This is a genomic window from Ardenticatenales bacterium, assembly GCA_020634515.1.
Taxonomy (GTDB): domain Bacteria; phylum Chloroflexota; class Anaerolineae; order Promineifilales; family Promineifilaceae; genus JAGVTM01.
Genome location: JACKBL010000001.1, coordinates 1 through 57,671, shown reverse-complemented (window position 1 = coordinate 57,671; position 57,671 = coordinate 1). Strand labels below are relative to the sequence as shown.

Sequence of the window (57,671 nt, the reverse complement as noted above, 5' to 3'; positions counted from 1 at the left end):
AATCGCTGATGCTGTCCTGAATGGTGGCCGCCGCCCAGGGGTGGGTTGCCAGGTGGTGGGCGTGGCGCGTGTGCCCGGCGGATAAGAAGATGAGGTCGAAGCCACTGTTGACATAAAACACGGCGGCGGCCCAGAGGTCGTCGGCGGTGCGGGTAGCGAGGGCGAGGACGTGATGCTGCTGCAGGTAATCGAGGGCGGCGGTACGGAGATCAATCGTCACGGCTGGCTCTCCCGCCCCGCCAACGGGCAAAAAGGTCCTGGGGCAGTCGGATGTCGAGGAGGTCGAGGGCGCGGTTGACGGTCTGATTGATGATGTCGTCGAGGGTTTGGGGGCGGTGGTAGAATGCCGGCATGGGCGGAGCCAAAATCGCCCCCATCTCAATCACCTGCTGCATCAGGCGCACATGCCCCAGATGCAGCGGCGTCTCACGCGGCATCAGCACCAGCCGCCGCCTCTCCTTCAGGACCACATCTGCCGCCCGTGTGATCAGATTGTCGCTAAAAGAGTGGGCAATCGCCGCCAGCGTTTTCATGGAGCAGGGCAGCACCACCATCCCCTGCGTACGGAAAGAGCCGGACGAAATCGCGGCGGCAATATCACGGAAGCGGTAGGTCACGTCCGCCAGCGCCATCACCTCGTCCGCTGTGTAATCCGTTTCCAACCCAATCGTCTGCGCGGCAGCCGTACTCATCACCAGGTGCGTCTCTACCGTGGGCAGGTCTGCCAAGACTTGCAGCAGGCGAATCCCGTACATGACGCCACTGGCCCCCGTAATTCCCACAATGATCCGTTCCACGTCCCGCGCGGGCGGTGTCTCCGGTGAAGTTAATTCAAATGGGGTAGAATCCGTCATGCGCAATCCGTCCAATTCAGTATAATGGGTTGGGGCTTCCCGACCGGCTGCAAACCCTTAAGACTGACGATGAAATAAAGTGCGGAATGGCATCGTCGGTTTGAAGGAACGGTAAGGAAACAACTTCGTTGTCTTATTCAATTTCCGTTCCTTAGCCCATGTTGTTTTGTTGAGGCATATCAGTTGATACACCCTGTTTGCATTGTAGGCGATGTCGTCGGAAAAACCCAATTTCAACGCATGTGCGCCCGCTTTCCGATGTTGGCTTCGTTATTATTGACGGCCACGGACTTCGTGGATTATGCGGATTTTTGAGGATAGTTTGCGGGCAATGATGCGGACTGACGAGATCGATCACCTGTCCACTAGGCGCGAAGGAGTGTTTTATGTCAATGAAAACCCTGTTTATCACGGACCTGAAGAATGGCGACAAGTTTATGGACGAACCATTCCTGCTGCGCGACGTCATCAGTCGTACGACGAAGGATGGGCAGCCGTTCTTGCGCCTGGTCCTTAGCGACAAGACCGGTCAGGTCAACGGGGTTTATTGGGATGTTCCGGCGCAGGTGCAGCGCTGGGTGAGCGCGGGACAGGTGGCGCTGGTGGAAGGGCGTGTCAGTACGTACCGCAATGCGCCGCAGGTTGTGGTCACCGACTTGTCCGCGCACGCCAATCCAGACATGCGCGATTTCTTACGCACCAGTGGGCGCTCCCGTGAAGAGATGATCGCCGAATTACACGAGGAAATTGAGAGCCTGAACGCGCCCTGGCAAGAATTGCTGCGTCATATCTTGTTGGACGAGGCGTTTTTGCCGCGCTTTGCGGATGCGCCGGCGGCGCGGCGAATGCATCACGCTTACATGGGCGGCTTGTTGGCGCACACATTGAGCATGGTGCGTCTTGCACACGCGCTGGCGGCGCATTACCCTTACGTGAACCGGGATTTGCTGGTGTCGGGGGTGCTGCTACACGATATGGGGAAGGTGTTTGAGTATGGGACGGATGCCGGCATTTCCGTCTCCGACGACGGGCATCTTGTGGGGCATATCGTGCGCGGCGTGATCATCGTGGAAAAAGCGGCGGCGGAACTGGACGACTTTCCCGCGGACGCGCTGCAGCAGTTGGTTCACCTGATCGCTTCCCATCACGGACAGATGGAATGGGGCGCGCCGGTGACGCCCAAGACGCTGGAGGCGATTCTGCTACATCAGATCGATTTGTTGGACAGCCGGGTGCAGGGATTTCTGGACTTTTTGAGCGAAGATGCCGGCAACGACACGTGGAGCCAAAAACCCAGCCCCATGTTCGGCAGCTACTTGCAGCGCCCCCCCAACTTCGCTCCCAATGAAGCATAATCCCCTTCTTTTCCGCTGGGTTCATTCCAGGAGAATGAACCCAGCGGAAAAGGGGAAGCTGCTTTTAGACGGTTGCATACATCCGCGCCCTCATCTTGACATCACTCTGAGTGAGTGCTATTATCAGCGCCATGTTGAGACAAATGCGCTTCTTCTTTTTTAGCTTTAGCAACATACTGACCACGCCGCGTTAAGCAGGCGGGTTGTTGCGGGCTGTTTCCAGAAGCGCTCACAAACACCCAGACAGACATCAAGACGCGGCTCATGAGCCGCGTTTTTTGTTGGCTACGTTGGCATTCAACCAACCGTATGATAGGATACGCGCCCGTGCCTGACAGCCTGTTCACACAGGCGCTCTGAAACGCCAGACGAGATATTACAACGATGACCATCTTCCCGGAAGCTGTTTCGATGCGAAATGGCTTGGAAGTGAGCTTCCGGGAAGGTTTTTGTCGGCCCAGGTACTCGTAATCGTTACCAAAATGGAAAGTAACATGCTGGAACAATTGGAAACCGTCTATCAGGAATCACTGGATGGCTTGCGGCAAGCGCAAACCGGCGCGGCGCTGGAAGCGTGGTACAAAAGCGTGTTGGGCAAAAAAGGGACCGTGCAACTAATGACGCGGCAGGTCGGCCAGATCGCCCCGGCGGATCGGCCCGCTTTTGGCAGCCGCGTCAACGAGGTAAAACAGGCGCTCCAGGCTGTCTACGAGGAGCAACTGGCGCAAATCAAGGGGGCGGAACTGGAAGCGCGCATCGCCGCCGAGGCGATTGACGTGACGTTGCCGGGGCGCAAGCCCTGGCGTGGTCGGCTTCATCCGGCCACGGAAACATTGCGCCAGATTTACCGCATTTGGGGCGACATGGGATTCCAGATTTATCGCAGCCGCGACGTGGAGACGGACGAGTACAACTTCGAGTTGCTGAACATTCCGCAGCACCACCCGGCCCGCGACATGTGGGATACGTTCCACACCACCACGCCCGGCGTCATTCTGCGCACGCACACCAGCCCTGGCCAGATCCATGCCATGAAGGAGTATTATCCGAATCCGATCCGCGTGATCTTGCCGGGGATGTGCTACCGCTATGAGCAGATCACGGCCCGCAGCGAAATCCAGTTCCACCAGGTGGAAGGGTTGGCCGTGGGGCGCAACATCTCCTTCGCCGACCTGAAAGGGACGCTGATTGAATTCACCCGCCGCATGTTTGGCGCGGACCGCCAGGTGCGTTTTCGCGCCAACTACTTCCCCTTCACCGAACCCAGCGCGGAAATGGACGTGGAGTGCATTTTATGCGGCGGCGGCGGCTGCCAGGTCTGCAAATATAGCGGCTGGTTAGAGATTTTGGGCTGCGGCATGGTTCATCCCACCGTGCTGCGCAACGGCGGCTACGATCCGTCGGTGTACTCTGGCTTCGCCTTCGGCATGGGGCCGGAACGGATCACCATGCTCAAGTATGGCATCGAAGACATCCGTTATTTTTGGAGCAACGATCTGCGTTTCTTGCAGCAGTTTTAGAGGGGCGAGAGGCGAGGGGCAAGTGGCGAGTTGAAACGCCACCCCGCAAACCCGCCACTCGCAAACTCGCAAACTCGCTACTCGCAAACCCGCTACCCGCATCACTGGAGTAAAGCATGAAAGTTCCGCTGTCATGGCTGAAAGATTATGTAGACATCACCTTGCCCGTTGAGGCGTTGGCTGAACGGCTGACCATTGGCGGACTGGAGGTGGAGAATATCGAATATATTGGCGTCCCCGGCGGGACGGATGCGGACCGCCTGGTTTGGGATGCGCAAAAGATCGTCGTGGGCCAGGTGCTGGAAGTGCGCCAGCATCCGAACGCGGACCGCCTGGTGTTGGCGACGGTGGATTACGGGGTCGCGGAAACGGAGGATGTGGTCACGGGCGCGCCTAACCTGTTCCCTTACGTGGGTCAGGGGAACATCAGCCACCGGAAACTGTACTCCCCTTTTGCACTGGAAGGGGCGGAACTGTACGACGGGCACAAAGAGGGGCAGGTGAAGATGACCCTGAAGGGGCGGAGTTTGCGCGGCGTCTATAACCGCTCGATGTTGTGTTCGGAGAAGGAACTGGGGCTGAGTGACGAGCATGAGGGCATCCTTTTCCTGGAGGGGGATTACACGCCGGGTACGCCGCTGGTGGATGTGTTGGGGGATGTGGTGCTGGATATTGCCATTATCCCGAACATTGCCCGCTGCGCGTCCATTATTGGCGTGGCGCGGGAGGTGGCGGCGTTGACGGGGCAGACGGTGCGCTATCCGAGTTATGATGTGGTGATGGAGGGACCGCCAATTGTCGACCGCGTGCAAATCACCACCGACCGCCCCGACCTCAATCCCCGCTTCGTGGCCCTGGTCATCACCGGCGTGGAACAAAAGCCCAGCCCGCAATGGATGCAGCGCCGCCTGCGCCTGGCCGGGCAACGCCCGATTAACGTCGTTGTAGACGTGAGCAACTACGTCATGTTGGAAATGGGCGAACCCAACCACACCTTTGACTACGACTTCCTGCGCCGCCGCGCCGACAGCTACAACCCTGGCGGCCCCATTCATATCCACACCCGCCTGCCCCAACCGGGCGAAACCCTGATCACCCTGGACGGCAAGACGCACGAACTACAGCCATACAACATCCTGGTGACGGACCCCCTGGGCAACCTCAGCCTGGGCGGGGTGATGGGCGGCCTGGATAGCGAAATTAACGACGAGACGACAAACGTGCTGTTGGAAGCGGCGTCGTGGAACTACATTAACATTCGGCAGACAACGAACCGGCTGAAGATCAACAGCGAGGCGGGTTTCCGCTTCAGCCGGGGCGTGCATCCCAGTCAGGCCATTTTGGGGGCGCGGCGGGCGGCGGAACTGCTGCGCCTGTATGCGGGGGGCACGGTGGCGCAGGGCATCGTGGATTATTATCCGCAGCCGCCACGGGATGTGACGGTGCGGCTGACGGCAGCGGATGTGGTCCGCCTGGGCGGGCTTTCTCTTTCGCTGGCGGAGATTAAGGCGATTCTGACGTCGCTGGCGTTTACGGTGGTGGAGTCGGGGGATGCGCTGTTGGCGACGTGCCCTGATTTCCGCATGGACATCACGGGGGCGCATGATCTGGTGGAAGAGGTGTGTCGCGTTTATGGCTATGACCGTATTCCGACGACGACGATGGGGGATCAATTGCCGGCACAAAAAGGCAACCTCACCCTCGAACGCGAAGAAGCGATCAAAGACCTGCTGGTGCAATCCGGGCTGCAAGAAGTCATCACCTACCGCCTCACCACGCCAGAACGGGAAAGCAAACTACTGACAACAGCCACCACACCCAGCGATGATCGCCCCTACGTCACCCTGGCGAACCCGATCACCGTGGACCGCGTGACCATGCGCCACAGCCTGTTGGCCGCCGTCATGGAAGTCACCGCCGCCAACAGCCGTTTTACCGACTATATCGCCCTCTTTGAACTGGGGCAGATTTATCTGGCGTCGGAAGACGGCATCCTGCCCGACGAACTGCGCCGACTGGCAATCGTCATCACCGGGCCGCGCCAGCCACGGCATTGGAGCAACGGCCAAAAAGCGCCCGCCCACCTGGATTTTTATGATCTGAAAGGGATTTTGGAGCAACTGCTGCGCGGCCTGCACATCACGGACAGCCACGTAGAGACGGCCAGACATCCCTCCTGGCGGCCGGGCCGCACCGCGCGCCTTAGCCTGGGCGAGCAACAGCTTGGCTATTTCGGCGAACTGCACCCGCGCGTGGTGGCGGGGTTTGAGATTCGCGCGACTTATCCTGTGTTGGCGGCGGAACTGGACCTGGACCTGCTGCTCCAGGCCATCCCGGATCGTGTCACCGTTTTCCCCGTGCCCAGTTTCCCACCGGTGCAGGAAGATTTGGCTTTGGTCGTGGACAAGACAACGCCGGCGACGATGGTGGCCGCGGCCATTCAGCGCGCGGGCGGCTTTTTGCTGCAAGACGTGACGCTGTTTGACGTGTATGAAGGGGCGCAATTGCCATCGGGCAAGAAGAGTCTCGCCTACCATTTGACCTTCCAGGCTCCGGATAAAACGCTGCGGGATAAGGACGTGAGCCGACTGCGGCAGCGTATTTTGAAGCAGTTGGAACGGGAAGTGGGCGCGGTGTTGCGCTAGGTGATCCTCCAAGATTGGTTCATTCTCCAAGTATGAAGACGATTTTGCGCATCTTGTTGTACGGGTTGTTGGCGGTGGCTATCCGGCTGCTTCTGAAAGTGGAAGTGCGTGGGCGAGAGCATGTGCCGGCATCTGGCCCCTACATCGCCATCGGCAACCACTTTAGCTGGTTTGAGATCCCCCTCCTGTTTCACTACCTGCCGCAAAGCCCCGCAGTCTTCGGTGCCCGAGAAATGGTAGATCTTCCTCCGCTCCGATTCCTCGCCTGGCTGTTCCCCGTTATTCCCGTCTGGCGTGGGCAGGTAGATCGCCAGGCGCTGCGGCAAGCCCTACAAGTGCTGCAAGACGGGGGCATCCTGGGCATTTTCCCAGAGGGGGGGATTGATCCGGAACTGCAAGACGCCATCAGCCGGGGGCATCAGTTTGCGCGCACCGAAGGGCAAAACAGCCGCCACCCCGCCGTCTTGATCAAGGCACACGCCGGCCCGGCTTACCTGGCCGTGGAAAGCGGCGCGCCGATCCTGCCCGTGGCCTACATGGGCACGGAGCATGTGCTGAACAACCTCCGCCGCCTGCGCCGCACGCCCGTGACGGTTTGTTTTGGTCCACTATTTGGGCCGTTGACGCTGCCGGCAGGCGCGCGCGGCGTGGGGCGGCGGCAGGCATTGGATGATTTTGCGGATGGGATGATGCGGGAGGTGGCGGCGTTAATGCCACCCGCCTACCATGGCGTCTACGCGATTCCCCACCCCCCACCTAATTGAGGGACGACGCATGATCGATCTACGCAAAACCAGAACGCGCGCCATCTGCGCGGCCATCGTTCTGCTCCTTGTGCTCATCCTTTCCCGCACGGCGGCGGCCCAGGACGCCTCCACGGACCCCCATGCCCTCTTTGAAAACGTGACGGAGCAGGCCGGGTTCACCGCCGTCCACCACGATGTCTACATGATCACGGGCCAGGCGTGGGCGGATGTGAACCAGGACGGCTGGCTGGACCTTTATCTGACAGACAGCGACGGCCCCAACAGCATGTACCTGAACAACGGGGATGGCACATTTTCCCTGGCCCCCTACACGGGCAGCATGGCGTTGTGGTTGGCGCGCAGCGGCGGCGCAGTCTTCGCCGATTATGATAACGATGGCTGGCCGGACCTGTACGTGCTGAATTGGGGCGACAACGTGCTGTTCCGCAATGACCAGGGTCAGGGATTTACGGATGTGACGATGACGGCGGGGGTGGGGGATGAAAATGCCGGCAAATCCGCGACCTGGGGCGACTACGACAAAGACGGCTACCTCGACCTCTACATCGCCAACTGGAGTTGCTCCCCCGAATGTGGTCGCCCCCAGGAAGGCGACCGTGACCGCCTCTACCACAACAACGGCGACGGCACCTTCACCGACGTCACCAACCTCCTCGGCGGCGGCACGCGCGGCGCGGGCTTCGCCGTCAGTTTCCTCGACTACGACAACGATGGCGACGCCGACATCTACCTCGTCAACGACGAATTCCTCAACCCCATCGGTAACAAACTGTGGCGCAACGACGGTCCCGGCTGCGATGGCTGGTGCTTCACGGAAGTCGCCACCGATGTCGGCGCGGATGAGCGCGTGATGGGCATGGGGCTGGCCCCCAACGATTACGACAACGACGGCGACCTCGACCTCTTCTTCTCCAATGCCGGGCAGATGGTGCTGCTACAAAACCAGGGGGACGGCGCATTTGCCGACGTAGCCGCGGCGGCTGGGGTCGCCCTGGATAGTTCCGCCATTGGTTGGGGAGCCATCTTCTTCGACTACGACCACGACGGCTGGCGCGACCTCTATCTGGCCCTCACCGCCCACGGCGATGCCGGCGGCGCGTACAACGTCCTCTTCCGCAACAATGGGGATGGCACATTTTCCGAAGTGAACAACAGCGGCGCCGCCGATCCCGGGGAGAGCATGGGCGTGGCCTATGCTGACTATGACAATGACGGCTGGGTGGATTTCGTCGTCGGTAACGGCAACGAAGGCTACCATCTTTACCGTAACCTGGGGCGCGAAGGAACCGGTAACAACTGGCTCTCCCTCGCCCTGCGTGGCGCGGATCGCATCAATCGGGACGCCGTGGGCGCGCGCGTCACCCTGACCACCAGCGACGGGCGGCGGCAGATGGAGGAAGTAACCAACGGGGCCAGCCTGGGCGCCGGCAGCGCCCTCACGCTCTATTTTGGCCTGGGAGAAGCCTCGATTGAACGGGTGGAAGTGGAATGGCCGAACGGCTTGCGGCAGCAGGTGCGCGGCCTGGTGGAAAATCGTCGCTATGAACTGGCTTATGCCGGCATTCCTCGCTGGCTCGACGCGCCTCCTGATCCGGCTACGCCATCTGCCGGCATCACCGCCCCCTTCCGCCTTCCCTTCTCCCCCCTCAACCTGGCCGTCGCCCTCATCCTCGGCCTGATCATCCTCATCCCCGCCCTGCGCTGGCTGCGCAAACGCGCCCGCCCAAAAAAGTAGTATACGCTGCCTAAGAGGCTATTTGAAAATCAAGTCGGAGCGAGGCGCTTCAGCATCGCGTGAATCGAAACCAGATAAATCACGCGCTCGCTGCTGCACGGGCACTTTTCGTAATCCTTGCTCACTCGACGATATCGTCCTAACCAGGCAAACGTGCGTTCGACAACCCGGCGGCGGGGCAATACCTGAAACCCCTAAGTGGCTGTTCGTAATTAAGCTAGTGGAATTGTGCGAACAGCTTGTCAGTAACCGTCCGATGAAAACGTGAAGTTATTTTCGGACGGTTACTAAGGATTTCTTCAGTGTATTGCAGGAAATTGTGGAATCATACAATGCGCGGTTATCAGCGGTTGAAACGGATATGCCCTTGCAGATCATGGTTGGCGAGAGCATCAACGGGCATTCATCAGCTATCTGGCGGCGTGTAGCCGGCGGCGCGGAGGGCAAAGGCGGCCATGTCGTTGGCGGCGGCGCTGGCTTCCAGATCAGGATTGGGAAGGGCGAGCAGGTTGAGTATGATCTCGTCCATGGCCCCGGCGATCCCTTCGGCGGTGCGGCGCGTGTTTTGTGGGGGGACGCACTCTTTTTCCAGAGCCGCTTCTAGGGGACGCTGCCAAAGGCGTATGACACCTTCTCGAAAATTGACGCGACGGGCATTTAATGCCGGCATTGCCCCCACCCCTCCCACGAGCAACAGTTGCACAATCGCCGGCTCATACGTCGCCAGATTTACGTAGGTCTGCGTAGTCGCCAGGACCTGCTCCGGCAGCGTCCTCCGGCTGTTCGCCGCCTGCTGCAACGATTGCAGCAAAAAATCCGCCGTCTCTTCGTACAAATGAACAAACAGCGTTTCCTTATCGGGGAAATAAAAGTAAAACGTACCCACGGCTACGTTCGCCGCGGCAACGATGTCGCGCACCGTGGCGGCATAGTAGCCTTTCTCGGCAAACACGCGCACGGCAGCTTGCATCATGTCCGTGCGCCGGGCATCTTTTTTGCTGCGGGTCTTGTCAGTAGAACGGTAAGGCATCGCCGGACCTCTTTCAATGGATGCAACGGGCTCAGTAGGGGAAACTTGTGGAAAACAGGCACGCCGACGGGGGTAGCGTAACCAAACAAAGTTTTGAATTCTCGTTCAAACAGAAGAATAGCTATTTTTTGGGGGTTGTCAAGGTGGCCGTTCCGGGATTATTCTATGAAAAAAGAGGCGACCGGGGGTTTCGTTTACAAATATGGTGATGGCCCATGGACCAAAGACAATGTGAAAAGCCAACGATAGCATTGGACGCGGCGTCGATTGCGCCGATGTATCTTCAATTGTATGAGCAGTTGCGGGGGATGATTTTGCGGGGGGAATTGCCGGCACAAACCAAACTCCCCCCCACACGAGAAATGGCGCGCCGCTGCCAGATTGGGCGCGTTACGGTCACGGCCGCCTACGAGCAATTGCAGGCCGAAGGTTACGTGGAAAGCGTGGTCGGCGCGGGCACATTTGTAACTACATTGCCGCTACTGTCGCCCACGCCACCCGCGCGCGCCCCCTCTCTTTCCCCCTGGGGCCGCCGCCTGCGTCAGATCGTACCGGATGCCGCGTCGTCCACCACGCCGCGTCCGGCGATTGACTTCGGTTTTGGGCGAGCCTTTGCCTCTCTTTTTCCGTACGATGTCTGGCGACGGCTGCTGGCCCGTTACCTGAGCACGGACGATGCCATTTTGTCGCGCTACGGCTCGGCGGCCGGGTTTTTCCCGCTGCGGCAGGCAGTGGCCGACTATTTAGCCCAGGCACGAGGGGTTCATTGCACGGCGGAGCAGGTGGTGATTGTCAGCGGGGCGCAGCAAGCGCTGGATGTGCTGGCGCGCCTCTATTTGCAGCCGGGGAACCGGGTGTTGGTGGAAACGCCGGGTTTTGCGGATGCGTTTGACGTGTTTCGCCTCCATGGGTGCGAGGTGATGGGCGTGGGGGTAGATGATGCCGGCATCCTCGCCGAACAACTTCCCTCCTATCCCCCCGCCCGCCTCATCTTCGTCACCCCCGCGCACCAATTCCCGCGCGGCGGTACGCTCTCGCTCCCCCGTCGCCTGCTCCTGCTCCGTTGGGCACAGCAGCACCACGCCCTCATCATCGAAGACGACTATGACAGCGAATTACGCTACCAGGGTCGCCCCCCCGCCGCACTGCAAGGACTTGACGTAACAGGCCAGGTCATCTACCTGGGCACATTCTCCAAAGTCCTTTTCCCCGCCCTGCGTCTCGGATACGTCGTGCTGCCTCCACTACTGACAACCCCCTTCATCCAGGCCATGAGCCTGCTAGGGCGCGGCGCGCCCACACTAACGCAAGCCGCCGTGGCCGACTTCATCAGCGAAGGCCACTTTGAGCGCCATGTGCGCCACTTGCGCGAGGCATATCGTCAACGGCGTCAGGCGCTGGTTGCCGCCCTGCAAGAACACATGGGAAATGCGGTTCGTTTTTCCCCGGACGAGGCCGGGCTACACATCATGCTGCAGCTCCCCCCGGATGCCGACGAAGCCACAATCATCTCCCAGGCTGCCGCTCTCGGCGTCGGCGTCTACCCCGGCGCGCGGTTTCACCTGACGACGCCTTCGGGAAAACCACCCCCCTCCATTCTGCTCGGCTTCAGCGGCCTGAGCCAACCGGAAATCGAAGAAGGCGTGCGGCGACTGGCTCAGGTTATCGTCTCCCAAAACGGGCATGGTTCGTGAAGTCGCTCCACTCTCTAGCGCCAATTTCCCAAACCGTGTCAGGTTTCAACGCAACTGCGCGGCGGCAAAGTAAGTGGGCGCTTCTTCCTGGAGCAGCACGTACAGCGTGTAGATGCCGACAGCAGTGCCCAGAGGAAAATTCATCAGGCTAAAAATGCCCACGATGATGGCTAAAACGCGCCCCCAGTTCTTCCGTTTCAGCAAACCATAGCCGGCAACCATGCCGGGAACAGCCAGGGCAGCCATCAACATGCCTATGAATGTGGCCACGGTTCCCAATATGGCCGTGGCCTGCTGATCGCCGCTGACAACCCCGATGGTTGTCAGGAGAAAAAACACAAAGGCGCCGATGAATAGCAGCAGGATATTGCTGCCAATGTGCAGCCACCCGAGGACGGTGACGTGCTGTTCAATGTTCTTTTGCGTTAATGCGTTCAACATGGAGGACCTTCCTTCATCTGGTAGCGGGCGATTGGGGGGGGGCGACGCGCTCACAAACGGGAAGACCGTCGTACGCACGCTGGGAGAGTGCGTCGCCTTTGAGCGATTGTGTTCTGTTTCACAATCACCCACTATACGCGCCAGTCCAGCATCGGTTGCGTCACCGGCCACCGAATCGGCGCCGGCCCCAAACACTGAGGCACACCGTTCGTTTACAGGAAGGGGAAAAATAGCGCCCCCGCGGATAGTTACCGCGGGGACGCAAAGAAGGGGAAACTCTTTTGGGGAGAACCGTCACACGGCGTCAGCGACGTACACGCACAGGGACGGGACGCGGCGCGGGTTGTAGCCGCGTTTTGACTGCCAGGAGGAACAGGGTCGAAAATACAGCAACGGTAAGAATGGTCATTCACATTTCCTTTTCGCCGGGAGAGCGTATGTTGCCGGTCAAATGAAGGGCATCATCTCTATTCCATCGGATAACTTTCTTGTCGTGTATAACCATATCAGGGTTTTGTCCGTTTGGTGAGCCGTTTGCATGGCTTTTAATGACGGATTTAGCAAACATCAATCGTTTCTTAACAGTTGCCCCTAATTGGTGCCCAGCTAAACAATTCTTGTGATTGAAAACGTAACCAGGGCGCTTGAAGGCTTGGGGATTGCCGGCATCCGGCACAATCGTATCCGCGCTCACAAACCGTCCCACGCCCGGGATGTTGTATCTGAGGATTGCCAGCCCGCACATTCAGGACATTTGGGGGTCAGTAGGTGATGAGAGATGCCGGCATAAAATCGATCCGATTCATGTAAGTTACCAACAAACGCCCCTCGAAAAAATCAAAGCGACTAATAGCCGTGTTCTGCAGCGCCAGCCAGACATGGCAGTCGCGGCTGAGGCCATTGGCGCGTAGGGGCGAATCAAGCAAAACCGATAAAACCGAATGATAGAAACCGCCGTGGCTGACCATAGCAACGCGGTCGTCGGTGTCTCCGTGGCGCGCCAGCAGCTCCTCAATAACCAGACGCGCCCGTTCCAGTGCCGCCTCCGCCGTTTCGTAGGACCGATTGTTCCACCAACCTTCCTCTCGCAGCGTCGGTGGCACCCGCAGGCGGGGATAATACGCCGCGAAGAAGGCACGATTTTCTCCTGGCAGTCCCACCGGTTCGCCGGATGCCGCGTCGTCCAGGTAGATGCCACCTCGCTCGTGAATATCCGGCCATCCCCGTAGGGGCACGTCCACCGCCTGGGCAATTTCGTTCCCCGTGGCCACGGCGCGCCGCATCAGGCTGCAATAGAGGTGCGTGAAATGGAACCCTCGGCGATTGTGCGCATCCCACTCGTCCGTGGGGTCCGTGATCCAGTTTTGTGCCAGGAACCGGGCCAGCAGCCGCGCCTGTCGCCAGCCAATGGTCGTCAACCCAGGATCGGCCCGCCGTCCCTCGCTGGACCCGGTGCGCGCCCAGATGGCGTTGTTTTCCGATTGCGCGTGACGAATGAAGTAAAGTTGCATAACGATGATCCGTAGTCAAAAGTCAATCCGGTTTGCACAGAAATTATAGCGCGAGTTGGGGAGTTGCGAGAGGCGAGTTTGCGAGTCTGCGAGTCTGCGAGTTTGTTTGCTCCTCGCCCCTCGCCCCCTCGCCGCTCCCTTGTATACTTATGCGTTGGAGGCTTGTATGGCGCGATTAGATTGGCGGCGATTGGCGTGGGTGTTGGTGTTGGGCGGATTGGCGCTCTGGTCGCGTCCGCCGGCGACGGCAATGGCGCAGTCACGACCCGCGGATTGGCGCTTTGGCGTGATTGAGTCCACGGAATCGCCCGCGGATGCCACAGATTTGGGGGCGGGTTGGACGCGGGTGCGGTTTCAGTGGGCGGAGGTGCAGCCGCATAGCCCGGATGAGTGGCTGCCACCGGTGAGTGAGGGGGCGCTGGCGGTGGAGGCGGCGGCGGGGCGAGAAGTGGTGGGGATGCTGATTGGCATTCCTGATTGGGCGCGGGGGGAGGATGAAATGCCGGCAGGTCTCCATCTCCCCGCCGACGATCCCCACAACCTTTGGGCCGGCTTCGTGCGCCAGGCCGTGACCCGTTATGCAAACCGCATTGACCATTGGATCATCTGGAACGAACCGGACATCTGGGACCCCACCACGCCCGGCCACACCTGGGACGGGGACGAGGCGGACTTTTTGCAACTCCAGCGCGTCGCCTACCGCACCGCCAAAGCCGCCAATCCGCGCGCCATCATCCACCTGGCGGCCATGACCTACTTTTGGGACGCGCAGTTTGGCCGCGAGCAATACCTCAGCCGCCTGCTGGACTTAATCGTCGCCGACCCGGAGGCCGCCGCGAACCATGCCTATTTCGACGTCCTCACCGCCCACATCTACTTCCAACCCGCTTCCGTGTACGACGTTATGACAACTTTCAACACCATCCTGCGCGATCATGGGCTGGATAAGCCGATCTGGCTGGTGGAAACGAACGCCCCACCCAGCGACGACCCTGCCTGGCCCGTCGCCAGCGTCACGCTGAAGGTGCTGCAAGTGGAGCAAGCCGCCTTTATGCCGCAGTCGTTGGCGCTGGCTCTGGCGGCGGGGGCGGAGCGGGTGGCCGTGTACAAGCTGCGGGATACGGACGGCGACTATGCGGCGAACCCGGAGCCATTTGGCCTGGTGCGGCAAGATGGCAGTCGTCGTCCGGCTTTCGAGGCGGCCCGCGTAGCCTTTCGCCTGCTAACGGGCGTGCGCGCGGCGGACCGGGAACGATGGGATGCGGTGGGGCAGGTGCGGCTGACGCAGGCGGACCGTGTAACGACGGTGGTGTTTGCGCGGCTGCCGCTGCCGCAGGTAGCGGAAGTGCCGCGGGTCGGGGATTCGGCGAACGCCTGGTTGGTGGATATGTGGGGGAAGCGGCGGACGATTGAGGCGGTTGATGGCGTTTTTCGCGTGAATCTGCCACCTGCCGTTTGCGCGCAGTCGATTGGCGATTATTGCATGATTGGCGGGCTGGTGACTTACGTGGTGCAGCCGTTGTCGGCGGATGCGGATCTGGATGCGCCGCCGCCGCTGGCTACGCCAACGCCGCTGCCCACTTTCACGTCCACGCCAACGGCGACCCCTCTTCCCACGGTCACGCCGTCGGTAACGCCTTCGGTCACGCCGTCGGTAACGCCTTCGGTAACGCCTTCGGTAACGTCTTCGGTGACGCCGTCGGCAACCTCGCTGCCTACCGTTCTCCCTTCCGTGACACCGACTATTTCGCCCCAAGCAACGTTGTCAGCTTCTGGGGGATCGGTTGATGCCGGCATTCCCCGGTCTTTTTGGCTATTGGGCGCGGCTTTCGTCCTGGGAGCCGCCTTCCTTGTACTGTGGAGACAGCGCGAATGAGAAGAACAATTTTACTCCTGACAGGATGCCTGTTGTTTGGCCTGTGGCCGGCGGCGGCAAAGTCTTCGGCCTTCGCGCAAACGCCGTCCCCCCCGGAGATCACGGTGATCAGCGATGAAGCCACCGTTGATTTCCCCCAAAGCGTCACGTTTAATCTGGAGATAGACACGGCGCACCCGGTAAAGGCGGCCACGCTCAACTTCGCCACCAACCGCCATAACTGCCTCCCCGTGGAGACGCAAGCGCCCGCCGAGATCAACGGCAACCAACTGACCTGGCAGTGGGCATTCACCCGTTCCGGAAACCCACCGCCAGGGGCGCGTTTATCCTGGTCCTGGACACTGACGGACGAAAGTGGCGGCCAATTGACGACCCCCAAGCAAATGCTCACCTTCACCGATCCGCGTTACGATTGGCGGCAGGTGGGCGCGGATGGCGTGTTCGTGAATTGGTATCGCGGCAGCAACGTCGGACCGGAACTGCTGCAAGCGGCGCTGGCGGGGCTGGAGCGGCTGCAAGGGGAGATGGGGATTGAGTGGGGGGAAGAGGTGCAGTTTTTCATCTACGGCAACAGTGACGACATGCGGGAGGCGGTGTTGTATGTGCAGGACTGGGCGGGGGCGCTGGCCTTTGCCGACTACGGCGTAATTCTGATGGGCGTGGCTCCCAGTCAGTTGGAAAGTTGGGGCAAGCCGACGGTGGCTCATGAACTGGCGCATCTGGTAGTGGGCCGGTTTGGTTGGAGTTGTGTGGGCGGCAGCCGTCCCACATGGTTAGAGGAAGGGCTGGCGGTTTTTGCGGAGGGGGAACCGTCGGCAACGGTGCGGGCGGATATTGCCCGCGGAATTGCCGAGGATGCGTTTCTGCCGGTGCGCAGCTTGAACGGGGTTTTTTCGGCGCATACGGAAGATGCCGGCATCTCCTACAGCCAAAGCTACAGTCTCGTCGCCTTCCTCCTGCAAACCTACGGGCAAGAAGCCATGCGGCAATACCTGCGCGCCCTCGCCGACGGCGACACCTACGACCAGGCGCTGCAAAACGTGTACGGTTTCAACACCGATGGCCTGGAAACTGCCTGGCGCGCGGCGATTGGCGCGCCCCTGCGCCAGATTCCGCCCACCCCCACCCCCATCAACCCCGACCTCATTCCCACCGCCGCGCCCTTGCAACTTGTGCGCGTCGTGCCCACGCCGCCCGCCGCCGCCTCGCCGCCACCGGCCGCCGAAGATGGCGGCAGTCCCATTTGCGCCGCCGCGTTTCTCCCCCCCCTCCTCTTCCTCGTTGCTCTCTCCAAACCTTACGGCTGGCGCGGGAGAAAAATCAGCAAGCCCATTGAGCGTGATGCCGGCAGCGAGGGACGAGATGATTGACGAACAAACGCGGGTCGCTTTGCGCTCGCGTCCGTAAAACGCTTTTGCCGGCACATCTGGCAACAATGCCGTGGATATCAACCTTATGTACCATTCGATCTTTCGCCCGGATCTGTTTGCCGGCAAAACCTACATCATCACCGGCGGCGGCACGGGCATTGGACGCGCCATTGCCCATGAGCTGGCCTCCCTGGGCGCGCACGTGGCCCTGGCCGCCCGCCGCGCCGACCCCCTGGCCCACACCCGCGACGAGATCATCGCCGCCGGCGGCTCCGCATCTTCTTATCTTTGCAACATCCGCGATGAGTCGTCCGTCATGGCCTTCTTCGACGCCTTCGCCGCCGATCATGAGGCGTTGGATGGGCTGGTGAACAATGCGGGAGGGCAGTTCATGAGTCCCGCCGCGGCCATTTCCAATAAGGGGTGGCACGCGGTGATCGAGACAAACCTGACGGGCACGTTTACCGTTTCCCGCGAGGCGTTCCGCCGTCATTTTCAGGCGCGCGGGGGCGCGATTGTGAACATCGTGGCGGAGATGTGGCGCGGCTTTCCGGGGATGGCGCATACGGGCGCGGCGCGCGCGGGCGTGGTTAACCTGACACGGACGTTGGCGGTGGAATGGGCGCCGTTTGGCGTGCGCGTGAATGCGGTGGCTCCCGGGCTGATTGCGGGGAATGGGCTGCGGCAGTATGGGGAGGAGGTGCAGGCGTTTATTGCCGGCATTACGCACGACCTCCCCGCGAAACGAATGGGAACGGAAAGCGAGGTCGCCGCTGCCGTCACCTTCTTGCTGTCGCCGGCGGCAGCCTACATCAGCGGCGACGCCTTGCGCGTAGACGGGGGTAGTTCCCTCTGGCGTAAGACGTGGGACATCCCCGACCACGACAACGCGCCGCCGCCGTATGAGGGGTTTACGTAAGCGTCGGCTAGTTCAGCTTCTCCCGCGCCTGGGCGACCCAATCGGTGGGGTTTGCCTGCCAGACAGCGGCCTTGGTGATGGTTTGCAGTTCCTCAGGCGTGTAGCTGGCGAGTTGGGCGTAAGTGGTAATGCCGGCATCCCGCAACCGCCGCGCAAACGTAGGCCCAATCCCATGAATCAAGGTCAGATCATCAGGGCTGGCGAGCGCAACGGCAATTGCCGCCTGTCCATTCCGCGCCACCGGCTTTACGCGATCAAAAACCAGGCCAACCGCCCCCGCCACCAACTTCAGCCAATTCTCGGGTTTGGTCAATTTCGTCTCCATATTAACCTCCAATTTGGTAACTGCTAACCCTCTCGGGGCCAGGCTTGCCAAAGCCCTCGTCAAAGCCCATCTTGCCTTCGGCAGGCTCAGGCAACAGACGCAAGTCTCAGGAAACGGGTTAAATCGTTACCCAATTTGACAAATTCCGCGCAAGCCATGAACGTTCTCGGCAGATACCCGGCGCACCCCCTATTCACGACTCTGCCGTGAAAACCCAGCACACCGTTCATGACTCACTGCGTCATCATTGTAGCATAAAAAGCCGCCCAGGTATACGCCCCCACCGGCTCACGCGGGGGCGCGGCGTACTTGTTGATGGCGCAGCGCATCAAGGAAATGGCGTGAAGCGCGCAAATGTTGCCCCGCCCCAACGCCCGCATCATAATACAAGGTGTTGTGAGACGGTTGTTGCCTATCCCAAAGGGGTTTCCATGCAAACCTACTCCCACCTCATCGTCACCGGTGCCCTACAGCGCCCGCTCGACCGCCTGGCCCGGCATCGCCCCCACCTGCTGCCGCCTTTGCGCACACGGGCGCTGCTGCTTGGCTCCGTCTTGCCCGACCTGCCGCTGATCGCCCTCAGCCTCGTGGCCTTGCTGCGCGACCTCTTCACCGGCATCTTCAGCCGCGTTGATTTCTCCGCCATTCCACCCGGCACGCCGCCGCCCCCGGAATTGTTGGACGCTTCCATGACGATGCGGTTGTTTGATGTCTGGTTCTTCCAGGATCCCTGGGTGATCACCGCATACAATGCCTTCCATAGCCCGTTGCTGGTCATCATTTACATCGCCGTAGGGTATGCCGCCTGGCGTCTTGACCGTCGTTGGGGCGGCTGGTTCTTCTGGCTCTCCTGCGCGGCCATGCTGCACACACTGGCCGACATCCCCTTGCATGTCACGGACGGCCCTTTGCCCCTCTTCCCCCTCAACTGGACATGGCGTTTTCACAGCCCGCTCAGTTATTGGGACCCCCAGTACCACGGGCGCGAGTGGAGCCTTTTTGAGCACACGCTGGACGTCGCGCTGCTGCTGTTGCTGCTGGCGCGCAACTGGAGGCGGATACGGGATTGGCGGCAACACGTGATGCGTCGGGGGGTGGCGTCATGACGGAAGCGACGTGGCGCGGGGTGTGGGCGATGGTGCAGCGGGTGGCGACGGCGCGCGGGCGGGAGGAAGCGGGCTGTTTTTCCCTGGAGGGGACGCGGCTGCATGAACGGGCCTGGCGTGCCGGCATTCCCCTCACCGACGCCCTCCTCACGCCCCAATACCACCAGGACCCCTCCCCGCGCATCCAGGCCCTCCTCAACGGCCTCACGCGGAGCGGCTGCCACCTGCACATCGCGCCGGAAGAGGCTCTCCGGGCCATCACGCATGGGCGCGGCCTGGGCGACATTGTGGGTCTGGCCCCCCTGCCGCCATCCGCCGACCTGCATGTCCTCCTCACCGCGCCAGCGACGCCGCCGCTGCTGCTCGTTGCCGTGGAAATCGCCGATCCGGGGAACGTGGGCGCATTGGTGCGCACCGCGCATGCCCTCGGCGCGGATGCGTTCGTGGCCGTCGGCGCTACCGGGCGCAGCGATCCCTTCCACCCGAAAGCAGTGCGCACGGCCATGGGCAGCCTCTTCAAACTGCCGCTGGTTCGTTATTCCGCGCTGCCGCCGTTGCTGGCGTTGCTGCGTGCGCGCCGGGTGCTGACGGTGGGCACAACGACGCAGGGGGGCATTCCCTTGCCGCGGGCGAATCTGGCTGCCGCGCACGGGACGGCCGTTTTTATGGGCAGCGAGTATTGGGGATTGGCGGGGCAAGAGGCGGCCAGCCTGGATATGCGCGTGACGATTCCGATGAATGCCGGCATTGACTCCCTCTCCGTCAATGCCGCCGCCGCTATTCTGCTTTATGCGGCTCGTTGGAGAAGATGATGCCGGCATCTGGCATATAGAGTTATGTCCAGTCTTGAAATGCGTGACACACAACAGGAACGCTTTCACATCCATCCAAATCCTGGAGGTTTTTTTGCCCTCCGGTGGTGCTGGTCTCAATAGATTACTCAAGGCCGGCGAAATCCACATAGGGGGATCGGAGTCGAGGCTTTAGCCGGGTCAAACTCCATATGTGGGCCGGCTGAAGCCTCCACACCCCAAACCCCCGTGTCCTGTCGCTTACCGATGAGATTGATTACCTCCGAAACGTCGTTCAAGTTCAAGGTGGCTCTGGAAGCGGCGAAAGGGTTGAAGACAATCAACTATCTGGCTGCCAAACACCAACGACGCCCCGGTCAGGTCGGTCAGTGGGAAGGCTGACTGCCACAGGAAGGGGAACGGTATTCGCCCCGCGCAAGCCCATCCTGACCGGCGCATCAAGGACCTGAGATCGGCAATTCATAGGACATAAACAGCGGTTCCAGGGGACGCTGAGGCCGGTAGAATACCCGGTACTGGCCGTCGGGATAGGATGCCCGCACTTCGTCCATCTCTTGCACCCGCTCCGGTAGGAAAATGAAGATGGTGTCATGTTCCAGCGGCCAGTCTGGTGGCTCTCGCAGAGGCGTCGCAACGTCAATGCCGTGCATATCCGGGTTGAGAAAGGGTATGGTGGACAGGCTGGCGTATCCCATGCGGGGGAAGCCAAAAAAATAGACGTCTTGCGCCGGGTTCTCCTCTGATTGCAGGTAGGCGGCGATCCGCGTGGCGGCCTCTGTGTTTAATCCCCCCAGGATGTATGTTTTGTAGGCTTCAAAAAAATAGTAGTGGACATCGGTCCACATGATCCAGGTCATCATCATAAGCAAGATCACCACTATCGGTCGCCCGTACTCTGGCCAGAGGGTACACAGCCAGCGCCACAACATGCCCAAAGGCAGCGCCACCAGAATAGCCACCACAGGTATAGCCGCCACGTAACGCTGCGAGGCCGGGGGGTCCTGGCTGAAGCCGCTGAGAAACACCACGGAGAGGAGCGGGAGCAGCAAGAACAGGCTCCGCAGGCTGATATTCCACAAGGCAATGAAAACGCCCAGAAGAAAGAGCGCGCCCGCGCTGCCCAATAGCAGCGGTACGCCGGGATCGTAAAGCAAGCGCAGCGGCAGATGCGTGAATCCCTGCGCCGCTTTTAGCATTTGGCTGAAGACAATCCGGCTGGCGGACATCCCCGTCAGCAGAACTTCCTGATCCAGCCACCCCTGGAAAATGGTGACGCGGTTCATGGGCGCGGCGAATTCTTGCGGATAGGCAAGAAAAAAGAGGCCGAGGGGGAGGTAGATGATGAGGGCGACGATGGCGGAAAGCGCCAGGTCTGGGAATCGCTCTCGGAAACGCTGGCGCTGCGTGAGATAGGCGGCGGCGGCCCACATCAAGAGAAGCAAGGGCAACACGCGAATCGCCACGTAGAAGTATTGACCAAGACCCAGGGCGATGCCGCCCAGAACGAAGGAAGCGCGTCGCCCCGTTTTCCAGCCATGCCAGATGCCGGCATAAGCCACCACGGCAAACAAGCCATCATATACGTTGTTCAGGCCGATGCGGCTGAAGTGAATGTGATAATGGGAGGCCAGCAGGTAGGCGGCGGCCAGGATGGCCGTGGGGCGATCAAACAACGCCCGCACCAGCCAGTAAAGGGCGACAACGGTCAGGGACCCCACCAGGGCGGAGGGAATGCGCAATGCTTCCGTGGCGTGTCCCCAGATGGCAATGCCCACGCTTTGGAAGGCGAAGTAGAGCGAGGGGAAGGAGAACCAGCCGACGCTAAATGGGCTGTTGGCGTTGCCGTTGAGGAATTGGACGGCGCTGAGGCCAACAGAGCCTTCGTCACCGGAGAGCGTGGTGGGAATCTGGGCAGTGCCGGTGCCCCGCAACAAATAGGCGGCGACCAATAAGCCAACGGTGAACAGTAGATCGAAGCGGCTGATCTGGTATCGTGGTTCGCGCCCCCATTTGAGGCTGCCGGCAATTGCCATACCGATAGCGAGTAGCCAGGCGGCCCAGGTCACAAAGGGCAAGGGGGTTCTGATGGCAGGTCCGGCGGCCCAACTGGCCATAAGGGCATAGCAGGGGGCAAGAATGAGGAGGATGATCTGCCAGGCGCGAATGTCCAGGGCACGGCAAAGCCGCCATGCGAGAGGAATGAGCCTGGCGGGCGGAGCCTGGCGGGCGATGGTTTGCGTGCCGAGGAGAAAGGCAGCCAATCCCAGGAGCATGACAAGGTAGATGGGGAGAGATGCCGGCATTTTCCCCAACACCGCCTGCCCCATCATGATCAACACCAGCCCTCCCAGCAGCAAACTAGTAATCGGCAACCGGAGATCGGTCATTGTGAAATGTGCCGGCATTTCCTCTCCGATTACCGCCTCATCCCTCGCCACCACGGGCGCGTCCTCCACCACCGCATCCACCGCCACCGGAGCAGCCACAACTCGCCGCCAGCGACGCAGACGCGGTTCCCACACCGCGCTTGCCTCCCCATTCCGCCCCTTTCTCCAGGAACGATACCCCCAATACAGGCCAAACGCCGCCAACGGCAGCAGCCACAAATAGAGCAGTTCAACCGGCATGAGCGTTTCTTCCTCCAAAAACTCGCACCCTGTTCAAAAAAGGCCAAAAACCGGGTTTTTACACATGAACCACTCTGGTAATTTTGGCCGGGCACTCGAAAAACCCGGTTTTTTCAGTGACTCAAGATTATTATTGACCACAGTCAGAAAATGAGCAACGTCCCCTACCACGGCCTCATCCGCAAAACGCCTGACATTCGTGCAATGCGCGTCAAATTCTGACTCGTGTCTGGGGAAATCCACATAGGGTGATCGGAATCGAGGCTTTAGCCGGGTCTCCCTCCATATGTGGACCGGCTAAAACCTCCGCGCCAAAAACGCCAGCGTCCAATTCTGATTCATTCGCGGAATTCGTGTCAAATTCCGACTTGAATATACCAGCACCCATCGCATTTCTGTTAAAATCCCCGCATGACACCGGAAATCACACAACTGGTACAAACCCTTCACGACGCACATGGGCGCGTCGTCCTCGTCACGGCAGGCGCGGGCAGCCAGGCGCTGGCCTGGCTCCTGGGCGTGCCCGGCGCCTCCCGCACCCTCCTCGAAGCCCTTATCCCCTACGACTGGGCCGCCTTTGACGACTTCCTGGGGCAACCGCCCGCCAAATACGTGGCCGGCAGCACCGCCCGCCTCATGGCCGGACGTGCCTTCAGCCGCGCACGCTGGCTGCACCACGCGGAAAACCAACTGGTGGGGCTGGCTTGCACCGCGGCCATCGTCACCGACCGCCCCAAGCGCGGCGCGCACCGCGCCCACATCGCCACCTGGAAAACGGAGAAAATCGTCTGGTATCGCCTGGAATTGGAGAAGGGAGCGCGACAACGCGAAGAAGAAGAGGAACTGGTCAGCCGCCAGATACTCAATGCCCTATCAGATTCATTCGGCGCGGGTGTGTCCCTCCCACTCGACCTGGGCGTGGCGGATTCGCTGGAAACGGGCACAACCGACCTGGCGGCGCTGGCGCGTCAGGTTTACCGTCACCAGATTCGCTGCTTCCATCTACAGGCGGACGGGTTGGCAAATGGCAGCCTCGCGGAGCCAATGGTCGTCCTCTCCGGATCCTTTAATCCCCTGCATGAAGGGCATCTACGACTGGCGCAGATTGCCGGCGACATAACGGGCCGCCCCCCCGCCTTCGAGCTGACGGCGGTGAATGCGGAAAAACCGGCCCTGGCGGAAGCAGACATTTTGCGGCGCATGGCTCAGTTCGCGGGGCGCTGGCCGGTTCTGGTAAGCAACGCGCCCACCTTTGTCGCCAAAGCAGAAATTTACCCGGGGGCCATTTTTGCCGTAGGGTACGATACAGCATTGCGCGTCTTGCAGCCGCGCTTCTATGAGAATAGCGAAACCAGCATGATGGCCGCGCTGGAACGAATACGGGCGCTAGGCTGTCGTTTTTTGGTGGCCGGGCGACAGGATGATGCGGGACGTTTTCATGAGGCAGCGGCGCTGCCGGCTCCCCCGCCCTATGCCGATCTTTTTGAGCCGATCCCCAGCCAACGCTTCCGCCTGGACATTTCATCCACGCACCTGCGCGCAACAGGCCAGCGGGGCAGCCGTTAGACACAACGCGCCTGCGGAAGCACGTCACGTTTGGGGTTTTCAGGTTGCCTGATGATTTCAGGGTGACTGACGATTTCGGTAAAGCTTCGGGTCTACAACGCCGACCATCTTCTCCAGGTCCAGTCCGCCGCCCAGAAAATCATTAACCGCTTCCGCCTGCGTCGTGGGGTCGGTGAGCATCTCGTTGTAGCTGACATACATAACGCCCATATTCGGCTGTTTCGCCAGCCACGCTTCCACCTGCTTCAGGTGCGCGCGAAATAACATGGACATTTGCTCATCGTTGACTTTGTCATTGTCCGTGCCCCGACGCACCATCATTTTCTTTTGTGAACGCAGCGTTTCTTCCAGCGCCCGTCGCATAAAGATGACTTTGTAGTGGTAATCATCGGGCAAATGGCGCAGCAACGCGGAAATGACTTTGACAACTTTGCCGCGGGCATCCACTACCCATTCCTTATCCCCTTTGTCGAGCTGCTTCACGCGCTCAAATTCGTAATACCCTTTGGGGTTGTCGGAATCGGCCTCGCGGATTTCGTCGGTCAGGGGAACCAGTCCGCCCGCTTCCAACATCTTCATCATCATGGATGTCCCGGAACGAGGCAGCCCGGAAACAATAACTACGGTTTCACTATCTCTCATCTTCTTGCCCTTCTTTTACCAGGGTCAGGTAGGGCGGGCGCAAGCCCACCCCCTACTAACGCTTCAATTGAATGATGCCGGCACGCCATCAACAGGTGATTTACCAGCCTGACGAACGCGCTTTTTATCACGTCCAGACCAAAACGGCAAGCGGCCTACCGCGTGGGCAGGGGAATTTGCGCCAGGCGGTCGAGGGTATGGGCGACGACGTCGAACCCACCTTGCCAGAAGTCGGCGGAATGGACGTCAATGCCGGCATTTTCCAAGACCACCACAGGCGCAGCCGACCCGCCCGCGGCCAAAATCGCCTTATATCGCGGCTTAAACGCCTCGCCTTCCTGTAAATACTGCTGATACAGCGACAACACCAGCAACTGCCCAAACGCATACGCATACACATAAAACGGAACCGCGTAAATGTGCGGAATTTCCACCCACTCCACGCGGAAATCGTCACTCAAATCCAGCGCATCCCCAAACTGCTCCCGCAGCAAGTCGAGATAAAGGTCCGACAACGCATCCACCGACGCCCCCGCGGCAATGCGCCCGTGCGCCTCTCGCTCAAACAGCGCCAGGTACGCCTGCCGCATAATTGTGGCGTACGCATCATCCAACTGCGTAAACAGCAAATCGCGTTCTACCTCTGGATTCGGGTCCTCCGCCAGCAAGCGATCAATGACCAGCATCTCCGCGAATGTAGACGCCGTTTCCGCCAGCGGCAGCGAAGATTGCTGCGTCAGCACCGAATGGTGGTCGGCCAGTAAACTATGAATCGCGTGCCCCAGTTCGTGCGCCAGCGTGGCGACGTCATCCGGGCGGCCCTGGTAGGACAACGACACCCACGGCGTGAGCGCCGGTTCAATCGTGGCGCAAAACGCGCCACTGCGCTTCCCCTTGCGCACTTCGCTGTCCAGATGATTCTCCACGAACACCCGCCTGGCCAGGTCGGCGATATGCGGGTCGAACTCGCGGAAGCTGCGCAGCACCAGGTCCGCGGCGTCGCCGAAGTCGTAACGCTTCGTGGTGCGCGCAAATGGCGCGTAAATATCGTAGCGGCGTAGTTTTTCCACGCCCAGCCATTGCGCCTTCAGGCGGAAATACCGGTGAAACAGCGGCGCATTCGCCTGGCACACTTGCAGCAGCGTATCGACCACGGCATCGGGCACGTCATTCATCAGATTGCGCACGGAAATAGGCGCGGCAAACCCGCGCAGGTTCAGGTGCTCACTGCGCCAGTCGCGCACCACGGACTGGTAGATCTGCCCCAGGATGGGCGCATCCTGCGTGTACACATGGTGCAGGGACCGGTAGCAAGCGGCGCGCACGTCCGGGTCGGGGTCGCGGTAGTAGGCTTGTAGTTCCCCGCGCGTCAACTCTTTTTCCTGCCCGTCAACCGTCAACTTAAACGTGTAACGATTGGTGATCGCCTCGTACAGTGTCGTCAGGGCGCGCACACCGTTGACGTTCTTCAGGTTAATGATCTTCTCCTCCGATTCGGAAAGAGTGTACGGCTTCTGGCGGCGCAGCGCGTCCAACCAGTAGGCGTAATCGCCGCTGGCGTCCATGAGGCGGGCGGCGTTGGCGTCATCGATTTCTTTCCACCAGAGCGAGAAAAAGAGGGTACGATTGATGATCTCGGCGATATGTTGCCGCATTTCCGCCTGAAAGCTTTGCACCCGTTGGTTCTGCGTATCCGCCGTGAAGCTGAGTCGGGCAAAGCCCTGGAGGCGGCTGGCCTGCCGGTCCACGTCTTCATATTGGCGCACCATATCCAGGAACGCCGCTGTGTCGATGTCCGGACGCAACCGAGAGCGCATCTGCTCAAAACGGGCGGCGGTTTCTTGCAACGTCGCCAGCGCCGCGGTCACTTCGGCGCTATCCAGGGCAGGGAAAAGGTCTGTCAGGCTCCAGGGCTGTTGTTGGAATGGTTTCGCGGTATGGGTCACGGTTTTCTCCAGGCAGTCGTCGTCCCCTCAGGTAAGGGAAACGCTCTCGGTTTGTTGACGTAGTTTGACCAGCGTGTCTGGCGGGTAGTACCCTTTGCGCAGGCTGAGGTTGGCGTAGATCATGCTGCCGCGGCCAACGAGGCAGCCGGGATTGAGGACGGCGTTGCAGCCTGTCTGCACGCCATCACCGAGGATGGCGCCTATTTTGGCGAGTCCGGTATCGTACCAGATGCCGGCAATCAACACACGCACAGTGGGTCTTTTTCCGGTGACGGGGTCTTTGCGGCTGTTCATCGCCAGGTTGCTCAGTTTTGTGCCCGCGCCCAGGTTCACGCCGCCGCCGAGGATGCTATCGCCGACGTAGTTGAAATGGGGCGCGTGGGCGTGGGGCAGAAAGAGACTGTTCTTGGCTTCGCTGGCGTGCCCCAGGAGGCTGCCGCCAAGCATGATCACGTTTTCCCGCACCAGCGCCCCATGACGCACCACCACACCCGGTCCAATGTAGGCGGGGCCTTCGACGTATGCGCCTGGTTCAATGCGCGCGTCAGGGGCGATGTAGAGCGGACGGTCGCCGAGGAATGCGCCGGGCATCACCTGACCGAGGATGGTCTGGCGGTCCTGGGTGAGCCGCCGCACATGGTGGGCGAGTTGGGGAAGCGCGTGCCAGAGGGGATCAATGCCGGCAAAAATCTCCGCCGCCAGTTCATCCTCCAACGTAAAAAAATCCTCCGGTCGTAGCATCGTGTCTTGCTCTCACTTACGAATACGACAACAAAAAGTTAACATAAAGGGCGTGTTCACAACGTCCCAAAATCCCGTTGTCGTCCTGAAGGATTCGCGCAAAATTAACCTTGACTCTACTGAAAAAAGGCCAAAAACCGGGTTTTTACACATGAACCACTCTGAATTTCGGCCGGACACGAAAAACCCGGTTTTTTCAGTGAACTCAATCTTAACCCAACGCCGCGGTAATCGCCGGCGTCAGGCGCACCAAAAAATCATGCACCGGTTCCATAGCCAGGCCGACCACCGCCCACACCGGGAAGTAGTCCCAGCGAATGTAGGCATTGATCGCCAGCCGCTTGCGTGAATAATCCCAGGGGCAGCGCCCCGTCAGGCGTGCCAGCAGCCAGCCGGTCGCCAGCTCGATAAACGTGAACCCTAGCGACCAAACGAGCGCTCGCCCCAGCCAGGGCACGTTGCGAATCCAGTCATGCGCCGGCTCATAGAGGGGCGCGATTAAGCCGTAGATGGGAAACATCCACAGGTAGCTCGTCCCCACCAGCCGCCAATCTCGCCGTGGCAGGCTTTCCGTCAGCGCCGTAAAGACGATCTCGCCGCACCAGCCACCCAGTCCATATAGAACGAATCGGATTAACATGGGGGGATTTTAACGCAAGTTGCAGGCAGGGGGTATAGTGCGGGCGCAAAGCCCGGATTCCAACTGCTGTGGGGGCAAGAATGGCGCGGCGGACTATCTTTTGCACCATGTCCGCCAGGCATGGCTCCCGCGCCAGACACGCGCCAACGGGCGCTTCTAACTGACGATGGGGGGGGTCATTCGCGTGATGCCGGCATCCGTGCCGCATTCCAGGAAAGAAACCCCCGGCTAGCCAGACTCGAGGCCGGGGCGCAACTCCACAACGACACGCAACGCCGTCCGCTCGTGACCATCAATGTCAACCTCGACAAAAGAGGGCACGCAAACAACATCAACATTTTCTTCCAACAGATAGCCGCGGGCAATGGCAATCGCCTTTATGGCCTGGTTGACCGCGCCGGCACCAATGGCCTGCACCTCTGCCCGTCCGCTCTCACGGATGACGCCAGCAACGGCACCGGCCACGGCTGCAGTGCGGGATGTGGCAGATACTTTAATGACACTCATTTTATGTCTCCGATCCTTGGGGGGGTCTCTTCTGCTTGATGAAAGGGGAAATACCTTTCAAGTGTTAAGATGGGGCAAATTGCGACGGAGGATGAGTCTGGCTATACTCGAGAAATTGTACTCAGATTCTAGCTAATTCGTGATACCATTGTCAAGCAGTCAAGGGAACTGGGAACTGGGAACTTCTCCATTTTGGGCAAACCGCAGCCTGAGCGTGTCGAAGGCCCCTGAGCGTGTCGAAGGCCGTTGGTTTCGACACGCTCAGCCAACTTTGCCCCACTTGATTGAGAAGACACCGGTCAAGCATGACAAAGAACAAAGTCGCCGATAATCGCCTGGTTTTGCCGGCACGGCCCGGAAAACCCCGTTGCTGAAAAGACGCATAGATGAGATGCCGGCAGGACAAATGCCCGGCGCGGCGCGCCTGTTGCCGCCGCCAGGTTCAGGCAATGGGCACGGCAATTCCGCAATGTTAAATAATACGTCCGTAAGTTGCATTACGCGCCGCCCAAATCGACGCTGCTGGTCCCCACGCCAAACCATGAACCATCCACATCACTTTTCTTATGGAAAGCCACTCCCCCCACATATAGGCGTCGTCAACCAATTATACCCTAGTCCTGGGTATATGGCCGCATCAAGGCTGACGTATGTTTAATCGCTGTAATAATTTTAACATTTCGCTATTCTAAAAATTTTGCACCTTTTAAGGCAATTCACGCCATTTTCAATTGCGCCAGACCTGTCCGTTTGTTAGAATGTCTTCACCGTTGTCGTTTGGTCACTTTGCGCCAAACATCGCCATGTCGTCGCAAAACCAGGGTCATCAGCCGGGAACTGATCCACTCTGACAAGAAAGTGGGGTCTGGGCAGGTACGGAAGCCCTCCGGGTTCGTTCATGATGAACGGTGGTCGTTCTATTGAAGCAGAACCCGCCAACGCATCCATCCACTGCGATTCTATGACGGATGCGCCCTAAGAATGGTCTAATGGGGTTCGCCCCCGTGACCACACCTACTTTTTTGGGCATTTGCTCTCAAGGAGCAAGCCAGCAGGCAGCCTCTCCCTACCGTGACAAGGTCACCGCATAAGAGGCTCCTGGTCGAAACAGAGCAGTACGGGGAGTACACGTCAAGCCCACGAGCCATCCCTGTGGCAAGACAACGGCCTACGCAAAAACAAACTGGTGAGCTTATTATTTCCTGCCTGGGCGAGTATGCCTGTGGTTGTGTATTGCTCCCTGCCTTGCACAAGGAGGTGGTGCAACGTGTCCCCCGAATCAGCATGGAAAGCGACTCTGGGCGAACTTGAACTACAGATGACAAAAGCCACGTTCAACACATGGCTGCGCGATGCGCGCCTGATTTCCGCGGATGCAGGCGGCTATGTCGTAGGCGTGCGCAATGCGTATGCCAAAGATTGGCTGCAAAATCGATTGAAAGAGACTATTCTGCGCACATTGAACGCGATTGTCACCGAACCCGTTGATTTAAGCTTTGTGGTCTGGTCAGAACACAATGGCGCCGCAAGCCCGTCCCCAAACGGCGACGCATCCGGCCCGTCTACAACAAACGGGCACAAACATTCCTTTTCCTCGCGCCCGGCGGCAGGGAATCCGCTGTTGGACGAAGATGGTTTGCGCAATAATGGCTACCGCTTTTCCACATTCATCGTTGGCCCCAGCAACCGGCTGGCACACGCGGCGGCGCTCTCGGTCGGCGAGAATCCGGGGCAAACCTACAATCCACTGTTTATTTACGGCGGCGTGGGCTTGGGAAAAACGCATCTGCTGCACGCGGTGGGGCACAAGTGCCGCGATAGCGGCTATCGCGTCCTGTACACATCGTCTGAAACCTTCACCAACGACCTTATTCAATCTATCCGCAGCCGCGACATGGCCCAGTTTCGGGAGAAATACCGGTCACTTGACGTGCTGCTCATTGACGATATTCAGTTTATTGCCGGCAAAGAAAGCACCCAGGAAGAGCTTTTCCACACATTCAACGAGCTGCACAGCAATGGCAAGCAGGTCGTCCTCTCCAGCGACCGTCCCCCCAAGGCCATGGTCACGCTGGAAGAGCGATTGCAGTCTCGTTTTGAGTGGGGGTTGATGGCGGACATTCAGCAACCAGACGTGGAAACGCGCATGGCGATCCTGGAGGCAAAGCTGGAGCATTCACAAGTGTACGTGCCGCGGCATGTGCTGGAAACAATTGCCCGCAATGTACGCAATAACATTCGAGAATTAGAAGGGGCACTCAACAAGGTTATTGCGTATGCGGAATTAAATGGGGGATCGGTTGATGACCAGTTGGTCACGATGGCCCTGGCGGATTTATTGCACTATACCGAAAAAGTGACTGTGTCGCAGGTCTTGGCGGCGGTTGCCAATCATTACCGGATTACGCTGGACGCTCTCACAGGCAGCAGCCGCAGCCGGGCCGTGGCTTTCCCCCGCCAGATGGCGATGTACCTGGCAAGAACCGAGACGGATGCGTCCTTCCCGCAAATTGGCGGCTACCTGGGCAATCGGGACCATACGACAGTGTTGTATGGGTATGAGAAGATTGCCGGCATTATCGAAACCGATGCCAATGTGCGGCGGGATGTGTTGAAGATCAAGTCCTCCCTTTACGAAACCGTCCCCGCCTGAAACTCACGACACGCACGCCGCGTCGGGGCTGGCAACCCGGCGCACACAAAAGGCCGATCCATGCGGATCGGCCTTTTGTGTTCCTTCAAACTGACGATGTAATTTCTACTATATTTCATCATCATTCCTTAGCGGGGGCGGGTAAGTGAATAGGGACGCGGGGCGATGATCTGCCCTTTGCCATCCGCCTTCCATCATCTCTGTTCTGTGGATAAGTGGGAGAAAGTTGTGGAAAACCTGATTGATTCGTGGATAACCGGGGAAAATGCCGGCATCCACTCCCCCCGTCCTCGCTCCTACATATAGGGTTATATTGCCGGCAACACGCACATAGCGCCCCCCTCGCCAAAAGCGCCAGATCAGCGCCATTTCCCTTTTCCCCAACACCAGGCGCGGTTATCCACAAGGCCCCGCCGCCGCGGGCGGGCGGGGCAGCCAACATCTAGGACACGCGCGGATAAGACACCCACATTTGGGCGGCGACGTGGCTTATACACATATCCACACCCCCTACTACATACTGCTAAGGAATAATGACTCTGGGAAAAATATGGGGACAAAGTGACTATACAGGTCATCTGCCCAGATTGGACCAATTTGCTCTGGTTGAATCTTATTGATGTCTACAAAATTGGTCCAATCTCTCGGAGACGTGAATAGTTACGGGACAAATAATAATACTATGCAACCGTCCGAAAATAACCTCACCCTTTTTACGGACGATTACTGACAAGGTGTCCGCACATTTCCGCTAACTTAATTGCGGACAGCCAGTATCGTTTGGCGGCAAAACAGCTTCCGGCAAGGCAACCGCCCCCCACCATAGCGAAGCCCGCGAGACCTGATAAAATCGGGATGGGTGTACACGATGTCCGTAGACGAAATCCTAAACGGCTTACGCCGCAATCATGACTTTATGCGCCAGGTATCCGCCTGGCAGCAACTCCCGGCGCGGACGGCACGGTATGCCCCTATCTCTGGGGAATTGATGCCGGCATTAACACACGCCCTCCATCAACGGGGCCTGGACGAATTCTACACCCATCAAGCGCGCGCCATCGACGCCGCACTCTCCGGCGAAAACGTGGTCATCGCCACCGCCACCGCTTCCGGCAAATCGCTCTGCTACACTGTGCCCGTTTTGCAGCGGCTCCTCACCCAGCCGCACGGCTGCGCCCTCTACCTGTTCCCCACCAAAGCCCTGGCCCACGACCAGTTCGCCGATACAGCCCAGTTGATCCAGACGGGGCAGCTCCCCGTGACCGTCCATCCCTACGACGGCGACACGCCACAAAACCAGCGGCGGCAGGTACGACAGCAAGGGAGTATCGTGATCACCAACCCGGATATGCTCCATGCCGGCATTCTCCCCTTCCACCCCACCTGGCGTACCCTCCTCAGCAACCTGCAATTCATCGTCATCGACGAAATCCACGCCTACCGCGGCGTCTTTGGCAGCCACGTCGCCAACGTCCTGCGCCGCCTGCGGCGTCTCTGCCAGTTCTATGGCAGCCAGCCCCAGTTTATCTGCTGTTCCGCCACTATCGCCAACCCCCGCGAACACGCCCGCCGCCTGGTGGAATTGCCTTTCCACCTCGTCGATGAGCGCGACAACGGCGCACCCAGCGCCCGCAAACACTTCATCCTCTATAATCCTCCCGTCGTGGATGAATCGCTGGGGCTGCGCCAGAGCATGATTCTGGCCGCCCGCGATGCCGCCACCCTCTTCTTGCGCCACAACGTGCAAACGGTCGTTTTCGCCCGTGCGCGCCAGACGGTAGAACTGCTCCTGACCTACCTCCAGGACGACGCCCGCGCCGCGGGACAAGATCCGCGCCAGATCCGCGGCTATCGCGGTGGCTACCTGCCTCTGGAGCGGCGCGAGATTGAGAGTGGATTGCGTCAGGGTCAGGTTATGGGCGTGGTGGCCACCAATGCGCTGGAGTTAGGGGTGGACATTGGCGCGCTGGCGGCGGCGGTGCTGGCGGGGTATCCGGGTTCCATCGCCGCTGCCTGGCAGCAGGCGGGCCGGGCGGGTCGCCGTGTCGGCGAGGCGGACGAGGCCGCCGCGGCTGTTCTGTTGGTGGCCGGCAGCGGCGCGCTGGACCAGTACATCTGCAAACACCCGCGCTATCTTTTTGGCCGCTCGCCGGAGAATGCGCTGATCAATCCCGACAATGCGCGTTTGCTGGTGAACCATCTATTGTGCGCCGCGTATGAGTTGCCGTTTGTCGCCGGTGAGTCATTTGGGGCGTTCGGCGTGGTGGATGATCTGCTGCGGACGCTGGTGGATGCCGGCATGATGCACCAGACCCGTCGCCAGACTCACTACCTCGGCGAAGGCGTGCCCGCGCACCAGTTCTCCTTGCGTACCAGTAGCCAGGAGACCGTCGTCGTCCAGGACATTAGCGGACCGCGCCCCGTGGTCATTGGCGAACTGGACCTGGAAACCGCCCCCGTCGTGGTCTACGAAGGAGCCATTTACATGCACCAGGCCCGCACCTACCTGGTTGAGCGTTTCGACTGGGAAGGCCGGCTGGCCCAGGTGCGCCCTCTGGATGTGGATTATTACACCCGCGCATCCGCCACCACGCAGATCACGCGCCTGGCTCCTGAAGTGGAAACGACGGATGCCGGCATTCTTCATGCCTACGGAGAAGCCACAGTGGTCACGCAAGCCACCGGCTACCGCCTGGTCAAGCGATATACGCACGAAACGCTGGGGTACGGGCCGATTGACCTGCCGCAAACGACGCTGGAAACCACGGCTTACTGGATGGTGCTGGGGCCGGAGGTGACGGACACCCTGATCGCTGAAGGCGTGCTATTGGCTCCCAACGATTATGGCCCAGACTGGGCGCGACAGCGCCGCCTGGTGCTGGATCGGGACGGCCATCAATGCCGCAACTGTGGTGCGTCTGCCGCGCCCGGCCAGGGATTGCATGTGCATCATGTGCGTCCGTTCCGCGAATTTGTCTGGGATTGGCCGCCCGATCTCCCCCCCGACGACGCCTTCTATGCCCGCGCCAATCACCCAGACAATCTGGTGACATTGTGCCCCGCCTGCCATCGCCGCGCCGAGGAGGGGCAGCAGACGCGGTCCGCGTTGGGCGGGTTGGCTTATGCGCTGCGGAATCTGGCCCCTCTGTTCCTCATGTGCGACCCCGGCGACATTGAGGTGAGCGTGGAGGCGCGTAGCCCGCTAACCCTTTTCCCGACGGTGGTGATTTATGAGCGGGTTCCTGCCGGCATTGGCTTCAGCCAGCGACTTTTCCAACGACGCCGCGACCTGCTGGCGGCGGCATTGGAGCTGGTCAACGACTGCGCCTGCCGCGATGGCTGCCCCGCCTGCGTCGGCCCCCCTGGCGACATCGGCCCGGATACCAAAACAGTAACCCGCCGCCTGCTGCGCCGCCTGCAAGCGTAACCCCCAAAAAAACAGCCCACCAAATGGTGGGCTGCCGTTGTGCTTCCATTCACCCCAGACCGCTCTCCGCGACAAGCCGCTCATAGGTATCCGTCCCTGGCTGCGGCCCTTCCAAAACCGCCGTGACAAAGGCATCCGGCGGGCAATAACCATGCACGGCCACGTAATGGTAAATCAGGTCAGGCGCGGCGTAGACACGGCCATCCGGCGCAAAAACGCGAATCTCCGCCGCCCCCAGACGCCGCGATTCTCCATCGCGTTGCACCACAAGCATCTCAAGTCCATCCGCGTTACACAGTTCGCAGGTATGAAACCCGCGCATTTGCACCACGGGAGCGCCGCAGAAGGCCCAAAGTTGGCTCAGAAACGGGGCGGAGACCTCGCCGCGTGAAAACGGGTGCGCTGCGTCCAGCCAGCCCACGTTCCAGGTGTTTTCGCGCTGGCTGCGGGCATGATACGTGTACGGCGAGAGGTCGGCGAAATAAGTCATGCTGATTGACCGCAAAAAGCAGGCGCGGCGCACCTGCCCGGCGCGCCTCGCCTCGCTTTTCCAATGGACTAGAAGGGAATGTCGTCCTCTTCTTGCGCCGCCGCGCCGGCCCCGCTGTACTCGTCGTCGGCGTAGCCACCCTCTTCGCGCCCGCCGCCCAGGAAGCGAACCGTATCCGCCCGGACTTCAAAGGAGGCGCCCACTGTTCCATCCTGGCGTGTGAAAAGGCGAGGGCTTCCCGTTGCCCGATCCGGAACTAGCGAGCCTTCCACTAAAACGCGGCGGCCTTTGCTCAGATATTGGTTGGCTGTTTCCGCCTGGCGGCCCCAGACACTGACGCGGAACCAGGTAGTCTCTTCCACCGGCTGCCCGGTGTTGCGATCCGTCCAGCGGCGGCTGGCCGCGATGCTGAAACTGGTGACGGCTGTGCCATCAGGCATATAGCGCATTTCCGGGTCGCGCCCCAGATTTCCAACGAGAATAAGTTTTTGGTACATGATTTTCTCCTTCTGTTTTTGGCTACAAACAGGATCCCTTAAGCACGGTATTATCCCACAAATGACCGCGAAATTAAAGGCCGCCAACCTTAAAATTTTAGCACATCTGGTCTAGGATTTGCTCGTGTTTGACCGTGTGGCGTGAATATCGGGTGTCTTCGATGCCGGCACGAAAAAAAGGGGCTTTCCCACATCGCGGGGTTCAGCATGACAGATCCCCACCCCATCCCCCAAAAAACAAAACACCTCGCCGGTCACCATGACAATGACCGGCGAGGCACTGTTTTGCCTTCCGTAGCTGTTGGGGTTATCAGACCCAGCCCCGCAGCCGGACCGCCTCGGCCACGCGCTGCACGGCCACCAGGTACGCAGCCACGCGCGTGCTCACATTGCGCTGCTGCGCCATCTCATGCACAGCCCAGAACGCCGTCGTCATCTTTTTGTCCAGGCGTTCATTGACCAGCGCTTCATCCCAGTAGTATTGGTAAGCGTTTTGCACCATCTCAAAGTAGGAAACGGTGACGCCGCCGGCGTTGCAGAGGAAGTCGGGAATGGTATAGACCCCCTTATCCGCCAGGATCGCATCCGCCTCGGGCGTGGTGGGGCCGTTGGCGAGTTCGGCGATGATGCGGGCGCGGATATTGTGCGCATTCGCCGCCGTGATCTGGTTCTCGATAGCCGCGGGAATGAGAATATCCACATCCAGTTCCAACAGGTTTTTGTTATCAATCGCCTCCGCCCGCGGATAGTCCGTCAGGCGGCCATTGCGTTTCACATAAGTAGAAACGTCATCGTAATCCAGGCCGTTGCTGTTGTAGATGCCGCCATATTCATCGCTGATGGCCACCACTTTCAGTCCCAGGACGCTGGCGGCGAGCTGGTGGGCGAAGGAGCCAACGTTGCCGTAGCCTTGAATGGCGCAGGTGGCCCCGTTGAGGTTGAGGTCGAGGGCGGTGGCTGCTTCGCGGATGGTGAAAATGCCGCCGAGGGCCGTGGCCGGTGTTCTGCCGGCAGACCCCCCCAATTCCACGGGCTTTCCGGTGATAACGCCTGATTCCCGATGGCCGCGTAGCACCTCATATTCATCAAGCATCCAGGCCATAATTTGCGGATTGGTGTGTACGTCTGGCGCGGGCACGTCCTGCGTCAGACCCACGTAGCGGGCAATGTTCCGCATATAGCCGCGGCTGAGTCGCTCCCTTTCCGTGGGCGACATCAGGCGCGGGTCGCAAATGACACCCCCCTTGCCGCCGCCGAGAGGAATATCCGCTACGGCCGTTTTCCACGTCATCCATGCCGCCAGCGCCCTGACGGTGTCGATGGTTTCTTTCGGATGGAAGCGGATGCCCCCTTTGGCGGGGCCGCGTGCGTCGTTGTACTGCACACGGAAGCCCTGGAATATCTGGGTGGCGCCGTCGTCCATCTTCACGGGAATGGTGAAGTGGAATTCGCGCATGGGCTGCCGCAAAAACTGGTGCATGTCCGGGTCGAGCTGCAGCACCTTTGCGGCCTGATCTAATTGCGCCTGCGCGATGGCAAATGGGTTCAGGTTTTCACTCATGTTGTTTCTCCGACAGTTGTCATGGAAAGAGCAGCAACGAGACAGAAATGACACGAATGCAACGAACTGCGCCAGGGCAATTCGCGGCATTCGTGTCAGGTTTCTGGCGTTGATGCGATTGTGAAGCGGACGCAAGCGACTTGCGCCGCCGTCCGCGATGTTGATCAGACCCAGCCACGCAGCCGCACGGCTTCGGCGACGCGGTTGACGGAGATCAAGTAGGCCCCAACGCGGTTGTTGACGTTGAATTTTTGGGCCATGTTATGGACTGCATGGTACGCGGCTGTCATCTTTTGGTCAAGTCGTTGGTGTACCATGTCGGTGTCCCAATAGTATTGATATCCGTTTTGCACCATTTCGAAGTAGGAAACGGTGACGCCGCCGGCATTGCAGAGGAAGTCCGGCAGCACGTAGACGCCATTGTCAAACAGGATTTTGTCCGCTTCAGGGGTGGTGGGACCGTTGGCGAGTTCGGCGCTGATTTTGGCTTTGATGTTGCCGGCATTTTCCGCCGTAATCACGTTCTCCAGCGCCGACGGGAACAACACATCCACATCCAACTCCAACAGCCCCTCGTTGCTGATTTCCTGGCTGCCGGGGAACCCCACGACGGAGCGCGTGCGCTTCTTGTGCGCCATCACCGCGTCCACGTCCAGGCCATCCCAGTTGACGATGCCGCCGCGGGAGTCGCTGACGGCCACGATCTTCATACCCAGCAAGTTGGCGGCCAGTTTGTGCGCGAAACTGCCGGCATTCCCATACCCCTGAATAGCCGCCGTCGCCCCTTTCAAATTAATACCCAATACCTTCGCCGCCTCGCGCACCGTAAAAATACCACCGCGCGCGGTGGCATCATCCCGCCCCAGCGAGCCGCCTAAGGGCAGCGGCTTGCCCGTGATCACGCCTGGCTCATGATAACCATGCAAAAACTCATACTCATCCATCATCCAGGCCATGATCTGCGGCGTCGTGTACACGTCCGGCGCGGGGACGTCCTGGGTCAGCCCCACGTAGCGAGAAATCGCCCGCATATAGCCGCGGCTGAGGCGTTCCAACTCCGTCGGCGTCAGTTCCCGGGGATCGCAAATGACGCCCCCTTTGCCCCCGCCCAGGGGGATATCCACTACGGCCGTTTTCCACGTCATCCACGCCGCCAGGGCGCGCACGGTGTCAACGGTCTCTTCGTAGTGAAAACGAATACCTCCTTTAGCGGGGCCGCGTGCATCGTTATACTGCACGCGATAGCCGCGAAAGACTTTCACCTCCCCATTATCCATACGCACGGGAATGGTGAAATGAAACTCGCGCATGGGTTCGCGCAAAAATGCGCGCATGGCTGGTTCTAGTTCCAACAGCGCCGCCGCTTCGTCAAACTGCGCCTGCGCGATGGCAAACGGATTAAGATTTTCAGACACGTCAGTACTCCTTTGGCTACATTGAAGAAAACTCCCATTGTGCAAACTGACTAAACAGAATCGCTTTTCTGTCGGGCAAATTGTACATGAAAGGCGCGAGGATGGTAAATAGTCAAAGATCATACACCATCCTGCTGAATGTAATACGGCGCGTCATGTGACGGCACGCTCATGTTGTGGGGTTTCACATCGAGGCGGGACGGGTTGGGCATCGTCAATTGGGATCCAAATTGGGAATTGCCGGCAGATTGCCGAATTGCCGACAGCATCATAGACAATCCGCGCCTGCTTTGCTACACTCCCATGTTGATGTTAGTATCGCATCCACCCCGGTCGCCTGGCGTGATTGCCGGCATTCTACTCACCCTGGCCCTCATCCTCCTCGACCTGATCTTGCTGCTCTTCATGATCACGCAGCCCATCTCCCTTCTCACCTTCTTCTCCGGCCTGCTGCTGCTCTGCACCCTGCCCGCCATCCTCCTCATTGGCTACCTGACCCACACCCTCCCCCATGCCCGCTACCACATCGAATCCGATACCCTCATCATTGACTGGGGCAGCCTCACCCAGGCCATCCCCCTTGACCATATTCGCGCCCTGGTTCGCGGGTGCGACCTGGATCGGGTGCGTCGCTTTCGCGGCTTGCGCTGGCCCGGCTGCTACATCGGCCAGGGGGAGATCATCGACCACGAGCGCGCCTACCCCATCCGCTTCTACGCCACGCGCCCCCTGGCGCAGCAACTCCTGCTGGTTACGGACACGCTCACCTACGCGGTTTCCCCCTACGACCTGGAGAATTTTCAGGCCTCCGTCGCCGCTTTGCAGTCAGCCCGATTTGCTCCCCGCTCGCGCACGTCTCCGTCGCGCCCCTTTTTGTTGGACTGGCCTATCTGGCAGGATCAGACGGCGCATTTGCTGCTGCTGTTGCCGGCATTGGTCAATCTTCTCCTCTTCGCCTACCTTTCCTTTATCTATCAGCGCCTGCCCTCACCGACGCCCCTGCAAATAGACGCCGTTGGTCACGTCATCCGCCTCGGCACGCCCCTCAGCCTCTTTCTTTTGCCGGCAGGTGGCCTCGTCGCCTACCTCATCAACATCCTCATCGGCTGGTTCTTCTACCAGTGGCGGCGTGAGCCATCCCTGGCCTACCTTATCTGGATCATCACCCTCGTCGTGCAAATCGCCGCCTGGGTTGCCCTGCTGGGGCTGGCGCGCACTTGAGCGACATTCGCCATCTCCCATGATTGAAAACGTCACCATCGCTTTTCTCATCAGCCTGATCATCGCCGCCCTGGCCTTCTGGCGCGGCTCACTCTCCCCCTCTGGTCTTTTTGGGGCGCTGCTGGTAGGCACATTCACCTTTGGCTTTGGCGGCTGGGTGTGGGGCGTGCTTTTGGGCATCTTTTTCGTCACTTCTAGCCTGCTTTCCCACTTCAAGGAATCCGCCAAACAAGAGGCGGCGGAGAAGTTCGACAAAGGTCATTCACGGGATATCGGGCAGGCGCTGGCCAACGGCGGGCTGGGCGCGCTGCTGGCGCTGCTGAACGTGGCCGCGCCCTCTCCTCTATGGTTCCCCTTCTTTATTGGCGTCATGGCGACGGTGAACGCGGATACGTGGGCCACGGAACTGGGTACGCTCAGCCGCCGCCCGCCGCGCTTGATCACCACGGGGCAGGTCGTGGCCGTGGGCACGTCGGGGGGGATTTCGCCACTGGGGACGCTGGTTTCGTTGGCGGGCGGGGCGTTGATCGGAGGAATTGCCGGCATTCTCCACCCCCAACTTCCCTTCCTCCCAGCCCTCTTCCTCGGTGGGGTGGCCGGACTGGCCGGCTCCCTGTTCGACAGCTTGCTGGGAGCCACCGTGCAGCAAATCTACTACTGCGATGTCTGTCAGAAAGACACCGAACGCAAAATTCACAAATGTGGCCATCCTACCCGCCCCTGGCGTGGCTGGTCCTGGCTGAACAATGACCTCGTCAACCTGTTCGCCTCCGTCGCCGGCGGCCTGGTTGCCGTGGGACTGGCCTGGATTTTACTATGAGGGCATCTCCGCCCCTGAGTAAGGAAAATGAACCAACACCTGTCGCGGCTCATATTGTTTCTCATGCTGGGCGCGGTTTTGTTATTCGCGGCGTTTTTTGCTTCTGAAGCCGTCTTTTCCAGCGGCAGCGCCTTCAACTTCGTTCCCGTCCTGCGCAAATCTGGCCCACCCCCCACATCCATCCAACTGGAAGTCGTCGTTACCGATCTTAATTCGCACACCGTCACGGACATCACCGCGCCACCGGACGACCCGCGCATCTTTCTCGTCTACCGCGAGGGGATGATAGACATCGTACAGAATGGTGTCGTTCTACCGACGCCGTTTCTGGACATCAGTGCTGACGTGAGCACGTTGAACTGGGAGGAGGGTTTGCTTGGTCTTGTGTTCCATCCCGACTATGCCGAAAATGGCGTTTTTTTCGTGTCGTACACGGCGACGCAGACCACGAAAGTGACTATTGCCCGTTATCACGTTGATGCCGGCAATCCCAATCTCGCAGATGCCGGCAGCCGCCAACTCCTCATGTCCATTCCCAAGCCGGTTGACGAGGATAGCGGCCTTGTCAGTCCCGTCCACAATGGCGGCGACCTCCACTTTGGCCCGGATGGCTACCTTTACATCGCCGTGGGAGATGGGGGTCCCGACCCTTACATTGGCAGCGGCATTCCCGGCGACCCGAACAACAACGCGCAAGAAAAAGATGTCCTTCTGGGCAAAATTTTGCGCATCGACGTAGACCAAGCCGGCGGCCTACCCCCGGACTGTGGCCTCGCCGACGCCCCTTATACCGTCCCCCTGACCAACCCCTTCACCGAGGAATCCGACCACGAATCCGAAGATGACAGCGCCTACGGAGCCGACCACGAATCCGAAGATGACGAGCCTGTCTGCGCCGAAATATGGGCGTTGGGGCTGCGCAACCCATGGCGGTTCTCTTTCGACAGCGTCACGGGTGACATGTACATTGGTGACGTAGGCGAATGGCTGCGGGAAGAGGTGAGTTTTCAGCCGGCGGGTCAGGGCGGGCTTAATTATGGATGGCACTGCTACGAAGGAGACATCAACTACGCCGCGTTGTTCCCCGATGCGATTGACTGTGATCTCGAAACCGAATACACGCCGCCGCTGTTGACGTACGCCCACTTTCCCGGCTGTTCGGTTATTGGCGGCGTGGTCTATCGCGGCGAGCAGTTCCCCACGCTTTGGGGGCAGTATCTGTATGCGGACCTGTGCAGCGGGGAGATATGGCGCTATTCCACCGTCAATCCGGTCGGCGAAAAGGCGCCGCTGGGCGATTTCCCCGTTTTTTGGACGGTACTCGCTCCCGGACCCGCAGGTGAATTGTACGCCAGTGGCTACTTTGTCGATGGCGGAACGGGGCCGCCGACGCTATTTCGCCTGATTGTTCCCTGATGGCGTCAGGGGCGCACGTCCACGGGCCAGAGGACGCGGCTGCCTTGTCCATCCAGCCGTGGCAGCCGTTCGCCCGTTTCCCGCAGGTAGAGGCCGACGGAGATGGTGTAGGTTCCTGCCGGCATTTCCTCCGGCAAATCTAACCAATGCGTATCATCCACCCAATCCCCCGCCCGCCATAAATCGGTGGGATAGTCGTTGCCTACCGGCGGCGCATCCGCCACCTGCACTTCCTCTCCGTTGGCGTCCAGCAGGTGGACAAACACCGTGTACGCCTGGCCGGGCGCGCCCGTTGCCTGCCAAAACAGCGTGAGCGGCAAGATTTCTCCCGGTGTGCCGGCAGCGACACGGTAGCCGCGCAGGGTGATGTTATCGGCAAATGGGACGTTGAGGGGAAATGCCGGCATCTCCCTCTCCCCCACCGCCGCCAGCCGCGCAGATTCCGGCAGCAGCAGCAGCGTCATCTCCGCGCCATCCTGCGTCATCGTAACAACCTCGTCCGGTTTGTCTGGATTGTAGAGCGAAACGCTGAGACGCAGGCGCGTGGGGGCCGAAGCAATGTCAATCGGGTAAATCTGGTACGGATCGCGCCAGATTTGCCCCGGCAGCCACACGCTGGTCGGAACCATTCCCCACCCCGGATAGCGGTCCACCTGCCCTACGGAAGCCAGCTCGCGTCCTAACAAATGCACCGCCGTCACGTAATTCTCGCGCACGGGTGTGACCGCCTGCCAATAGAGCGTGACGACCACGGGCGTGTTTTCTCCCGGAAACACCGTCTGGTCGGGGGGCATTTCCACGCCTACCAGCCGAATTTCACCCTCTGGCGTGCGAAACCGGATAGGATCGTAGGCCGCCGCGGCGGGCACGCCAGTTAGCGGTTGGGGAAAAGCATAAGCGGGGCGAATGGAGACCCACGGCAGCAGCGCCGCCATCACCAGCAGCCAGCCCGTGGCCATCCAGGCGGCCCCCCTCGTGCGCGGGAGCAGCGCGGCCAATCCCGCCGCCCACAGAATATTCAGCCCCCCGATGGCCGCGAACATTAACCGCCCCTGGAATGAGGGAGCGTAAATCGTCCACCGCAGCAGCAAGACAAGTACGATGACGCCCCAGGCCACCAACAGCCAAAGCCCTTTGTTCTCCTGGTTGGCGGCCTGCCGCCCGCGCCACGCGCGCCACAACAGGCCGCCGCCGCCAATCAGCGCCAGCCCGTTGCAGATGGCGTAGAACCATTGCGGCGCGGCGACGTTCACACCGCCAAACAGACCCCAAAAGCTGCGGTAAAATGTGCCAAATTCCCCGCGCCAATCGTCCAGCGTGATTGTCTGTGCCCGCGTGCCCTGCACGGCGAGAAAAACGTTCAGGGCCAGCGGATCGCCATAAAGTTGGAAGTTGCGCCAGAACCACCAGCCGGAGACGAGGAGGGCCATGGCGGCGACCAGCCCGCCGCGCCAGAGGAGGAGCCGCCAGTCCCGCGTTTGCCAGGCGCGCCAGGCCAGGGCTATCCCGGTCAGCCCAAGCAGCGCGCCTAGCGAGAGTTTGGTGAGGATGCCCAGGCCGAGGATGAGGCCGAGGGCGGGAAAGCGCCACGACCACGCGGGTTTTTGCCAGATGTGGACCAGGAGATAAATGCCGGCAACGCCCAGCAGCGCCGTCAACGAATCATTGTTCACCGCCGCGCTAATGAACAAGAACATCGGATTAAACGCTGTCAGCGCCGCCGCCAGCAGCCCCACGTGACGGTCGGCAAACAACACGTTTCCCAGCCGCGCCGTTAGTGTGATGGTTCCCAACCCCAGCCCAATGGAAAGTAGCCGAATCACGTACACGGCCAGGATGGCCCCCTGCCAGGGGAACGCTTCGCGCGCCGGGTCATGCAGCATAATGTTCTTGTTCTTGATCTGGTTGGGATCGCCGACGTAAGCGTGGGGGTTGGGGTGATAAATTGCCGGCAAATCCCCACTATCAATCCACGCCGTCGCCAAAGCCATCAAGCCATAATAAAGCGGTGGCTGCGCCCCTTCTTGCTTCCAACGACCCGGATCATCCGCGTCCAGCACCGGCAGCCGCCCCGTCATTTGAATATACTGCACCACCGGATAATGCTTGTACTCATCCGATGACTCCAGCGGCGGCGTCGCCAGCGCGTATGTCACGCCCAGCACGGCATAGCACACCAGGATGAGGGTCAACCCCCGGCGCGCCAACCAGGACGAAACGGTGGCTTCTCCCCTCATGGGCGTACCTCCAGCCAACCCAGCGCAAAAGCGTCATATGGTTGTCGTTCTCCGGCAACCGTCAGGGGCAAGCGTCCCCCGTCCGCCGGATCATACATACCCATCTGCACGGGATAGCGTCCTGCCGGCAAATCAGCGGGCAGTTGAATCGTGTACCGGTCGGGGATGCGTTCGCCCGCCTGCCAGAAATGCGTCGGGTAGTCGCGCGGCGGCGCGTCCCCCTGAGCCAGCGGTGGCCGTGACGGATCCCCCACATGCACAAACGTCGTAAAGTCTCGCGGCACATCCGCCGCGGCCTGCCACGTCACGCTCACGGTCACCACGCCGCCGACCGGGACCGTTTGTGGTTCCATCTCCGCCGCGATTAGCTCAATGCCATCGCCCAATTGCGCCAGCGGCGGCGCCGGCGGCGGCCACTGGCGCGGCGTCACCTTCAGCGCCCCCATTGTCACCAGCGGTTCCTGGTCCACCAGACTCACCTTCACGTCTACCCGCGCCGGCGTGGCCGTGTCATCCGCCAGACGCACGGGCACGCGCTCACGCAAAACCTGCCCCACGGGCCAGAGCGACGCCGGCTCGCGCCCCGCGCCCTGGTAACTTTGCAGTTTGCCTACCACCTCATAATCGCGCCCAACCAGGAGAATGACGTACTGAGGGGTGTCCTCCCGGCTGGCGGTGATCGCCGCCTCCGCGCGCCAGAACAGGGTGAGCCATACCCACTCCCCGGCGTGCGCCGCCGGGGTGTCTACCTGGGCCGCCACCAGGGTGATGTGCGCGCCTAGATCGGCGTCCAGCGGCGCGGCGGCGATTTCCGCCGCGTCGGCCACGGGCATGGGGGCGTAGGCGCGCGGAATGACGAAAGCCACGCACGTGAGCGAGGTCGCCGCCGCCGCCGCGGGGAGCAGCCAGCGCCACCATCTGCTGTATGGCAGATGGCTCCATGCCGCCCCCAGCATCAGCGCCAGGGGCAGCAGGGCGGGGAAGAGCAGCCGTCCCTGCGCGGCAGGCGTTTTCAGCATGAACTGGAACAGCCCCAGGTAGACCAGCAGCGGCCACAAGCACAACAGCCCATACAGGCGAAAGCGGGCGCGGCGGTCCACGTTTGTTCCCGCTTCCGGGCGGCGAGCAGCGGCGAACAGGCCGCCCACGACCGCCAGCAGCGCAATGCCCTGCCATACGCCATATACCCATTGAGGGGCGCGTACGTTAAACCAACCAAAAACGGCGATCAGCGAATCCCCGATCTTCGCGGTTTCGCGCAGCACCTCGCGCACGGCATAGCCCTGGTCGCCGCCGGCAATGCGGATGAACTGATTGGTGGCGGTGATGTCGCCGTAAAGTTGCCAGTTGCGCCAGTAGAGCCACCCGCCCGCCAGCAGGGCCACGCCTGCCGTAATCAGGATGGCGCGCAGGACCACGTGGGGCTTTTGGCCGCGCCAGATCAGCAGGAAAAGGAAGCCGGCGGCATAGGCCAGCAGCAGCAATCCGGCGTTTTTGCTCAGCATGGCCGCGCCCACGGTCAGGCCCAGCAAGACCAGCCGCGGCGTGGTGATTTTGTCCAGCCAAAGGCGCAAAAGTTGGTAGATGGCGGCGCTGGCAGTGAAAATAATGAGTGTGTCGTTGGTGACGGCGCCGTGGTGGAATTCAAACTGAGGCAGGAAGGCGACGAGGGCGGTGGCGAGCAGAGCGCGTTCCGGGTGCGCGGGCCACAGGAGTCGTCCGCTGCCGTAGATGCAAAGGAGCGTGCCCAACCCCAAAAGGGTGGAGAAAGCGCGCAGCAGGTGGGCCGCCAGGGTCATGCCGTGCCACGGCCACGCTTCCGCGGGTGTGTGGACGAAGGCGTTGATGTTGGCGGGGGAACTGGCGTCGCCGAGGCGCACAAAGGGGTTGAACCACAACTGGCTTTCCGCGCCGGTGGTGTCGATGGGGGCGATCAGCAGGGCGCCGAGGATGTAGTAGAGAGGGGGCTGGGCGGCTTCTTGCCCCATGAGGCGGTTGTAGTCGTCGCCGGGGAGGACGGTGGGCAGCCGCCAGGTGTCGGCGATGGCCTGGGCGGTGAAGTAGTGGTGTTGTTCGTCGGGGGCTTCGAAGAGGGGGTTGCGGATGCCCCAGGCGAGGGTGAGGAGGAGGTAGGCGGCGAGGATGCCGGCAAGAACCCGACGGTGATGGTTCATGGGGCGGCCTCGGTGATTTGCAGGTCGGTGAGCCAGATGCGGTTGTCGGATGCGGGGTGGGTGGCGGAGAATGCCGGCATTCTCTCCCCCGTCTCCCGATCATACAACCCCACCCACAGCCTGTACGTGCCCGGCGCCGTATCCGCGGCCACCGTCAGCGAATGCGTATCCACAATCACCTCCCCCTCGCGCCAACTCGTCGTTGGCCGCACCCCCCGATCCGGCGGACCATCCCCTTGCCCCACAATCACCTCCTCCGCGCTGGACAAATGCACCAACACCACATAACTCTGCGCCAGGTCCGCCAGCGAACGCCAATACAGTGTCAGATTCACCGTGTCTCCAGGCTGCGCCGCCGTCCGCTCTAGATCATACCCATGCAATGCGATTTGCGGCGGCGCGCCAAAATCGACCCGTGCCGGCGTGGAAATAGGCGGCATCTCCGCCACATACGGCCACGCCACCACCTGCACCTCGTCCAACGGCAGCCCTGTTTGCCCCCACAGCGCCCCTTGCGGGCGCACGGACAGTTGCCGCCCGGTTTGCGGGTCAACCAGAGCGATGCGCACAAGATTCAGCCCGTCAGGCGCGGCGGCGGGGATGAGCATGTTCGCCTGCCCCTGCACGACCTGCCCCGGCTGCCACTGCGTCGGCGGAAACTCGGGGCGGCTCGGGGTGGTCAGCGTTTCGCCAACGATGCGCCCATCCGCCGCCAGCAGTTGGATCCGCAGTTGATAATCCTGCCGTGGCACACGGCTCGCTTGCCAGAACAGTTGCAGCGGAAACTCATGCCCCGGACGGTACTGGCCCTGCGGCAGACGATAGCCCAACAACGATATGCCGCCCCCCATATCCGCCGCGCGGGCGGTAAATGCCGGCAGGCACGTTTGCGACTGACGGAATGCGGACGCCGTTACCACAAAATCCGGCTGCAGCAACACATCCACCGGCCCTGCGTCGGTGTACACCGGGGTATTGTCCGGCTGCGCTACCAGCCGCAACCATACCTGATAATGGCCGGGCGGCAACCCTTCCGGCAGGGGCAGCCCGAATTCGCGGCGCACGACCTCATCGGGCTGCGTGGGCAACTCTCGCGGTAGGGGGCGGTCCACCTGCGCCCATGTGTTGCCCGCGTCGTCCATGAGGCGCAGCGAGAGCGTCAACGGCGCGCCCTCTGGCGCAAGCCCGCGCCAGTCCAGGCGGCTCCACCACACGTCGCCGGCGCGCCCCGCGCTTTCCGCTTGCTGCCGCACCAGTTGCAGGCCATTGACCCAGGCCGCTACCGGAACGTCCGTGGTTGTGGCTGTTGCCGGCACAATGGCGGCGGGCTGTGGTAGATAGGCGGCGAGGTTCAGCCCCAACCAGATGGCCGGAAAGCGGCAGCTTGTGACGAACGCCCAATGCGCGTTCACCCAATCGGTGAGGGCAAAGGGGGGAAAGCCATCACGCGGCAATGGCTCCGCCAGGAACCAAACGCGCCGTGCCGCCGCGCCCGCCGTTTGCATGGCGGCTTCCCCGTCGGCGACGGACATTTGCGCGTAGCGGGGCAGGGCCAGCGCCGCCGCCGCGCCGTGGTAATAATAATCGAAGGTGAGTTTTAGAATAGCGTCGTGCAGCACCACCACATCATCGGGACCGGCCACCCGGTTGAGATAGTCGGCGACGCCGCGCACGTCGTCTTTAACCAGGTTCGCTGCCGTGAACTGCGTGTGCGTCCAGCTTATCTGGCTGCCCAGCACAAACAGGGCCAGCGCCACCGCTGCCCACCGCCAGCGCCGGGCCAGCGAGTCTACCCCTGCTGCCGCCAGCAGCAAATACGGCGGCAATCCCATGAAAAGATGCCGCTGCCCATTGTACAGTGGTGTGATCAGGGAGAGCAGCAGCAGCAGCCCCAGGGGGACGAACAGGTAGGCCAGGATGAAGAGGGTGGCGGCGCGGCGACGGGCAATGAGCAGCCCCGCCGCGCCCAGGACGACCAGAAGCAGCACGGGAGCCACGCGCCACAGTGGTTGCACCACCGTGGGCGCAAATCCGACGCTGTAGACGCTGGCCGCGTGCGAGAGGATGTCTTGCGGCGGCACGTAGACGAAGCCGGACTGTTGCCCCGCGCGCAATCGCCCCAGGGCGACGGCAATGACGGGCAGCAGGGCAGCGCCCAACAGCGCCCCGCCTATCCAGACCCAGGCGGGCGGGGACCAGCGCCGCTGTCCCGCCCAGAGCAGCAGCGCCAGCAGGCCAAAAGCGAAGACGAAGAAGGCGAAATAGTGGGTGTAAATGCCCAGCAGACTGGCTCCCGCCCACAGCGCCAGCCATTTCCCGCGATTCCGGGAGACGGTGAGGGCGCGCAGCAGGGCGTAGACGGAAAGGATGTTCAGCGTTAGCAGGAGGGGATAGTTGCGCAGTTCCTGCAACTGCCAGATGTGGAAGGGAGATATGGCGAGCAGGCCGGCGGCCAGCAGCCCGGTGCGCCGGTTGAAGGCGCGGCGGCCCAACTCGTAGAGCAGGGGCACGGCCAGCAGGCCCAATGCCACGCCGAAGTAGCGCAGGGCGAAGACGGATTCGCCGGCAAGGGCGCGCCAGGCGTGCAGCAAGAGAAAATAGAGGGGGGGATTGGTGTCATGGGTGTCAATGTCGTCGATGGTAATGCGGTTGGCGAGGATGGTGGGCACGTCTTGCCGCGCCCGATAGAGACTTAACCCTTCGTCGCTCCACATGGACTGGGCGTCGAGATGGTGGACGCGCCAGGCAAAGGCGGCCAGGCAGGCAAGGGTTAAGAACAGGAGCGGGAGACGTTTCATACAGTTTTACGAGGGTGAAAGCCGTGACGTGGTTTCCCCAACAAGGGCTGACGATGGAATGAACAAGGGAATGGCCTCGTCAGCCTGGTGGAGCGGTCAGGAAACAGCCTCGCTGTCTCGGTTGTTTCCGCTCCTAACGGCGTAATTGTAAGCGGCATCAGGTCAATTGCAACTGGGATAGCTGTCCAATTGTTTCATGGGGGTCCCTGTACGGTTATGTCACCGAGAAAGAATTCTGTCCCCAGGCGGCTGCCGCTGACGGGATCGTACCAGCCGGCGAACAGTTGGTATGGTCCGGGGGGGATGTTTGCCGGCAGCGCGAAGGTATGTGTGTCGCGTACCGGTTCGCCGACGAGCCAATAGGAAGTCGGATACCAGCCATCCACGGGGGGCGCGTCCGCCTGGGCGACGTTGGCGTCGCCAGCCGCGGGGCGCAGATGAACGTAGATGGTGTAGTCCAGGCTGACGGGTTGCGCCAGCGCCCAAGTGAGGGTGACGGTGGGGTGGCTGCCCGGCTGCCAGTGGGTGTCGAAGGTGGCGGACTGGAGCTGGAGGGGAGAAGTGCCGGCATTCATCTCCTCCCCTACCTCCCTGGCACGCAGCAAAACCCTCGTAGCGAACTGGTCCGCGCGCGGTTCGCCCGCCGGCGAAAACACCGCCAGTCGCTCTCCGGAAACATTATCGATCAACCCCACCTCCACCTGGTAGAGCAAGGAGCGGGGCAGGTCCGCCGGAATCTCCACGCGCACCACGTCACAAAAATCAACGCCCACGTCCCAGCGGCTGGTGGGGTAGCCGCCTAATCCGGGATAGGTGCGGCGGCTGGCGACGACTTCGTTTTGCGGCCCGACGAGCTGCACAAACACGCTCTTATCCCGGATGGATTGGGCCAGCGTGTGCCAGCAGAGACGCAGCGGCAGGGTCTCGCCGGCGGCGGTGCTGTCCGCCAGCGGCTGCGCGCCCGTGAGAACGGCCAGGTCATCAAAGCGCCAGCCGAGCGGCTGTGCCAGCGCGGCCGCGGCGGCGGGGGAGAGGTGTGTGGGCGGCGCGTAGGCGGGGCGAATCAGCCCCCACCAGGAGCCGGCGGCGAGGGCGACGAGGGCTAGCAGCAGTGGCAGCGGGGCAAATCGCCCGGCGGCGCGCCAGCCGAAGGCCAGCCAGATGGCGACCGCGCCCACGGCGGGGAATAGCAGCCGCCCGTGCGGCGCGGTGACTTGCCGCATCCACAGTTCTAGTGCGCCGATTTGGAGGAGGAAGACGAGGGCGAGCAGGAGGAGGAGGAGGCTGGTTGGTTGCCATTGGCGGCGGCGCGGCCACTGTTTGATCAGGCGCGTCCATCCGTAAAATGCCGGCAGCAAACACACACTCAACACCCCATACACCCATCCCGGCGGCTTGATGTTGCCCCACCCAAACGCGGCCCAGAAGGAGTAGTACACCTCGCGCCACTGCGCCAGCGCGTCCGGGCGGCGGGTGGGGTCGCCACAGTAGGCCCAGATTGCGTAGCAGTGGGTGTTCAACCCCAACGGGCTGCCCAGCACCCACCAGGAACGCACATACCACCAGCCGCCGACGATGAGGGCTGCCGCCGCCGCCAGCAAGCCGGCGGAGAGCGTGCGTTTGCGCGCGTGGGGCTTGCGCCATAATAGCCAGAACCACCCCAGCGCCAGGGGCGGGGCCAGCGCCAGCGCGTTCGTTTTGGCCAGTGCCGCCAGGCCAAAGGCCGCACCCAGGGCCAGCCCGCGCCCGGCCGTGGCGCCGCGGCGCAGCAGGCGCGCCCACAGCCAGAGGGTGACGGCGCTGGCGGCGGCGGCGGCGATGTCGTTGGAGACGACGCTGCTTTGGAAGATGATCTGCGGGTTGAGGGCGACGGCGAGGGTGGCGAGGTGGGGCACGAGGGGGGTCTCTGGAGCGGTTTCCCGCGCCAGGCCGTAGACGGCTGCCAGCAGGATCAGGCCGGAGACCCAGGAGACGAGCCGCGCCAGATACACGGGTCCCCAGCCATCTTCCCAGGCGGGGCGTTGGGGATCGTGAATGACGACGTTTTTGTTGTCGGGCAGGTAGCCGGGGGCGTCGGAGGGGAAGTGGGGATTGCGTTGGATGGGGCGGTCGAATTGCCCCGCGCCTGCCAGACGCAGGGTGAGGGCGGCCAGGGCGTAATAGAGGGGGGGCTGGCTGGCTTCCTGGCGCAGGGGGGTGTCCCAGGCGGCTGCTCCTTGTGGCGGAAAGCTTTTGCCGGCAGCGAGCCAGAGAACATAGGCGAAATGTTCGGGGCCATCGGGTCCCTCGAAGGGGGGAACGGCCCAACTGGTCAACCCCACCAGAAGGCTAAATGCGAGCAAAATTGCCGGCAGTTCCCAGCGAAGCAGCCGCGCCCCACGATTCCCTGTTTGTTTTGTCACCAGGCCATTATAGCGGATGTGTGCCCGCGAAAATAGGGCGAAGCCAGCATGACGCCGCGCGGAGGGTTTGCGAATTGTGGACAAACTGCCGGGGCTACGGTAAACTTCCCCTGCTACCAGGGGCGTGCTGGTGGGTTACTCTTGCATGTGAAAATCCTCCCGGCGCGGTGGATGGCCGCGTACGGATGCGCCTCCTGGTCAAATCCTGCTACTTTTACCGAATTCCATTTGTACGCACAGGAGTGATTGTCCCCTGACAATCATCGTCTGGCGGAAGTTGTCAGGGGGCGACAGGTTGGTGGCGGCGCGTTTGCCGTGTCGTGACCGGGCTGTCGCCAGTCGTGTGCCGTGGGTGCAAATGGCGGGGCAAATCGCTGCCTCTCCTATGTCAAGAAGGATCATCAGAAACTGTGGATGCGACGGAGCAATTTTTACAGGCCATAACCGAAGCGCATGGCGTGCCCGGTTATGAGACGGAAGTGAGGGCGTTGTTGCGTCAATATCTGGAGCCGTTGGGGCAGGTATCGCGGGATCATTTGGGCAGCCTGATTTGCGAGCAGCCGGGGAGCGGCCCCAAAGTGTTGTTGGCGGGGCACATGGATGAGATTGGCTTTATTGTGCGCCATGTGACGAAGGAAGGCTTCATCAAGTTTTTGCCACTTGGTGGGTGGTGGGACCAGGTTTTGTTGGGTCATCGCGTGGTGATCAAGACGCACAAGGGGAATGTGACGGGGGTGATTGGGGCCAGGCCGCCGCATTTGCTGACGGCGGATGATCGCAAGAAGATTGTGACGAAGGATGAGATGTATATTGATGTGGGGGCGACGGGGAAAGAGGATGTGGAGAATGCCGGCATTCGCGTAGGCGACCCCATTGTTCCCCAGAGCCAGTTCCAGATCTTGTCCAACGGCAAATCCTACCTGGCCAAAGCGTTCGACAACCGCATTGGCTGCGCCCTCGTCGTGGAAACCCTGCGCCACTACGCGGAACAGGGCAACGACACCAACCACCTCTACGGCGTAGCCACCGTCATGGAAGAGGTGGGCGTACGTGGAGCCACCACCAGCGTGCGCGCCATTGACCCCGACGTGGCCATCATCCTCGAATCCGACATTGCCGGCGACGTGCCCGGCATCAAACCGGAAGAAAGCGATGTCAAACTGGGCGGCGGCCCCAGCCTGATGGTCTACGACGCGCGCATGATTCCCAACATCAAGCTGCGCGATCTCGTCATTGACACCGCCGCCAGCCTGGGGATACCCTTGCAATACTCCCTCATGCCCGGTGGCGCAACGGATGGCGCGGCCATTCACATGCACGGCACCGGCGTCCCCACGGTTGTCTTGGGTGTTCCTTCGCGGCACATCCACAGCCACGGCTCCATCATTTACCGCGATGATTATGATCAGTCGATCCGACTGCTGATCGCCCTCGTTGCCCGACTGGATGCGGAAACTGTGGGCGGGTTGACAATCTGAGAAATGAGAAAACTGAATTTGAAGGGAACTGGCAATAATCGTTCGTGAATGCGTGAGCAAGTAACCATTCACCCATTCAACCACTCAACAATTAATTATTGCTTTGCCTCCCTCTCAAGATGGAATGCACCTAATTAAATGGAGGATAGTGTATGGCAACCGTTGCCCCCGATTTTCAGAAGATCACGGATGCGCTTCTCGAGCAAATCGAAGGATTTGAGTATCAATTAACGTCCCGCAGCGTGGGGACGGTTCGCTCCGTGGGGGATGGTATCGCCCTGGCGGAAGGTCTGGCTGACGTGAAGGCGTCGGAACTGGTGGAGTTTAGTAACGGCGTGCGCGGCGTTGCCCTCAATCTGGAGCCGGACAACGTCGGTATTGTGATCATGGGCGACTACACGGAAATTGAAGAGGGGGACGAAGTGCGGGCCACGGGCCTGATCGCCTCCGTTCCCGTGGGGGATGCTCTGATCGGGCGGGTGGTGGACTCACTGGGTAATCCCCTGGACGGCAAAGGCCCCATCAATGCCGCCAACCGCCGCCCTATTGAGCGTATTGCTCCCGGCATCATTGAGCGCAAGGAAGTGGACACCCCCGTGCAGACGGGTATCATGTCTATCGACGCCATGTTCCCCATTGGCCGCGGTCAGCGCGAGTTGATCATCGGCGACCGCCAGACGGGTAAGACGGCCATTGCCCTGGACACCATTGTGAACCAGAAGGGCAAGGACATGATCTGCATCTACGTGGCGATTGGACAGCGCGTGGGGCAGTTGGCGCAGGTTGTGGCGGCGTTGGACAGCTACGGGGCGATGGAGTACACCGTCGTGGTCGTTGCCGGCGCTTCCGATCCTGCGCCGCTGCAATACTTCGCTCCGTATGCGGGCTGCGCCATTGGCGAGGAGTTCATGGAGAATGGGCGCGACGCCCTGGTCATTTATGATGACCTTTCCAAGCACGCCTGGGCGTATCGTGAGATGTCTCTGATTTTGCGCCGCCCCCCTGGGCGCGAGGCGTATCCGGGCGACATTTTCTCGCTGCACAGCCGTTTGTTGGAGCGCGCCGTGCGTCTGCGTGACGAGTACGTGATCGTTCCTAAAGGGAGCGAGGTGACGAGCGAAACGCAGGGCGTGGATGGCCGGCGTTATTATGGCAACCTGGCCAAGGATAACCTGGAAAAGGCGATGGAGGCGATGCCGGACGCGGACCAACATGAGGCGCGCAAGGTGCCGGGAACTGGCGGGTCCTTGACGGCGCTGCCGATTATTGAGACGCTGTTGGGTGACGTGTCCGCCTACATTCCCACGAACGTTATTTCGATCACGGATGGGCAGCTTTTCCTGGAAACGGACCTGTTCAACGCGGGGCAGCGGCCGGCTATTAACACCGGTTTGTCCGTCTCCCGCGTGGGCAGCAGCGCGCAAACGCACGCGATGAAGAAGGTGGCAGGTGGTTTGAAGGCGGACCTGGCGCAGTTCCGGGAGTTGGCGGCGTTCGCGCAGTTCGGTTCGGACCTGGACCCGGCGACGCAGCGGCAGTTGGCGCGTGGTGAGCGTTTGATGGAGTTGTTGAAGCAGCCGCAGTATGCGCCGTATGCGTTGGATCATCAGGTGATGTTGATTTATGCCGGCACGCGCGGCTACCTCGATCACGTGAAAAAAGACGAAGTGCGCCGTTGGATCAGCGAATTCACGCGCTATATGGACACCGCCCACACCGAAGTGGGCGCAACCATTCGGGACACCAAGCGGTGGACGGACGCTACCGAAGCCGCCCTGAAACAGGCCCTGACCGACTTCAACGCCACCTGGGCAGGTCAATAATCCACCAGGAACACAAAAGGAGTCAATCTTGGCTACTGAACGCGAACTGAAGAAACGCATAGCCAGTATCAAAAACATCGCGCAGGTGACGAGTGCCCTCGCCGCCGTTTCTACATCCAAGATGCAGCGCGCGCAGAAACAGGTTCAGGCTACCCGCGTCTATGCGGCAAAGGCGTTTGAGATTCTCAACAACCTGGCGGCGCAGCCCGGCGTGGGCGAATCGGGACACCCTCTGCTCACGTCTCGCGGCGAAATCAAAAACACGGCCATCATCCTGATCACGTCGGACCGTGGGTTGGCCGGGGCCTACAATGCGAACATCGTGGCTCGCGCGGAGCGATTTATTCAAGCCCTGCACACGCCCGCCCAGGTCATCACGGTGGGGCGCAAGGGGCGCGACCTGATGATTCGCCGCGGCTACAACGTGGTGGCGAGTTTCGATAACCTGCCGGATCCGCCGTCTACCCTGGATACGAGTCCGATTGCGCAGGTGGTGGTGGATGACTATCTTGCCGGCAAAGTCGATCAAGTCTTTATCGCATACACCGACTTCATCAACATTGTCACCCGCGTACCCGCGGTGAAGCAGCTTTTGCCACTCAAGCCCCTCGACTTCGAAGGCATGGCCGTGGCCGAATACGTCAAGGGCGTAGACCTGAGCAATGTCTCCAGCCGTGTTTACAGCTATGAGCCGGAACCGGCGGCGCTCTTAAACGTCATCGTACCTCGCTTCACCGACCTGCAAGTTTATCAATCCGTTCTGGAGTCGCTGGCCAGCGAACACAGCGCCCGCATGATGGCCATGCAAAATGCCACTGACAACGCCAGCGTCCTGATTGATGAACTCACCCTACAAAGAAACAAGGCCCGCCAGGCAAGCATCACGGGCGAAATCCTGGACATCGTCGGCGGCGCTGAAGCACTGAAAGGATAACGTCTGCCCGGAAGCTGATAACTTCCAGGCAGAACGTCCGCCCGGAAGCTGATAACGCCCAGGCAGAACGTCCGCCCGGAAGCTGATAACGCCCAGGCAGAACGTCCGCCTGGAAGCTGATAACGCCCAGGCAGATCATATGGAGGATTAAATGGCGATAGGCAAAGTAACCGCAATTCGTGGCGTCGTCCTGGACGTCCAGTTCCCCGAAGGCCACTTGCCGGAGATTTATGAAGCCCTGGAGGTTGTGCGCACGGAAGGCCGCCTCGTGCTGGAAGTGCAGCAGCATCTGGGCGCGGGGGTGGTACGCGCCGTGGCAATGGACGCCACGGACGGATTGGCGCGCGGCGCGGAAGTCAAGTCAACCGGCGCGCCCATCAAAGTGCCCGTAGGCCCGGTGACGCTGGGGCGCGTTTTTAACGTCATTGGCGACGCCATTGACGGCCAACCCACCCCGAAGTCGGACACCTATTACCCCATTCACCGCCCCGCCCCCTCTTTCCAGGAGCAGTCCACCAAAGTAGAAACATTTGAGACGGGCATGAAGGTCATTGACCTGATTGCTCCCCTGATCAAAGGTGGAAAGACAGGCATCTATGGCGGCGCGGGTGTCGGCAAGACCGTGACCATTTCGGAGCTGATCCGCTCCGTGGCCACGGCGCACGAAGGCGTGTCCGTATTCGCGGGCGTGGGCGAGCGCACGCGCGAAGGAACCGACCTTTACTACGAGTTGCAGGACTACGGGGTGAACAACTCCGTGGCGATGGTGTTCGGACAGATGAACGAGCCGCCGGGCGTGCGCCTGCGCGTGGCCCTCACCGGTCTTTCCATGGCCGAGTATTTCCGCGACGAAGGGCGCGACGTCCTTCTCTTCATTGACAACATCTTCCGCTTCGTGCTGGCCGGTTCGGAAATGTCCGCTCTGTTGGGCCGAATGCCCAGCGCGGTCGGCTACCAGCCGACCCTGGCCGCGGAAATGGGCCAGTTGCAGGAGCGTATCACCTCCACAAAGGCAGGCTCCATCACCTCCATGCAGGCCGTATACGTGCCCGCCGACGACTACTCCGACCCCGCGCCCGTGGCTACGTTTGCTCACCTGGACGCCAGCCTGACGCTGGAGCGCACGGTGTTCGCCAAAGGTATCTTCCCTGCCGTAGACCCCCTTTCCTCCTCCAGCCGTGCTTTGCAGCCGCACATCGTCGGCGAAGAGCATTACCGCACGGCGCGCGAAGTAAAGCAGGTATTGCAGCGGTACAAGGACTTGCAGGACATCATCGCCATTCTTGGTATTGACGAATTAAGCGAAGATGACAAGCTGTTGGTGGCGCGCGCGCGTAAGATTGAGCGCTTCCTGGGTCAGCCCATGTTCGTGGCGGAGAAGTTCCACGGTCTGGACGGGCAATATGTGACCATTCCCGAAACCGTGCGCGGCTTCCGCGAAATCCTTGATGGCAAGCATGACGCCCTACCGGAACAGGCTTTCTACATGGTGGGGACGATTGACCATGCGGTGGCGAAAGCGGAACAGATGCGCGCGCAAGCGTGACGTTTGTGACAGGCAGCGCAGCTTCAGTAATCATTAATTGGTGAATTGGTGAACTGTTGGATGGTTAATGATGGGGTGAAATGCCGGCCATTTTTTGAAAGTGGTCATTAATCGTGCGGCAATTCACACATTCACCAATTACTCTTTCTT

The 57,671-nt window shown here is 60.8% G+C and carries 43 protein-coding genes (1 of these 43 running past the window's edge); 21 read left to right on the top strand and 22 right to left on the bottom strand.

Features of this window, described 5'->3' with window-relative positions; genetic code table 11:
• Both H6650_00215 and H6650_00210 read right to left on the bottom strand, forming a co-directional pair.
• On the bottom strand, nucleotides 1-220 hold the 5' end (the start) of the coding sequence (locus H6650_00215; protein ID MCB8950414.1) for a pyridoxamine 5'-phosphate oxidase family protein. The gene continues 227 nt to the left of window position 1, outside the view; only the first 220 of its 447 coding nucleotides appear in the window; its start codon is at nucleotides 218-220; its stop codon lies beyond the left edge, outside the window.
• Nucleotides 210-797, bottom strand: a complete 588-nt coding sequence (locus H6650_00210; GenBank protein MCB8950413.1) for a UbiX family flavin prenyltransferase — start codon at nucleotides 795-797, stop codon at nucleotides 210-212. The genes H6650_00215 and H6650_00210 overlap by 11 nt, the downstream gene beginning before the upstream one ends.
• A 443-nt stretch (nucleotides 798-1,240) precedes the next feature.
• Between H6650_00210 and H6650_00205 the strand changes: the two genes are divergently transcribed.
• From H6650_00205 to H6650_00185, 5 genes are all read left to right on the top strand, one after another.
• Entirely contained in the window at nucleotides 1,241-2,209 is a 969-nt protein-coding gene (locus H6650_00205; GenBank protein MCB8950412.1) for an HD domain-containing protein, read from the top strand.
• Between the two features lie 494 nt (nucleotides 2,210-2,703).
• Entirely contained in the window at nucleotides 2,704-3,729 is a 1,026-nt protein-coding gene (gene pheS / locus H6650_00200) for a phenylalanine--tRNA ligase subunit alpha (protein MCB8950411.1), read from the top strand.
• Between the two features lie 116 nt (nucleotides 3,730-3,845).
• Nucleotides 3,846-6,374: a phenylalanine--tRNA ligase subunit beta gene (locus H6650_00195; protein MCB8950410.1), complete on the top strand. Its 2,529-nt coding sequence runs from the start codon at nucleotides 3,846-3,848 to the stop codon at nucleotides 6,372-6,374.
• 32 nt (nucleotides 6,375-6,406) lie between these two features.
• Nucleotides 6,407-7,138: a 1-acyl-sn-glycerol-3-phosphate acyltransferase gene (locus H6650_00190; protein ID MCB8950409.1), complete on the top strand. Its 732-nt coding sequence runs from the start codon at nucleotides 6,407-6,409 to the stop codon at nucleotides 7,136-7,138.
• Between the two features lie 10 nt (nucleotides 7,139-7,148).
• Nucleotides 7,149-8,876: a CRTAC1 family protein gene (locus H6650_00185; GenBank protein MCB8950408.1), complete on the top strand. Its 1,728-nt coding sequence runs from the start codon at nucleotides 7,149-7,151 to the stop codon at nucleotides 8,874-8,876.
• A 29-nt stretch (nucleotides 8,877-8,905) separates the two neighbouring features.
• Here the strand turns inward: H6650_00185 and H6650_00180 are convergent, their stop codons facing one another.
• Nucleotides 8,906-9,058 (bottom strand): transposase, encoded by a 153-nt coding sequence (locus H6650_00180; protein ID MCB8950407.1) that lies wholly within the window; start codon nucleotides 9,056-9,058, stop codon nucleotides 8,906-8,908.
• Nucleotides 9,059-9,282: 224 nt separating this feature from the next.
• Nucleotides 9,283-9,906, bottom strand: coding sequence for a TetR/AcrR family transcriptional regulator (locus H6650_00175; GenBank protein MCB8950406.1), 624 nt, complete (start codon nucleotides 9,904-9,906; stop codon nucleotides 9,283-9,285).
• Nucleotides 9,907-10,121: 215 nt separating this feature from the next.
• Here H6650_00175 and H6650_00170 point away from each other — a divergent pair, with 215 nt between their 5' ends.
• Nucleotides 10,122-11,600 (top strand): PLP-dependent aminotransferase family protein, encoded by a 1,479-nt coding sequence (locus tag H6650_00170; protein MCB8950405.1) that lies wholly within the window; start codon nucleotides 10,122-10,124, stop codon nucleotides 11,598-11,600.
• Between the two features lie 45 nt (nucleotides 11,601-11,645).
• Here H6650_00170 and H6650_00165 read toward each other — a convergent pair whose 3' ends face one another.
• The 3 genes from H6650_00165 to H6650_00155 all read right to left on the bottom strand — a co-directional run bounded on the left by H6650_00165 (nucleotide 11,646) and on the right by H6650_00155 (nucleotide 13,552).
• The gene (locus H6650_00165; protein MCB8950404.1) at nucleotides 11,646-12,041 is read right to left on the bottom strand and encodes a hypothetical protein; all 396 of its coding nucleotides are present in this window, start codon (nucleotides 12,039-12,041) and stop codon (nucleotides 11,646-11,648) included.
• Between the two features lie 409 nt (nucleotides 12,042-12,450).
• A complete protein-coding gene (locus H6650_00160; GenBank protein ID MCB8950403.1) occupies nucleotides 12,451-12,735 on the bottom strand; it encodes a hypothetical protein in 285 nt (94 codons plus the stop codon).
• Between the two features lie 67 nt (nucleotides 12,736-12,802).
• The gene (locus H6650_00155) at nucleotides 12,803-13,552 is read right to left on the bottom strand and encodes a histidine phosphatase family protein (GenBank protein MCB8950402.1); all 750 of its coding nucleotides are present in this window, start codon (nucleotides 13,550-13,552) and stop codon (nucleotides 12,803-12,805) included.
• A gap of 166 nt (nucleotides 13,553-13,718) precedes the next feature.
• On the opposite strand from H6650_00155, the gene H6650_00150 reads away from it, so the two are divergent.
• From H6650_00150 to H6650_00140, 3 genes are all read left to right on the top strand, one after another.
• Nucleotides 13,719-15,428, top strand: a complete 1,710-nt coding sequence (locus H6650_00150; protein ID MCB8950401.1) for a hypothetical protein — start codon at nucleotides 13,719-13,721, stop codon at nucleotides 15,426-15,428.
• On the top strand, nucleotides 15,425-16,798 hold the full coding sequence (locus H6650_00145; protein MCB8950400.1) for a hypothetical protein: 1,374 nt from the start codon (nucleotides 15,425-15,427) through the stop codon (nucleotides 16,796-16,798). The genes H6650_00150 and H6650_00145 overlap by 4 nt, the downstream gene beginning before the upstream one ends.
• 85 nt (nucleotides 16,799-16,883) lie before the next feature.
• Nucleotides 16,884-17,717, top strand: a complete 834-nt coding sequence (locus tag H6650_00140) for an SDR family oxidoreductase (GenBank protein ID MCB8950399.1) — start codon at nucleotides 16,884-16,886, stop codon at nucleotides 17,715-17,717.
• A gap of 7 nt (nucleotides 17,718-17,724) precedes the next feature.
• Here the strand turns inward: H6650_00140 and H6650_00135 are convergent, their stop codons facing one another.
• A complete protein-coding gene (locus H6650_00135; GenBank protein MCB8950398.1) occupies nucleotides 17,725-18,042 on the bottom strand; it encodes a hypothetical protein in 318 nt (105 codons plus the stop codon).
• A gap of 431 nt (nucleotides 18,043-18,473) precedes the next feature.
• Here H6650_00135 and H6650_00130 point away from each other — a divergent pair, with 431 nt between their 5' ends.
• Together H6650_00130 and H6650_00125 are read left to right on the top strand one after the other, a co-directional pair.
• Nucleotides 18,474-19,148, top strand: a complete 675-nt coding sequence (locus H6650_00130) for a metal-dependent hydrolase (GenBank protein ID MCB8950397.1) — start codon at nucleotides 18,474-18,476, stop codon at nucleotides 19,146-19,148.
• Nucleotides 19,109-19,960: an RNA methyltransferase gene (locus H6650_00125; protein MCB8950396.1), complete on the top strand. Its 852-nt coding sequence runs from the start codon at nucleotides 19,109-19,111 to the stop codon at nucleotides 19,958-19,960. Before H6650_00130 ends, H6650_00125 begins: the two co-directional genes overlap by 40 nt.
• Nucleotides 19,961-20,397: 437 nt before the next feature.
• On the opposite strand, the gene H6650_00120 is transcribed toward H6650_00125, so the two are convergent.
• Entirely contained in the window at nucleotides 20,398-22,587 is a 2,190-nt protein-coding gene (locus H6650_00120) for a glycosyltransferase family 39 protein (protein MCB8950395.1), read from the bottom strand.
• A gap of 411 nt (nucleotides 22,588-22,998) precedes the next feature.
• Between H6650_00120 and H6650_00115 the strand changes: the two genes are divergently transcribed.
• Nucleotides 22,999-24,153, top strand: coding sequence for a hypothetical protein (locus H6650_00115; protein ID MCB8950394.1), 1,155 nt, complete (start codon nucleotides 22,999-23,001; stop codon nucleotides 24,151-24,153).
• A gap of 57 nt (nucleotides 24,154-24,210) precedes the next feature.
• Here the strand turns inward: H6650_00115 and H6650_00110 are convergent, their stop codons facing one another.
• From H6650_00110 to H6650_00090, 5 genes are all read right to left on the bottom strand, one after another.
• On the bottom strand, nucleotides 24,211-24,795 hold the full coding sequence (locus H6650_00110; GenBank protein MCB8950393.1) for a sulfotransferase: 585 nt from the start codon (nucleotides 24,793-24,795) through the stop codon (nucleotides 24,211-24,213).
• Nucleotides 24,796-24,950: 155 nt separating this feature from the next.
• Nucleotides 24,951-26,741, bottom strand: coding sequence for a M3 family oligoendopeptidase (locus H6650_00105; protein MCB8950392.1), 1,791 nt, complete (start codon nucleotides 26,739-26,741; stop codon nucleotides 24,951-24,953).
• A 27-nt stretch (nucleotides 26,742-26,768) separates the two neighbouring features.
• Nucleotides 26,769-27,482: a glucose-1-phosphate thymidylyltransferase gene (locus H6650_00100; GenBank protein MCB8950391.1), complete on the bottom strand. Its 714-nt coding sequence runs from the start codon at nucleotides 27,480-27,482 to the stop codon at nucleotides 26,769-26,771.
• A gap of 211 nt (nucleotides 27,483-27,693) precedes the next feature.
• On the bottom strand, nucleotides 27,694-28,122 hold the full coding sequence (locus H6650_00095) for a hypothetical protein (protein MCB8950390.1): 429 nt from the start codon (nucleotides 28,120-28,122) through the stop codon (nucleotides 27,694-27,696).
• A gap of 228 nt (nucleotides 28,123-28,350) precedes the next feature.
• Nucleotides 28,351-28,629, bottom strand: a complete 279-nt coding sequence (locus tag H6650_00090; GenBank protein MCB8950389.1) for a stage V sporulation protein S — start codon at nucleotides 28,627-28,629, stop codon at nucleotides 28,351-28,353.
• 1,216 nt (nucleotides 28,630-29,845) lie between these two features.
• Here H6650_00090 and dnaA point away from each other — a divergent pair.
• Together dnaA and H6650_00080 are read left to right on the top strand one after the other, a co-directional pair.
• Complete coding sequence (dnaA, locus tag H6650_00085; GenBank protein MCB8950388.1) at nucleotides 29,846-31,282, top strand: chromosomal replication initiator protein DnaA; 1,437 nt, start codon at nucleotides 29,846-29,848, stop codon at nucleotides 31,280-31,282.
• An 868-nt stretch (nucleotides 31,283-32,150) separates the two neighbouring features.
• Nucleotides 32,151-34,709 carry a DEAD/DEAH box helicase gene (locus tag H6650_00080; GenBank protein MCB8950387.1) on the top strand — a complete coding sequence of 853 codons (2,559 nt, stop codon included), beginning with the start codon at nucleotides 32,151-32,153 and terminating at the stop codon, nucleotides 34,707-34,709.
• 49 nt (nucleotides 34,710-34,758) lie between these two features.
• On the opposite strand, the gene H6650_00075 is transcribed toward H6650_00080, so the two are convergent.
• The 4 genes from H6650_00075 to H6650_00060 all read right to left on the bottom strand — a co-directional run bounded on the left by H6650_00075 (nucleotide 34,759) and on the right by H6650_00060 (nucleotide 38,795).
• Nucleotides 34,759-35,199 (bottom strand): hypothetical protein, encoded by a 441-nt coding sequence (locus tag H6650_00075; protein ID MCB8950386.1) that lies wholly within the window; start codon nucleotides 35,197-35,199, stop codon nucleotides 34,759-34,761.
• A gap of 68 nt (nucleotides 35,200-35,267) precedes the next feature.
• On the bottom strand, nucleotides 35,268-35,696 hold the full coding sequence (gene ssb, locus H6650_00070; protein MCB8950385.1) for a single-stranded DNA-binding protein: 429 nt from the start codon (nucleotides 35,694-35,696) through the stop codon (nucleotides 35,268-35,270).
• 310 nt (nucleotides 35,697-36,006) lie between these two features.
• On the bottom strand, nucleotides 36,007-37,257 hold the full coding sequence (locus H6650_00065; GenBank protein MCB8950384.1) for a Glu/Leu/Phe/Val dehydrogenase: 1,251 nt from the start codon (nucleotides 37,255-37,257) through the stop codon (nucleotides 36,007-36,009).
• 164 nt (nucleotides 37,258-37,421) lie between these two features.
• Entirely contained in the window at nucleotides 37,422-38,795 is a 1,374-nt protein-coding gene (locus H6650_00060) for a Glu/Leu/Phe/Val dehydrogenase (protein MCB8950383.1), read from the bottom strand.
• A 180-nt stretch (nucleotides 38,796-38,975) separates the two neighbouring features.
• On the opposite strand from H6650_00060, the gene H6650_00055 reads away from it, so the two are divergent.
• Genes H6650_00055 through H6650_00045 form a run of 3 tightly spaced genes read left to right on the top strand, consistent with a single transcriptional unit; the run spans nucleotide 38,976 to nucleotide 42,129 of the window.
• Nucleotides 38,976-39,893, top strand: coding sequence for a hypothetical protein (locus tag H6650_00055; GenBank protein MCB8950382.1), 918 nt, complete (start codon nucleotides 38,976-38,978; stop codon nucleotides 39,891-39,893).
• A gap of 19 nt (nucleotides 39,894-39,912) precedes the next feature.
• A complete protein-coding gene (locus tag H6650_00050; GenBank protein ID MCB8950381.1) occupies nucleotides 39,913-40,713 on the top strand; it encodes a DUF92 domain-containing protein in 801 nt (266 codons plus the stop codon).
• Nucleotides 40,714-40,740: 27 nt separating this feature from the next.
• Nucleotides 40,741-42,129, top strand: coding sequence for a PQQ-dependent sugar dehydrogenase (locus tag H6650_00045; GenBank protein MCB8950380.1), 1,389 nt, complete (start codon nucleotides 40,741-40,743; stop codon nucleotides 42,127-42,129).
• A gap of 5 nt (nucleotides 42,130-42,134) precedes the next feature.
• On the opposite strand, the gene H6650_00040 is transcribed toward H6650_00045, so the two are convergent.
• The 4 genes from H6650_00040 to H6650_00025 all read right to left on the bottom strand — a co-directional run bounded on the left by H6650_00040 (nucleotide 42,135) and on the right by H6650_00025 (nucleotide 51,740).
• Nucleotides 42,135-44,366, bottom strand: coding sequence for a phospholipid carrier-dependent glycosyltransferase (locus tag H6650_00040; protein ID MCB8950379.1), 2,232 nt, complete (start codon nucleotides 44,364-44,366; stop codon nucleotides 42,135-42,137).
• The gene (locus H6650_00035) at nucleotides 44,363-46,540 is read right to left on the bottom strand and encodes a glycosyltransferase family 39 protein (protein MCB8950378.1); all 2,178 of its coding nucleotides are present in this window, start codon (nucleotides 46,538-46,540) and stop codon (nucleotides 44,363-44,365) included. Before H6650_00035 ends, H6650_00040 begins: the two co-directional genes overlap by 4 nt.
• A complete protein-coding gene (locus H6650_00030) occupies nucleotides 46,537-49,338 on the bottom strand; it encodes a glycosyltransferase family 39 protein (protein ID MCB8950377.1) in 2,802 nt (933 codons plus the stop codon). Before H6650_00030 ends, H6650_00035 begins: the two co-directional genes overlap by 4 nt.
• Before the next feature lie 194 nt (nucleotides 49,339-49,532).
• Nucleotides 49,533-51,740, bottom strand: coding sequence for a hypothetical protein (locus H6650_00025; protein MCB8950376.1), 2,208 nt, complete (start codon nucleotides 51,738-51,740; stop codon nucleotides 49,533-49,535).
• A gap of 410 nt (nucleotides 51,741-52,150) precedes the next feature.
• Here H6650_00025 and H6650_00020 point away from each other — a divergent pair, with 410 nt between their 5' ends.
• The 4 genes from H6650_00020 to atpD all read left to right on the top strand — a co-directional run bounded on the left by H6650_00020 (nucleotide 52,151) and on the right by atpD (nucleotide 57,521).
• Nucleotides 52,151-53,218, top strand: coding sequence for a M42 family metallopeptidase (locus H6650_00020; protein ID MCB8950375.1), 1,068 nt, complete (start codon nucleotides 52,151-52,153; stop codon nucleotides 53,216-53,218).
• 152 nt (nucleotides 53,219-53,370) lie between these two features.
• The gene (locus H6650_00015; protein ID MCB8950374.1) at nucleotides 53,371-55,041 is read left to right on the top strand and encodes a F0F1 ATP synthase subunit alpha; all 1,671 of its coding nucleotides are present in this window, start codon (nucleotides 53,371-53,373) and stop codon (nucleotides 55,039-55,041) included.
• Between the two features lie 28 nt (nucleotides 55,042-55,069).
• On the top strand, nucleotides 55,070-55,975 hold the full coding sequence (atpG, locus tag H6650_00010; protein MCB8950373.1) for an ATP synthase F1 subunit gamma: 906 nt from the start codon (nucleotides 55,070-55,072) through the stop codon (nucleotides 55,973-55,975).
• A gap of 151 nt (nucleotides 55,976-56,126) precedes the next feature.
• On the top strand, nucleotides 56,127-57,521 hold the full coding sequence (gene atpD / locus H6650_00005) for a F0F1 ATP synthase subunit beta (GenBank protein ID MCB8950372.1): 1,395 nt from the start codon (nucleotides 56,127-56,129) through the stop codon (nucleotides 57,519-57,521).
• The last annotated feature ends 150 nt before the right edge of the window (nucleotides 57,522-57,671 follow it).

What these genes read in the sequence shown, in the direction of transcription:
- H6650_00035 (MCB8950378.1), bottom strand. Translation starts at nt 46,540, where the DNA reads ATGAACCATCACCGTCGGGTTCTTGCCGGCATCCTCGCCGCCTACCTC.
- H6650_00145 (MCB8950400.1), top strand. Translation starts at nt 15,425, where the DNA reads ATGAGAAGAACAATTTTACTCCTGACAGGATGCCTGTTGTTTGGCCTG.
- H6650_00075 (MCB8950386.1), bottom strand. Translation starts at nt 35,199, where the DNA reads ATGACTTATTTCGCCGACCTCTCGCCGTACACGTATCATGCCCGCAGC.
- dnaA (MCB8950388.1), top strand. Translation starts at nt 29,846, where the DNA reads ATGCCTGTGGTTGTGTATTGCTCCCTGCCTTGCACAAGGAGGTGGTGC.
- H6650_00040 (MCB8950379.1), bottom strand. Translation starts at nt 44,366, where the DNA reads ATGAGGGGAGAAGCCACCGTTTCGTCCTGGTTGGCGCGCCGGGGGTTG.
- H6650_00150 (MCB8950401.1), top strand. Translation starts at nt 13,719, where the DNA reads ATGGCGCGATTAGATTGGCGGCGATTGGCGTGGGTGTTGGTGTTGGGC.
- H6650_00135 (MCB8950398.1), bottom strand. Translation starts at nt 18,042, where the DNA reads ATGGAGACGAAATTGACCAAACCCGAGAATTGGCTGAAGTTGGTGGCG.
- H6650_00120 (MCB8950395.1), bottom strand. Translation starts at nt 22,587, where the DNA reads ATGCCGGTTGAACTGCTCTATTTGTGGCTGCTGCCGTTGGCGGCGTTT.
- H6650_00045 (MCB8950380.1), top strand. Translation starts at nt 40,741, where the DNA reads ATGAACCAACACCTGTCGCGGCTCATATTGTTTCTCATGCTGGGCGCG.
- H6650_00190 (MCB8950409.1), top strand. Translation starts at nt 6,407, where the DNA reads ATGAAGACGATTTTGCGCATCTTGTTGTACGGGTTGTTGGCGGTGGCT.
- ssb (MCB8950385.1), bottom strand. Translation starts at nt 35,696, where the DNA reads ATGTACCAAAAACTTATTCTCGTTGGAAATCTGGGGCGCGACCCGGAA.
- H6650_00055 (MCB8950382.1), top strand. Translation starts at nt 38,976, where the DNA reads ATGTTGATGTTAGTATCGCATCCACCCCGGTCGCCTGGCGTGATTGCC.
- H6650_00130 (MCB8950397.1), top strand. Translation starts at nt 18,474, where the DNA reads ATGCAAACCTACTCCCACCTCATCGTCACCGGTGCCCTACAGCGCCCG.
- H6650_00110 (MCB8950393.1), bottom strand. Translation starts at nt 24,795, where the DNA reads ATGAGAGATAGTGAAACCGTAGTTATTGTTTCCGGGCTGCCTCGTTCC.
- H6650_00100 (MCB8950391.1), bottom strand. Translation starts at nt 27,482, where the DNA reads ATGCTACGACCGGAGGATTTTTTTACGTTGGAGGATGAACTGGCGGCG.
- H6650_00185 (MCB8950408.1), top strand. Translation starts at nt 7,149, where the DNA reads ATGATCGATCTACGCAAAACCAGAACGCGCGCCATCTGCGCGGCCATC.
- H6650_00205 (MCB8950412.1), top strand. Translation starts at nt 1,241, where the DNA reads ATGTCAATGAAAACCCTGTTTATCACGGACCTGAAGAATGGCGACAAG.
- pheS (MCB8950411.1), top strand. Translation starts at nt 2,704, where the DNA reads ATGCTGGAACAATTGGAAACCGTCTATCAGGAATCACTGGATGGCTTG.
- H6650_00115 (MCB8950394.1), top strand. Translation starts at nt 22,999, where the DNA reads ATGACACCGGAAATCACACAACTGGTACAAACCCTTCACGACGCACAT.
- H6650_00165 (MCB8950404.1), bottom strand. Translation starts at nt 12,041, where the DNA reads ATGTTGAACGCATTAACGCAAAAGAACATTGAACAGCACGTCACCGTC.
- atpD (MCB8950372.1), top strand. Translation starts at nt 56,127, where the DNA reads ATGGCGATAGGCAAAGTAACCGCAATTCGTGGCGTCGTCCTGGACGTC.
- H6650_00090 (MCB8950389.1), bottom strand. Translation starts at nt 28,629, where the DNA reads ATGAGTGTCATTAAAGTATCTGCCACATCCCGCACTGCAGCCGTGGCC.
- H6650_00170 (MCB8950405.1), top strand. Translation starts at nt 10,122, where the DNA reads ATGGACCAAAGACAATGTGAAAAGCCAACGATAGCATTGGACGCGGCG.
- H6650_00060 (MCB8950383.1), bottom strand. Translation starts at nt 38,795, where the DNA reads ATGATCTTTGACTATTTACCATCCTCGCGCCTTTCATGTACAATTTGC.
- H6650_00195 (MCB8950410.1), top strand. Translation starts at nt 3,846, where the DNA reads ATGAAAGTTCCGCTGTCATGGCTGAAAGATTATGTAGACATCACCTTG.
- H6650_00155 (MCB8950402.1), bottom strand. Translation starts at nt 13,552, where the DNA reads ATGCAACTTTACTTCATTCGTCACGCGCAATCGGAAAACAACGCCATC.
- H6650_00095 (MCB8950390.1), bottom strand. Translation starts at nt 28,122, where the DNA reads ATGTTAATCCGATTCGTTCTATATGGACTGGGTGGCTGGTGCGGCGAG.
- H6650_00065 (MCB8950384.1), bottom strand. Translation starts at nt 37,257, where the DNA reads ATGAGTGAAAACCTGAACCCATTTGCCATCGCGCAGGCGCAATTAGAT.
- H6650_00080 (MCB8950387.1), top strand. Translation starts at nt 32,151, where the DNA reads ATGTCCGTAGACGAAATCCTAAACGGCTTACGCCGCAATCATGACTTT.
- H6650_00140 (MCB8950399.1), top strand. Translation starts at nt 16,884, where the DNA reads ATGTACCATTCGATCTTTCGCCCGGATCTGTTTGCCGGCAAAACCTAC.
- H6650_00050 (MCB8950381.1), top strand. Translation starts at nt 39,913, where the DNA reads ATGATTGAAAACGTCACCATCGCTTTTCTCATCAGCCTGATCATCGCC.
- H6650_00015 (MCB8950374.1), top strand. Translation starts at nt 53,371, where the DNA reads ATGGCAACCGTTGCCCCCGATTTTCAGAAGATCACGGATGCGCTTCTC.
- H6650_00175 (MCB8950406.1), bottom strand. Translation starts at nt 9,906, where the DNA reads ATGCCTTACCGTTCTACTGACAAGACCCGCAGCAAAAAAGATGCCCGG.
- H6650_00030 (MCB8950377.1), bottom strand. Translation starts at nt 49,338, where the DNA reads ATGAAACGTCTCCCGCTCCTGTTCTTAACCCTTGCCTGCCTGGCCGCC.